Annotated in this window: 46 protein-coding genes, 1 tRNA gene and 2 pseudogenes; 18 read left to right on the top strand and 31 right to left on the bottom strand. The window is 59.0% G+C overall.

Annotated features, from left to right (window positions below; translation table 11 throughout):
- Positions 1-216 precede the first annotated feature (216 nt).
- Positions 217-405 carry a hypothetical protein gene (locus MOV61_RS10890; RefSeq protein ID WP_040124522.1) on the bottom strand — a complete coding sequence of 63 codons (189 nt, stop codon included), beginning with the start codon at positions 403-405 and terminating at the stop codon, positions 217-219.
- A gap of 22 nt (positions 406-427) precedes the next feature.
- A complete protein-coding gene (locus MOV61_RS10885) occupies positions 428-1,291 on the bottom strand; it encodes a DUF1236 domain-containing protein (protein ID WP_247136589.1) in 864 nt (287 codons plus the stop codon).
- 483 nt (positions 1,292-1,774) lie between these two features.
- On the opposite strand from MOV61_RS10885, the gene MOV61_RS10880 reads away from it, so the two are divergent.
- The gene (locus tag MOV61_RS10880; protein ID WP_247136588.1) at positions 1,775-2,371 is read left to right on the top strand and encodes a hypothetical protein; all 597 of its coding nucleotides are present in this window, start codon (positions 1,775-1,777) and stop codon (positions 2,369-2,371) included.
- On the opposite strand, the gene MOV61_RS10875 is transcribed toward MOV61_RS10880, so the two are convergent.
- The 10 genes from MOV61_RS10875 to MOV61_RS10830 all read right to left on the bottom strand — a co-directional run bounded on the left by MOV61_RS10875 (position 2,345) and on the right by MOV61_RS10830 (position 13,338).
- The gene (locus MOV61_RS10875) at positions 2,345-3,019 is read right to left on the bottom strand and encodes a response regulator transcription factor (RefSeq protein WP_247136587.1); all 675 of its coding nucleotides are present in this window, start codon (positions 3,017-3,019) and stop codon (positions 2,345-2,347) included. The two genes, MOV61_RS10880 and MOV61_RS10875, sit on opposite strands and share 27 nt — an antisense overlap.
- The gene (locus MOV61_RS10870; RefSeq protein WP_247136586.1) at positions 3,016-4,422 is read right to left on the bottom strand and encodes a sensor histidine kinase; all 1,407 of its coding nucleotides are present in this window, start codon (positions 4,420-4,422) and stop codon (positions 3,016-3,018) included. Before MOV61_RS10870 ends, MOV61_RS10875 begins: the two co-directional genes overlap by 4 nt.
- A 179-nt stretch (positions 4,423-4,601) precedes the next feature.
- Positions 4,602-5,294, bottom strand: coding sequence for an FkbM family methyltransferase (locus MOV61_RS10865; RefSeq protein ID WP_247136585.1), 693 nt, complete (start codon positions 5,292-5,294; stop codon positions 4,602-4,604).
- Positions 5,295-5,381: 87 nt separating this feature from the next.
- Positions 5,382-6,302 carry a hypothetical protein gene (locus MOV61_RS10860; RefSeq protein WP_247136584.1) on the bottom strand — a complete coding sequence of 307 codons (921 nt, stop codon included), beginning with the start codon at positions 6,300-6,302 and terminating at the stop codon, positions 5,382-5,384.
- Positions 6,303-6,524: 222 nt separating this feature from the next.
- On the bottom strand, positions 6,525-7,745 hold the full coding sequence (locus MOV61_RS10855; RefSeq protein WP_247136583.1) for a glycosyltransferase family 1 protein: 1,221 nt from the start codon (positions 7,743-7,745) through the stop codon (positions 6,525-6,527).
- A gap of 2 nt (positions 7,746-7,747) precedes the next feature.
- Complete coding sequence (locus MOV61_RS10850; protein ID WP_247136582.1) at positions 7,748-8,521, bottom strand: class I SAM-dependent methyltransferase; 774 nt, start codon at positions 8,519-8,521, stop codon at positions 7,748-7,750.
- A complete protein-coding gene (locus tag MOV61_RS10845; protein ID WP_247136581.1) occupies positions 8,518-9,627 on the bottom strand; it encodes a DegT/DnrJ/EryC1/StrS aminotransferase family protein in 1,110 nt (369 codons plus the stop codon). Before MOV61_RS10845 ends, MOV61_RS10850 begins: the two co-directional genes overlap by 4 nt.
- A complete protein-coding gene (locus MOV61_RS10840; RefSeq protein ID WP_247136580.1) occupies positions 9,624-10,100 on the bottom strand; it encodes a hypothetical protein in 477 nt (158 codons plus the stop codon). Before MOV61_RS10840 ends, MOV61_RS10845 begins: the two co-directional genes overlap by 4 nt.
- 143 nt (positions 10,101-10,243) lie before the next feature.
- Complete coding sequence (locus tag MOV61_RS10835) at positions 10,244-11,503, bottom strand: hypothetical protein (RefSeq protein ID WP_247136579.1); 1,260 nt, start codon at positions 11,501-11,503, stop codon at positions 10,244-10,246.
- Positions 11,504-11,592: 89 nt separating this feature from the next.
- Positions 11,593-13,338: an ABC transporter ATP-binding protein gene (locus MOV61_RS10830; protein WP_408962370.1), complete on the bottom strand. Its 1,746-nt coding sequence runs from the start codon at positions 13,336-13,338 to the stop codon at positions 11,593-11,595.
- A 431-nt stretch (positions 13,339-13,769) separates the two neighbouring features.
- Between MOV61_RS10830 and MOV61_RS10825 the strand changes: the two genes are divergently transcribed.
- The 3 genes from MOV61_RS10825 to MOV61_RS10815 all read left to right on the top strand — a co-directional run bounded on the left by MOV61_RS10825 (position 13,770) and on the right by MOV61_RS10815 (position 16,880).
- Positions 13,770-14,762, top strand: coding sequence for a UDP-glucuronic acid decarboxylase family protein (locus tag MOV61_RS10825; RefSeq protein ID WP_247136577.1), 993 nt, complete (start codon positions 13,770-13,772; stop codon positions 14,760-14,762).
- A gap of 41 nt (positions 14,763-14,803) precedes the next feature.
- Complete coding sequence (locus MOV61_RS10820; RefSeq protein ID WP_247136576.1) at positions 14,804-15,859, top strand: DUF563 domain-containing protein; 1,056 nt, start codon at positions 14,804-14,806, stop codon at positions 15,857-15,859.
- Between the two features lie 187 nt (positions 15,860-16,046).
- Positions 16,047-16,880: a class I SAM-dependent methyltransferase gene (locus MOV61_RS10815; RefSeq protein ID WP_247136575.1), complete on the top strand. Its 834-nt coding sequence runs from the start codon at positions 16,047-16,049 to the stop codon at positions 16,878-16,880.
- An 88-nt stretch (positions 16,881-16,968) separates the two neighbouring features.
- Here the strand turns inward: MOV61_RS10815 and MOV61_RS10810 are convergent, their stop codons facing one another.
- Positions 16,969-18,708, bottom strand: a complete 1,740-nt coding sequence (locus MOV61_RS10810; RefSeq protein ID WP_408962369.1) for an ABC transporter ATP-binding protein — start codon at positions 18,706-18,708, stop codon at positions 16,969-16,971.
- Positions 18,709-19,224: 516 nt separating this feature from the next.
- A complete protein-coding gene (locus MOV61_RS10805) occupies positions 19,225-19,647 on the bottom strand; it encodes a hypothetical protein (protein ID WP_247136573.1) in 423 nt (140 codons plus the stop codon).
- Positions 19,648-19,848: 201 nt separating this feature from the next.
- On the opposite strand from MOV61_RS10805, the gene MOV61_RS10800 reads away from it, so the two are divergent.
- From MOV61_RS10800 to MOV61_RS10780, 6 genes are all read left to right on the top strand, one after another.
- Entirely contained in the window at positions 19,849-20,979 is a 1,131-nt protein-coding gene (locus MOV61_RS10800; RefSeq protein ID WP_247136572.1) for a PspA/IM30 family protein, read from the top strand.
- Between the two features lie 5 nt (positions 20,980-20,984).
- Entirely contained in the window at positions 20,985-21,614 is a 630-nt protein-coding gene (locus tag MOV61_RS10795) for an OB-fold-containig protein (RefSeq protein ID WP_247136571.1), read from the top strand.
- 31 nt (positions 21,615-21,645) lie between these two features.
- Positions 21,646-23,349: a flotillin family protein gene (locus MOV61_RS10790; RefSeq protein ID WP_247136570.1), complete on the top strand. Its 1,704-nt coding sequence runs from the start codon at positions 21,646-21,648 to the stop codon at positions 23,347-23,349.
- A gap of 169 nt (positions 23,350-23,518) precedes the next feature.
- The gene (locus tag MOV61_RS30575) at positions 23,519-23,647 is read left to right on the top strand and encodes a hypothetical protein (RefSeq protein WP_408962368.1); all 129 of its coding nucleotides are present in this window, start codon (positions 23,519-23,521) and stop codon (positions 23,645-23,647) included.
- 18 nt (positions 23,648-23,665) lie between these two features.
- Complete coding sequence (locus MOV61_RS30435) at positions 23,666-23,854, top strand: hypothetical protein (RefSeq protein ID WP_309493801.1); 189 nt, start codon at positions 23,666-23,668, stop codon at positions 23,852-23,854.
- 253 nt (positions 23,855-24,107) lie between these two features.
- A complete protein-coding gene (locus MOV61_RS10780; protein ID WP_247136569.1) occupies positions 24,108-25,919 on the top strand; it encodes a hypothetical protein in 1,812 nt (603 codons plus the stop codon).
- A 145-nt stretch (positions 25,920-26,064) separates the two neighbouring features.
- Here MOV61_RS10780 and MOV61_RS10775 read toward each other — a convergent pair.
- Both MOV61_RS10775 and MOV61_RS10770 read right to left on the bottom strand, forming a co-directional pair.
- Positions 26,065-26,355, bottom strand: a pseudogene (locus MOV61_RS10775) (transposase); the annotation flags it as partial.
- A gap of 202 nt (positions 26,356-26,557) precedes the next feature.
- Positions 26,558-26,716 (bottom strand): annotated as a pseudogene (locus MOV61_RS10770) (ISL3 family transposase); the annotation flags it as partial.
- A gap of 535 nt (positions 26,717-27,251) precedes the next feature.
- Here MOV61_RS10770 and MOV61_RS10765 point away from each other — a divergent pair.
- From MOV61_RS10765 to MOV61_RS10750, 4 genes are all read left to right on the top strand, one after another.
- Complete coding sequence (locus tag MOV61_RS10765; protein ID WP_247136590.1) at positions 27,252-28,088, top strand: alpha/beta fold hydrolase; 837 nt, start codon at positions 27,252-27,254, stop codon at positions 28,086-28,088.
- Positions 28,089-28,432: 344 nt separating this feature from the next.
- Positions 28,433-29,368 carry an AraC family transcriptional regulator gene (locus tag MOV61_RS10760; protein ID WP_247136568.1) on the top strand — a complete coding sequence of 312 codons (936 nt, stop codon included), beginning with the start codon at positions 28,433-28,435 and terminating at the stop codon, positions 29,366-29,368.
- Between the two features lie 280 nt (positions 29,369-29,648).
- Positions 29,649-29,864: a hypothetical protein gene (locus MOV61_RS10755; RefSeq protein WP_247136567.1), complete on the top strand. Its 216-nt coding sequence runs from the start codon at positions 29,649-29,651 to the stop codon at positions 29,862-29,864.
- Between the two features lie 89 nt (positions 29,865-29,953).
- On the top strand, positions 29,954-30,202 hold the full coding sequence (locus MOV61_RS10750; RefSeq protein ID WP_247136566.1) for a hypothetical protein: 249 nt from the start codon (positions 29,954-29,956) through the stop codon (positions 30,200-30,202).
- A gap of 54 nt (positions 30,203-30,256) precedes the next feature.
- On the opposite strand, the gene MOV61_RS10745 is transcribed toward MOV61_RS10750, so the two are convergent.
- The gene (locus MOV61_RS10745; RefSeq protein WP_247136565.1) at positions 30,257-31,006 is read right to left on the bottom strand and encodes an SDR family NAD(P)-dependent oxidoreductase; all 750 of its coding nucleotides are present in this window, start codon (positions 31,004-31,006) and stop codon (positions 30,257-30,259) included.
- Between the two features lie 97 nt (positions 31,007-31,103).
- Between MOV61_RS10745 and MOV61_RS10740 the strand changes: the two genes are divergently transcribed.
- On the top strand, positions 31,104-32,000 hold the full coding sequence (locus MOV61_RS10740; protein WP_247136564.1) for a LysR family transcriptional regulator: 897 nt from the start codon (positions 31,104-31,106) through the stop codon (positions 31,998-32,000).
- Positions 32,001-32,094: 94 nt separating this feature from the next.
- Here MOV61_RS10740 and MOV61_RS10735 read toward each other — a convergent pair whose 3' ends face one another.
- The 14 genes from MOV61_RS10735 to MOV61_RS10675 all read right to left on the bottom strand — a co-directional run bounded on the left by MOV61_RS10735 (position 32,095) and on the right by MOV61_RS10675 (position 45,322).
- Positions 32,095-32,742, bottom strand: a complete 648-nt coding sequence (locus MOV61_RS10735; RefSeq protein ID WP_247136563.1) for a hypothetical protein — start codon at positions 32,740-32,742, stop codon at positions 32,095-32,097.
- Between the two features lie 134 nt (positions 32,743-32,876).
- Positions 32,877-33,794 carry an MBL fold metallo-hydrolase gene (locus tag MOV61_RS10730; RefSeq protein WP_408962367.1) on the bottom strand — a complete coding sequence of 306 codons (918 nt, stop codon included), beginning with the start codon at positions 33,792-33,794 and terminating at the stop codon, positions 32,877-32,879.
- A 397-nt stretch (positions 33,795-34,191) separates the two neighbouring features.
- Complete coding sequence (locus MOV61_RS10725; RefSeq protein WP_040124136.1) at positions 34,192-34,557, bottom strand: response regulator transcription factor; 366 nt, start codon at positions 34,555-34,557, stop codon at positions 34,192-34,194.
- 57 nt (positions 34,558-34,614) lie between these two features.
- Positions 34,615-37,263 (bottom strand): PAS domain-containing protein, encoded by a 2,649-nt coding sequence (locus tag MOV61_RS10720; protein ID WP_244447591.1) that lies wholly within the window; start codon positions 37,261-37,263, stop codon positions 34,615-34,617.
- Positions 37,264-37,506: 243 nt separating this feature from the next.
- A complete protein-coding gene (locus tag MOV61_RS10715) occupies positions 37,507-38,997 on the bottom strand; it encodes a mechanosensitive ion channel family protein (RefSeq protein WP_247136561.1) in 1,491 nt (496 codons plus the stop codon).
- 24 nt (positions 38,998-39,021) lie between these two features.
- On the bottom strand, positions 39,022-39,453 hold the full coding sequence (locus MOV61_RS10710) for a CBS domain-containing protein (protein ID WP_247136560.1): 432 nt from the start codon (positions 39,451-39,453) through the stop codon (positions 39,022-39,024).
- A 135-nt stretch (positions 39,454-39,588) separates the two neighbouring features.
- Complete coding sequence (locus MOV61_RS10705; RefSeq protein ID WP_040124131.1) at positions 39,589-40,002, bottom strand: cupin domain-containing protein; 414 nt, start codon at positions 40,000-40,002, stop codon at positions 39,589-39,591.
- Between the two features lie 74 nt (positions 40,003-40,076).
- Positions 40,077-40,835 (bottom strand): SDR family oxidoreductase, encoded by a 759-nt coding sequence (locus tag MOV61_RS10700; protein WP_247136559.1) that lies wholly within the window; start codon positions 40,833-40,835, stop codon positions 40,077-40,079.
- A gap of 53 nt (positions 40,836-40,888) precedes the next feature.
- A complete protein-coding gene (locus MOV61_RS10695; protein WP_247136558.1) occupies positions 40,889-41,674 on the bottom strand; it encodes an alpha/beta fold hydrolase in 786 nt (261 codons plus the stop codon).
- 326 nt (positions 41,675-42,000) lie between these two features.
- The gene (locus MOV61_RS10690) at positions 42,001-42,651 is read right to left on the bottom strand and encodes a response regulator transcription factor (RefSeq protein WP_247136557.1); all 651 of its coding nucleotides are present in this window, start codon (positions 42,649-42,651) and stop codon (positions 42,001-42,003) included.
- 209 nt (positions 42,652-42,860) lie between these two features.
- Positions 42,861-43,391 (bottom strand): Rrf2 family transcriptional regulator, encoded by a 531-nt coding sequence (locus MOV61_RS10685; protein ID WP_309493800.1) that lies wholly within the window; start codon positions 43,389-43,391, stop codon positions 42,861-42,863.
- Positions 43,392-43,531: 140 nt separating this feature from the next.
- Positions 43,532-44,278 carry a sensor histidine kinase gene (locus MOV61_RS10680; protein ID WP_247136555.1) on the bottom strand — a complete coding sequence of 249 codons (747 nt, stop codon included), beginning with the start codon at positions 44,276-44,278 and terminating at the stop codon, positions 43,532-43,534.
- Between the two features lie 694 nt (positions 44,279-44,972).
- A complete protein-coding gene (locus MOV61_RS30570) occupies positions 44,973-45,200 on the bottom strand; it encodes a DUF6538 domain-containing protein (protein WP_408962366.1) in 228 nt (75 codons plus the stop codon).
- A 47-nt stretch (positions 45,201-45,247) separates the two neighbouring features.
- A tRNA-Thr gene (locus MOV61_RS10675) sits at positions 45,248-45,322 on the bottom strand.
- Between the two features lie 152 nt (positions 45,323-45,474).
- Here MOV61_RS10675 and MOV61_RS10670 point away from each other — a divergent pair.
- The 3 genes from MOV61_RS10670 to MOV61_RS10660 form a co-directional block, all read left to right on the top strand.
- A complete protein-coding gene (locus MOV61_RS10670; protein WP_247136554.1) occupies positions 45,475-45,726 on the top strand; it encodes a hypothetical protein in 252 nt (83 codons plus the stop codon).
- Positions 45,727-45,839: 113 nt separating this feature from the next.
- Positions 45,840-47,132: a UDP-N-acetylglucosamine 1-carboxyvinyltransferase gene (gene murA / locus MOV61_RS10665; RefSeq protein WP_247136553.1), complete on the top strand. Its 1,293-nt coding sequence runs from the start codon at positions 45,840-45,842 to the stop codon at positions 47,130-47,132.
- A gap of 156 nt (positions 47,133-47,288) precedes the next feature.
- On the top strand, positions 47,289-47,951 hold a 663-nt coding region (locus MOV61_RS10660; protein WP_247136552.1), incomplete at its 3' end, for an oxidoreductase.

Here is a 47,951-nt window from a genome sequence, read left to right as displayed (position 1 = left end):
GACGGCGGCACCCGCCGGGCCGCCGATAATCGCGCCGGTGACGGCGCCGCCTGCGGCTCCGTTGACGGTGCCTTGCTGGGCGGAAGCAGCAGGTGCGAGGGCGCCAAGGGCCACGGCGGAAAGAACGATGATCTGGGTCTTCATGATAGTCTCCTTCTACATGTTGTGAGCGGGCGGGTGATTTGCGCCGCGCCCTTCGAACGGGATCGAGGCCGTCTATCGCGTGACTGGTGCAGGCGGCTCGATCTTCGGCAGGGTGACGCCGATATCGACGTCATGGTTTCCGAGATAACCAGCTTCGAAGAGGAAGAACCCACCTGCGATGACGGCCACCAGCAGGATGACGGCAACGGCCCAGCCGCCGCTGCCGCTCGTACGGATCACTATCGGTTCTCGGTCACTCATGGTTTTCTCCTGTGTTCAGCGCTCAGCCGACCAGGATGTAAACAACCTCGTGGGTCGAGGGATCGACGATGATGATCCGCCCGTCCGCCAGGACGAAGTATTCGTAACCGCGATAGGCGGGCACGATCTCGACGATGCGCGGCGGCAACGGATGCAGTTTCACGGTCGTTGGAACCGCGACGCCGACATTGACGTCAACATCCACATTCACCGGCTCGACCTTGTTCTGGACGAGGATCTTGCGCACTTCGGTCTTCTGTTCAGTGGAGATGTTGATGCTTCCCGTGGTCTCGTTGGAAGGCTTATCGGTGGCGGCTTGGTTCGAACCGGGCTGCTGAGCACCATTATTCTGTCGGGCAGTGTCATCGGTTGCCGGTTTGCGCGCATCAGTTCCCGAGCCTGAACCGGAATTGGCGGTCGTCGAACTGTCGTTCTGGCCGGCAGGCTTCTGTTGCGCCGTATTGTCCTTGGCGCCTGGCTGTGTATCGCCCGTTTGTGCCTTCAGGGAATCGGTCGATTTTCCCTGAGCAGCGTTGTCACCGTTCTTGGGCTTCAGGCGCTGCTGGTCGCCGCTTTGGGCCTGGGCGCTCGTTTTGTCATTGCCGCCGGCCGAGCCCTGTGGCTGTTGTGTCGCCGCGCCCATATTCTGCTGCGGCTGAGCCTGTCTGGCGCCGGACGAATTGTCCGAGCCTGGCTTGACCTTGCGGGGCAAGACTTGATTACTGCCGTCCTGTCCGGTCTGATTATCCTGGGTTTGAGCGATTGCCGGCGCTACCGAAAGGGTCGATCCGGCGAGAAGCGCAATCGCGAGCGTCTGTTTCATCGAGAGTTTCATGATGTTTCCTCCATTTTCTGGTTCACCGGCGAGCCCGCTGATGGGCCGCACTCACACCTCGAACTGCGGCTGCCACGGCTCGTTCCGGGTTTTGGGCTTCAGTCTGACGCGGCCGGACTTCAGGCCGACCCTTTCTGGGCCTTTGGTCTGATGGGGCAGGCTAAAGGTCCAATGGGGGATGAAATCGAGGAATTGCGCTGTTAAGGTGCCGTTGATCCTGGAGGTTTTTCAGGAGGTTCCGTCATGGACAACTGCGTTTCCCAGGCCAGATGGCTATTGATCCCCGTCGCAGGGCTTTTATCCTTATCGCCACTTTGGAAGCGCTTGCCGTGTAACGGATGCAGACCCCGGTTCCTGCGCGATCATCGGTCCTTTTCAGCGCAGAACCTTGCCCGCCGGCTGCCGTGTTTATGGGTCGGCGGGCTCTTTGACCGGCGACAGAGCACGGAACCATAAGGGCGGGCGTCCGGTTTAGACCTTGCAAAACAGTTCAAAAATGCCTCACGCAGGAGATGGCCACACGAGGAGCGAGAGATGCCGACGCGTAGAATGCTTGTCCTGAGCGGAGCGCTCACCGCAGTCATTGCAGCGGTGCTGCCGTGGAAGGTTGTCGCCGGCGCGGACGGCCTGCCGCGTATCGCTCTGTCGACCGTTGCCGCTAAGGACGGCAATGGTGATGGTGGCAGCGGAAACGGCGGCGGCAGCTCCAGCGGGAATGGCAGCGATAATGGCGGCAGTTCCGGCAATAACGGCAATGGTTCCAGCAACGGCAATAGCGGCGGTAACGGTAACGCCGGTGGAACCGATACCGGCAGCGGCAGTACCGGCTCGGGAACCGGTATTGGTCCCGGAGCGGGATCGGCTCCGGCAGGCGAAGCTGTAAATCCCGGCAAAGCCGCCGCGTCTCCAGCCCAGCCCGCAGCCCCGGCACCTTCGGTCCCGGCGGCTCCCTCGAAAGCCGGCGTCGAGGTCGATGTTCGCGGAACGTCGATAACAGTCAGACATCACAACGGCGCGACGGAACGAATCTCTCAAGGGCGTTACGAGATGCGGGATTCGCAATCCCGCACCATCGTCAATCGGACCGCAACCCCCTCGGATGCGTCAAGACTGCGATCGTTCGGCCGTTGACCGCTGGTCGGTCGCATCGCGAAGGGCGAGTGCCGCCTCCGTCCGGTTGGTCACCTTCAGCTTCGAGAGGATGCGGGTCATGTGATGCTTGACGGTCTTCTCGTGAAGATCGAGCTGCCGCGCCACCCGCTTGTTGCTGAGCCCGGACGCAACGAGGCTCAGAACCTCCTGTTCGCGGTCGGTCAGTTCCGACAAGAGGTCGGGCTTTATCGGGGCTTCGCTGGAAGCGGATAGGCCGGCAATCAGCCGCGCGGAAAGGCTGGGCGAAACATAGCTCTCGCCGGACGCCACCGTTCTGACCACGTCTGCCAGGCCCCTCGAACCGACACCCTTGAGGACATAACCTTTTGCACCGAGTTTCAGGGCAGTGGCGATGTCTTCGCTCGCCTCCGAAACGGTCAGCATGACGATCTTGAGGTCAGGGCAAAAATCGAGCGCTTCGGTTATGGCCTCGAGGCCGTTGCCGGGCATCGAAATATCCATCAGCATCACATCCGGGCACAGTTCCCGCACGATGCGCAATGCGTCCTCCCGGGAACCGCCTTCGCCGACCATTTCGAAATCCTCGATCTCCCCCAAGCTGCGCGTCACTCCCTCCCTGAACAACGGATGATCGTCGATAACCGCTATCTTTATTCCTGCCATCAAGCCTGCTCCATTTCATGCGTGTTCAGCGACATCCTGACCGTGGTGCCGTCTTTCGATGAGGTGATTGCAAATGTGCCGCCGAGGCTTTCGATGCGCTCTCTCAAACCTGCCAGCCCGAGACCTTCCGGGCGTATGCGCTGGGGATCGAAACCCGGCCCACGATCGCCGACTTCAACGACGACATTGCCGTTGTCAAAGCTCTGGCGAACGCTCTGATCCAGGCCGCCGCCATGCCGGAAGCCGTTGTTGAGCGCTTCCTGGACGAAACGATAGATGCAGATCTTGGCCGAAGGCGAAAGGGGCCTCGATCGGCTCGACGTCTTGAGCGCGACATCGACACCGGTCCGCTGCCGATGAGCATTGACGGCGCGCCGCAGTACGTCGGGCAGTTCGGCGGCCTCGATCTGCGGCAGGACAAGACCGCTGCAGATGCTGCGAATCTCGTCCATCGCCTCGTCGAGCCGGGCCTTGATGGTGGTGACCTCCTCTTCGCGCGCGGTCGGCGACGTCGCGGGATCGGTCAGGAGCCGGCTGTCCACCCGAAGCGCGGCATAGGCCACGAGTTGGGCTGGCCCGTCATGCAGGTCGGCCCCGAGCCGGCGCAGATAACTCTCGTTAAGCGCGGTGGCCCGCCGCGAGGCCCGCTGCGCCCGCGCGTGAAGAGCCTCGTTCTGCGACAGCAGATCGGACAGTTCCGCCACCCGCTGCGTCAGCGCCTGTCGCTGGTGGTCGATCGTCCGGCTGCCGCGGAAAACGATTGCTGAAAGAATGAGGAAGAAGGCGAGCGTGACGCCGGCGACCGCCCCCCAGCTTCGAAGCTGGGCCTGATAGAGGCTGCGCTGGAAATCGCCCGCAACCTCGTAGAACTCCGAGACCGCGACGACCTCGCCCGACCAGGGCTGCAGGATCGGATTGTAGATTTCGAGAAGCGGCAGGCCGGCCGACCGCTCAAAATTGCTTTCGGGGTCTTCGGCAGGCCCGAACCGTGCCACCATCTGTCCGGAAAATGCGGTTCTGAGATTGTCGCTCGGCCCATATTTCTGCCCGATCATGCTTTTGTCGGTCGCATAAAGCACCGTGCCGTCGCGGCGCCAGAGTTTGAAGGATATGACCTTCCCCCCGAGAGCGCCCTGGCCGAAGGTCTCGTCGAGCGCGCGGGTGGTGACGTCGTCGAGCGTCTGGTTGGTCTTCATGTCGGGAAGCAGCGGGGCGATGATACTGTCGACATAAAGGGCCGTGGACGCGGCCGAATTGCGGGTGACCGTCGCCTCGATCACGCTCGTCACATAGGCGCCGACCAGAAGCATCGCCGCGAAAGCGACCAGCCCACCCGCGAGCAGAAACTGCCGGGCGAGGGATTGGTCGTTCCAGCGATCAAGAATTCCGCCGAGCCGCATCAGCATGCCGTTCCGATAACCCGCACAACGCGAGCCGATGCCCCGCAACGCATAAGGGGGGCGATCCGTTGCATTCGGAGTGGGCTATCTGATCCGGAAAACAAGCGCCGCCCGCCGATAGCCGCAGGGATATCCCGGAAAATGGACGGCGTCCGGGTTGGAGCCTCCCGAGGTCTCAGCTTTTGTCACGCCGTCCCGGCTGCGTTGAACTTGAACAAGTAGTCATGCTCAGTGAGCTGATCCAGAAGCGTGTAGCCCTTGGCCTCGAGGAAGCTCTGCATCCTGTCAATGTTCCGACATTCTATAACCATGAACCTGAAATTATGGCGGTCAAAATCAACGCCCATCAGGACTTCGAGCTCGGCACCTTCAACATCCAGCGACAGGATATCCATCAGTGCTGGCGCGTTGCCCTCGTCAAGGATCGTGCTGAGCGGCTTTGCGACTGCACCGAACTCGAATGTCGCTTCCCGATTCCTCAGGAATTGGCGCGAAAGTTCCAGATGGGCCGCTACGCTCTCCAAGTCGACCTCGACATTCGTGGAGACGCTCATCAAGTTGCCGTAGCTCATGTCCACGTACTTGTGAGGGTAACCGAATCGCACGCAGGCATTGCAGAATATTGCGTTCTTCTCGCTGCGATTCTTCCGGCATTCCAGAAAATTGTTTGGAGAGGGTTCAATCAGAATCCCGCTCCATCCGCGATTTTTTTCGAAATAATAGGTGTTGGACTGGCGAATGCCGTCGTTGGCGCCGAGTTCTACGTAGAACCCGTTATCGTAGTCGATATATTTCTCGATCTTCCGATCCAACTCGTTGAGCCCGAAATACGCACTAACAGGCTTCTTCTTTTTAAAAGGAGAACGTAGTCTGGGCATCGAAATTCACTCCGTTAGTCCGCAAACAAGCGAGGTGCGGCTCCAGATTTGGCATCGAGGACGGTTGGGGCCCGGCACCGGTTTCTGTCAGCGTTTGGGGAATATCTTTCTCAGGATACGCTTCAGCTTCTTTTCCTTTTTCTTTCGATAGCAATGCTCGCGCATATAGATATCGTCGGCAAGGAAGTTCGTTGCGGGCACCTGCGGATGGCGTAGTGGAAACTCCACACCCTGGCGGGGCAGTTCGGCGACGTTGCTCGCATCCAGCGTATGGGTTGCGTCTGCCCGGAAGCCCAGATTGCTGATCAGGTTGTGCTGCGGCTGTATGCTGATCTGCCTTTGAAGCCACTGCGAAAAGACGAATTGGTAGCCCCAGGCGTCCAGCCCATCCTCGAACACGCGATTGAATGCCTTGATCCAATGTGCGAATTCATCGGGATAGGCGACAGTGTTGAGCCAGCCGTTCTCGCGCAAGGTTCCCCAGTGCGATATCGACACGTCGTAATTTTGCCAGACCCGGCGCCAGGTGGCCCAGCCCCAGATGAGCGGGTATCGGCTGAAGAAATAGCTATCCTCGACCGTTACCCGGCCGTGCGTGAGATTCGAACCATTGATGGAGCCGACGCGCTCGTCATCCTCGTATTTTTCCAGAAGTTCGGTGCAATAGCGGAAGAAGCTGGGATCCGGCAGGCAATCGTCTTCGATGATGATCGCGCGATCGGTCTGCGAGAATACCCAATCCAGTCCGGAGGAAATGCGCTTGCGGCACCCCAGGTTTATCTCTGAATAGTTGCGGAAGACCTCGCAGTCCCAGTCGATGTTCTCGACCACCTGCCTCGTTCTGGCGCATTTCTCCGCTTCGTTTGCGCGGTCCGCTCGCGGACCATCAGCAATGATAAAAAGCTTGCTTGGGCGCGCCTTGGCGATTTCCCGGAACACCGATTCGGTGAGATCTGGTCTGTTGAAAATGATGAAGACTACAGGTGCAATCGAATTTGCTTCGCTCATCTATCCACTCGATTACGGACCTGAAGGAGATCGAAATCGCCGTCCCAAGTCTGGAGGCCGCCTTTAACAGGATGGCGTTGCATGACCGGTCCACTACGCTGCAGCACCCATCCTGTCCGGTCTCGTAAACCAGATTTTTCCTTTGAGCAAGCGAGTGAGACGTCGGATAGGGACGCCTTGCCGAGCCCGCAGGTGTCGATCCGACAATCCTGTCCTGCTAACTCAGGCCGACGTAGGCATCCTCGACGCAAGGCGGGACAGCAGCAGCCTCAGCCGGTCTTCGGCGGCGTGCCTTTCGCGTTCGAAATGCTCCAGGCGCTGCCGGCCCAACTCTTGCCAGTGGCCGTCGCCCGGCCCCTGCGCAAGTCGTTCGATGCAGTCGGCAAGCGAATGCGCGTCATCGGGGTCGAAAAGAAGTGCGGCGTCACCTACAAAATCAGCAAATCGCTGTGGATAAAGGACTGGCTTGCCCAGCACCCATGCCTCCATGGGTGGAAGATTGGAGGGGCCGAAATAGCTTGGCATGACCAGCGCACTAGCGCCCTGATACAGGAGGCTCATGTCCTCCGATGGCACGAAGCCGAGGAAATGTGTGCTGTCCGATAGGCCGAAGCCTTCCGACATCCGCCGGATCGTGCCGGCATGCCCCTGATCGCCGCCCGCGAAGACGATGCTGGGTGCCGTGCCGTTCCGCTTGGCCAGAAGCGAACAGGCCTCCAGCAGCCTGACATGATTCTTGTGTGCCCAGAATTGCGCCGGATAGAACAGATAGCCGGGGGCAAGACCGTAACGCTCGAACATCGCTGCGAGTGCGTCCGGGGTTGACGCCGCCTCCCGCAGCAGCGGAGCGGGAGAAAAAGGCATCTCTATGAAACGGTCGCTTGCGACGCCGTAGCGCCGTGATGCCAGTTGGCTGGTGTGGAGCCCGTCCGTCAATGTTGTAGCCGCCTTGACGACCGCGCGGGAATAAAGCTCTTCGCGCTTCTCGAACTCGCGGTTTTCGGTGACCTCGGGAAACTCGGGATGTTCCAGATGGCAGAGGTCCCAGATCGTGAAAATGTAAGGCGTCGCCTGGAGGTCGAGCGCATATCCGCTCGGGGCGGTGAAGTAGACGAGATCTATTCCCTGCCGCTTTATCTCAAGCTCGAATTCCGTCATCTCTTCACGCCGTCTGCGCGCGGACTGGAAGGCCTGTGCGATCTTCTTGGAGAGTTTGCGCTTCGGCTTGACGAAATGCTTGGCCTGCAAGCCGCTGGCGGCGAGGGTCTCGATATTGCTCCCGATAGTCGTGTAGATTTCAACGTCATAGGGCTCCGGGGCGATGCGGAGCATCTGCAGGGCCGCGGTGATCGATTGGTTGAAGCCGCCTCCGACAGAGATCTTCTTTTCCAGAATCACGGCAAGTTTTAGCCGGGACTTCGCCGCTGCATCCGCTGTCGCCATCGTCAGTGCCCGGTTTTTTCAACGAGGTAGTAGACACTCCAAGTATCTCGCGAAGGCGAATTCCGTGTCAGCCATTCGCCGGTCTCTTTCAGCTTCAAGCCGGCGGCCTCTATGTGGCTTTGGATTTCCGCCGGAAAGAAATACCGCATCGGATGGAGTTCCTCGAAATTTGAAATCGCGCCCGTCTTCTTGTCTTCGACGAAGAAGGTGAATTTGACGGTCACGACATGCGCGCTGCTGTCGTGCTGCGGCTCCGCGATCCGGACAATCTTGAAACTGTCGTTTTCAGCCCGGCGGACTCGGGTTTCGGGGAGCTCATGCTCTACCGCCGGCCCGTGCCACAGGTCGAAGAGAGCGACGGATCCGTTCGACATGTGGGCGCTCAATGTCGTGAATGCGGCCGCCACGTCCGCTTCATTCGTTTGATAGCTCATGACATGGAACAGCGAGACAACCGCATCGAAGGACCGTCCAGCGTCGAAGTTCCGGAAATCGCCCTGCGTGAAGTGCGCGCGTCCTTCAGGGATATCGGCTGCCATGCCTCTTGCCTGCGCCTGCGCGAGCATGTGAGGGCTCAATTCCACGCCCAGGGTTTCGAAGCCGCTTTTGGCCAGCATCAGATCGTGCTGGCCGGTGCCGCATCCGAAATTCACCAGCGTACGGGCGCCCGGCGCAATCTCCCGCAGCAATTGCGCGACGAATTCAGCCTCTTTCGCATAGTCTTTGCCGGCATTGAGGGTGTCGTAGATTTCCGCGTAATTCGCGAACACGCTCATCGAACGATCTCGCGGACGGCGCTGGCGACCTCGTCGATATCCGCATCCGACAGCCCGAGACCGCTCGGAAGATAGAAGCCGTTGGCGCCGATATGCTCCGAGACCGGGTGATGTTCACCTGCGAAAAGCCCCATCTTCTCGAAGACCGGCTGGCGATGCATCGGCCAGAAGAATGGGCGCGTGCCGATCTTTCGGCTGGACAAGGCCGAAACGATCTCGGCGCGGGTCTTTTTCGCCGAAGGGCGGACCACGAGACCGAAAACCCAATAGATATTGTCGGCATAGTTGGTCGAGCGGGGCGCCCTGTCGAAGCAGTCGAGATCGTCCAGGCGCTCTTCATAGGCCGCGCCGATCGCTCGCTTGCGCGAAACGACGTCATCCAGTTGTTCGACCTGCGCCAGCCCCAGCGCCGCCTGCAGGTTGGACATCCGGTAGTTCCACCCCAACTCGTGATGCACGAATCGCTGCTCCTCGATGAAGCAGAGATTTCGAAGCGAACGTGACCGCTCAAGCAATTCGGGGTCGTCCGACAGGACCATGCCGCCTTCGCCCGTCGTGACATGCTTGTTGGGATAGAAGCTGAATATGCTGATATCGCCGAAACTGCCGCAGGGTTTTCCCTTGTAGGTCTGTCCATGCATCTCGGCGGCGTCCTCGATGATCTTCAAGCCATGGCGCTTGGCCAGATCGAGGATAGGGTCCATATCGACCGGCAACCCATAGATATGCACGACCATGATCGCTTTTGTACGAGGCGTGATGCGCTGCTCGATCGCCTCTGCCGTCATGTTCCAGGTGACGGGATCACAATCGACCACGACCGGCGTGGCGCCGGCGCGAACGACGGCCGCGGCACAGGAAATGATGGTGAATGTCGGAATGATGACTTCGTCGCCTTCTCCGATCTTCAGAGCCTTGACGGCGACATCCAGGGCGCATGTGCCATTCGCGACCGCGACGCCGTCGGCACGCGAAACCTTGGCGGCAAAGGCTTTTTCAAATCGGCGAACGAAGGGGCCTTCGGAGGAGACCCAGCCGCTTTCGATGCATTCTGCGAGGTACTCGGCTTCCCGCCCCTTGAATGACGGTGTGTTGACGGGGATCATGGAGCCTTCACCTTCTGGTCTGGATCGATCGAAAAATGGGTAGATGGCAAGGAGATGATCTCCTGCTCTGAAGCACCTTCGAAGATGGTTTTGTCTTCGTTTCCGGCGTAGGGGCCTTGTTTGACCTCCAGCATCTCGACGGGCTCCAGCATCTTGAAAGCGTGTCCGCCGGATGTCAGCATCAGCACGTCGCCCGCGCCGAGCTCTTCCGACCCGATATATTGCTGTTCCGATGTATAGAAATCGGCCCGCAGGCGACCACTCTTGATGACGAGCACTTCCTGGGTGAGCTGGACTGCCCGCTCGTTGAGATTGTGATAATGGGGCCGGATATATTCGCCCTCGGGGCGTTTCATGTAGGCCAATTGCTGCGAATAGCTTCCATCCGTCACGAATGTCACGCCCGGCGACGTAAATTGACTGGATATGATGATCGCAATCTCTGTCCCGTTGAAACTTATCCGCTTAATCATTTTTCATCCCAGGATTTGTGGCCCATTGGAAGCCTATACCTCTACCGTTGCAGTGTATCTAGCACCTGTCGCGGACATCCAGAAGATTTCGTCGCCCAAAACCGGACCGCCGGCCCAAAGAAGACCGGTTCGGTCTGGCTGACTTATGAACCCTGCTGCCGGTCATGCAACGATGTGTGCAATACACGCAGAAGCGGATTGGCAGCGAGGACATCCTCAAAATAAGCGGCTGCACGAGCGGTACCTTCCTGAAAGCTCAAGGGATCAGCCGCAACGCGCAGGACAGCTTCCGCGAATTCCTGGTCGGTCGTCGCAGGGACGCCGTTTCCGTGGGAAAGTAATGCCATCATCGACATTCCCCGAGTGTGGATGACAGGTTTGTGCGCGGCGATGGCATCTTGGACGACACCGGAACCCTGAAGGCTGTAGATAGCCGTTTCGTAAGGCAGCAAGACCGCGTCTACAGAATGAAAAAGTTGTTCGAATTCTTCCGGCGAAAGGCGATTGTCTTGCGGCGACACGAAGACATTCCGTTCGCCCTTCTGAAATTCTTGTAAAGCTGCATAGACGCCGCCCTCACGAAAGTCAGCCATCGAGCCCTGGATAATGAAATCCAACGGTGGCACCGCTCGGGTCTCCGTCAATTTGGTAAGAGCTGCGACGATACCCGCAAGCCGCCGGCTTCCCTTCTCGGGTCTCGGCTCGCCGAAAACACCTATCCGAAGCCTATCACCTCGATCGATTCCGGTACCGGGGATCATTGCGATATGCATGCTGCAGGGCAGATAAAACCCGCCTTCTACAGGCATGTTAAATATCTCACGAAAATGGACTGCCAATTCCTCCGTCTCGGTGAACAGGAAAATGTTGGCAGGCAATTTCGCAAGGATCGCATCGAGCCGCTTTGAACGGAGCCTTTCGTTTCGGTCACCCAGTTCCGAATTTAGAAAGCGAAGACAAATCCTGGGCGCCGCATCTCCCAATATAGCTGTCAGCTCAACGGCTGACTCAAGGGTATCGAGTTCTGCCGTCGGCACGATGACAAGATCGCCGGCCCCCAGTTGAAGGCTTTGGCAGATCTCAGCCAATTGCCTCCCGAATGCCGAAAGGGGCAGCTTGATGGTATGTGCGGATTTGATGGCGGCGAATGCCGCTCCCAGTCGTTCGAATAGATTACCATGCAGCAAGCGCGATCGCAATTTAGCCAGCTTAATCGACTTGCCGCCAAGTTTTCCGGCCGCCGCTCCCAGAAACCCGTCGTAAGTTTCTCCAGCGACGAAACTTGTCTCATGGTCCGGCAGATACATACGCAACGCAGAAATCTGGGTATGATGATGTCCGCGATTGTGAACGAGCTTTCGCTCTACAATCAGAAGCTTTTTACGCTTTCTCGCGTCGGTCATTGACCCATACTCTCTTGAATAGCGTTTGGTTCGGGAGCGGCAGAACACCTACGCTCCTATGCCCGCCATGGATGGGGAAGTGCTGGATTTCATTCCACTGCGGTCTTTTCAGGCGCTTGCAGATTGTTGAGGCGGGCGTAAAGGCCATCCTCGCGTTTGGCAAGTTCCTGATGGGTGCCTTCTTCGACTGCCCGGCCTTCATGCATGACGATGATCTTGTCGGCATTGACGACCGTCGACAGGCGATGGGCGATGACGACGACGGTTCGCCCATGCATGGCCGAATCGAGCGCCCTTTGCACGGCGGCTTCGGATTCGTTGTCGAGCGCCGAGGTGGCTTCGTCGAGAAGAAGGATCGGCGCGTTGCGCACGAGTGCGCGTGCGATCGACAAGCGTTGCCGTTGGCCGCCGGAGAGGGTCATGCCGTTTTCGCCGACCGGCGTTTCGTAACCTGCCGGCTGCATGAGGATGAACTCATGGGCATGGGCGAGGCGAGCGGCTTCCTCCACTTCGGCGTCGGTCGCTTCGGGTCGTCCATAGCGGATGTTGTCGCGGATCGTTCCTTCGAACAGATAGGGCTGCTGCGTGACATAGGCGAGGCTGTGACGCAGCGACGCCTTGGTCACATGGGCGATATCCTGTCCGTCGATCAGGATCTGGCCTTCGGCCGGATCGTAGAAACGCGGGATCAGCGAGATGATCGTCGACTTGCCGGCGCCCGACGGGCCGACCAGGGCGGTGGTTTTGCCGCCTTCCGCGATGAGGTCTACCCCCTTGAGGATCGGCTGGCCGCTGCCATAGGCGAACATGACGCCCTTCAGTTCGATCTGCGCCTTGGTGACGACAAGGTCGGGTGCGTTCGGATTTTCCCGCTGCAATGGCTGCATGTCGAGCAGGTTGTAGATCATCCGGGCGTTGATGACGGATCGTTCGAGCTGCACCTGCATCCTGGCAAGCCGGCGGGCGGGGTCGTAGGCCATCAGCAAGGCCGTGATGAAGGCGAAGAAGGCGCCGGGGGCAACATTGTCATAGATCGAACGGAAGGCGGCATAACCGATCACGCTGGAGATCGCCACGCCGGCAAAGGTCTCGGTGAGCGGCGCGGTGCGTTCGGACAGGCGGGCAATCCGGTTGCTCTGTCTTTCGGACGTTTCGATAATACGCCGGACCTTCTGCTCCAGCTGTTGTTCCATGGTGAACGCTTTGACGACGGTGATGCCCTGGATCGTTTCCTGCATGGCGCCCAGCACCTTGCTGCTCACCTCGACGGCTTCGCGTGTCACGCTGCGCAGCCGCTGTGATAGGTAGCGGATCGCAAGAACGAGCGGCGGTGCCACGGCAAACACGATCAGCGAGAGAACCCAGTCCTTGGAAATCATCACGATGATCAACGACGCCAGCGTCAGCAGATCGCGCGCCGTCGAAGTGACCACAAGGTTGAGCACGTCCCTTATGCCGCCGATATTCTGGCCGATCTGCCCGGCGAGTTGGGCTGATCGCGATTCCGCGAAAAAGCCGACCGAAAGCTTCATGATATGCGAATAGAGGCGTTGCTGGTAACGGGCGACGATATTGTTGCCGATCTTGGAGAGCGTCACCGCCTGCCCGTAGGTCGCCAGACCGCGAATGACGAAGGCTGCGAAGATCGCAAAGCAGATGACGAGCACCATGTCGGCGCGTTTGTTGGCAAAAGCCTCGTTGACAACCGATTCCATGATCCACGCCGTGAAGGCGGTGGACATGGCTGTCGCCACCAGACAGAAGATCGCAAAGGCATAACCGCGCAGATGATCCCTGCCGTTTTCGGCGATCACCCGCTTGAGGACGCTGGTCACAGCGCCCGAATCCAGGTGGTTCTTCCTGCTTTTTTTGCCGTTCAATTGGGCTCCCGCTCGCCGCACCCGACGATTAAGTTCTCACATGTGCGGCGTATTAAACGCTTGGGAAGCACTTTGCCAACCACGCAAATACGATTCTGAAGACCCGTGGCCCGATTGCATGAAGGCGGAAGTGTCAAACGGCATTGAATATTGGCTCTAATTGACTGTTGATGGTGTTCAACCGCCGGCCGCCATTGCTTTCACATACGGCTCCGCACGGTGCTGAAACCCACTCCGCTCTTCCAGCTTCCGATACCGTGGGATGCGTTGGCAAGAACGATGGTCGTCAAAGGCCTCTTTCTCGAAAACAGAAGCGTCGAACATGGGGAAATGACAGTGGCTATCCAGGATTTTGACATCAAAGTATTTCTCGGCTAGGTGGCGATATGGCTTACAAGGAAGCAGGCATGAACGCGAGAATATTGGTAACAGGTGGAGCTGGATTTCTCGGCTCACACCTCGTTGAGCGCCTGCTTGATCGAGGAGACGAGGTACTTTGTGTCGACAACTTCTTTACGGGTACTCGCGGGAATGTTGAGCATCTGATCGGCCATCCACGGTTCGAACTGATGCGCCATGACGTCTGTTTTCCGCTCTATGTCGAGGTTGACGAAATCTACAACCTTGCGTGCCCCGCATCTCCCGTTCACTATCAGCACGATCCTGTCCAGACGACCAAGACCTCCGTCCACGGCGCCATCAACATGCTTGGGCTTGCAAAGCGAGTGCGGGCAAAGATTTTGCAGGCCTCGACCTCCGAGGTTTATGGAGATCCCAGCATCCATCCCCAGGTCGAAGAATACTGGGGCAACGTCAACCCGATCGGTATTCGTTCCTGCTATGACGAAGGCAAGCGCTGCGCTGAGACGCTGTTCTTCGATTACCACCGCCAGCACAAGCTGCGAACGAAAGTGGTGCGTATTTTTAATACCTACGGGCCGCGTATGCATCCAAATGACGGCCGTGTCGTATCCAACTTCATTGTCCAGGCGCTCAAGGGAGACGACATCACCATTTTCGGTCAGGGCGAGCAGACGCGCTCGTTCTGCTATCGCGACGATCTTGTGGAAGCTATGCTAAGGATGATGGCGACCGGAGACGATGTTGTCGGCCCGTTCAACATCGGGAATCCGAACGAGTTCACAATACGCGGTCTGGCGGACCTTGTACTGGAGCTGACAGGATCAAGATCGAAGTTGGTATTCAGGCCGTTGCCTTCTGACGACCCGATCCAGCGTCAACCAGACATTTCCAAGGCGAAGCAGTTTCTCGACTGGCAGCCGACGGTCGAACTGCGGGCGGGACTTGAGAAGACCATCGCCTATTTTGATGAACTACTTAGAAGCGCCAAAGTCCCATTGGATGACGAGGTGCGATGAGCTTGCCACCTCCGCGCCAATACTGATTGTCTGAGGATTTAATGTTTTATCAATTTGCCCGGCCGCAAGATGAAACAGTCTCAACGATGGGGGAGCCCACGGTGGCTACCCGCGCTCTGCCAAGGAACTTCGAGGAAAAAGACGCCGGTCTATTCAAGCCTAATCTAAGCTACGATGTCCCTGCAAGCCAGATTCTGCAGCTTGAGAACATCACGGCACGTGCCAATGGCTGGCTTTATCAAGGCCATACTTTGTTGAAGGAAAGCTTCGCCGGTGACCGCCAGCTTAGCGTTATGCGGCGTCTGAAGTCGCTCGGAAAGTTATATCGGCTACCCGTCGAACGCATTTCCAAAGGCGCCTGGATCACAGACAACTGGAGCAGGAATTATTTTCACTGGCTAACGGATGCGATGCCAAGGCTCCACCTGGCGATGGAGCAGGATCGCGACCTCCACCTGATCCTGCCCTTCTCCTTCCAATTCGTTCCCTTTGTCGAGCAGTCGCTCTTGCCCTTCCGCCTTGGTTCCACGACGTTTATTCCGGAAGGCAAGACTTTCACCATTGAGAAGCTGGCGCTTCCGGCCCATGCCGCCGCAACTGGCAATTACAACGAGCGTTTAATCAGATCTGTTGCGGAGAGATATCGCCTGGCCTTTGGTACCGAGCGAAAACCGGATCGGCGTATCTATATCAGCCGCAGCAAGGCACCGGTCAGAAGGGTGCTAAATGAAGACGAAATCGTACCGGTTCTCTCCAGGCATGGTTTTGAGATAATCCATGGCGAGAGCTTGTCTTTCTCTGAGCAGGTGCGGCTTCTGAGCGAATGCACCATGGTTGCTGGCCCGCATGGTGCAGGCTTCGTCAACATGTTGTTCATGGCGCCGGGCGGCTCGATCCTTGAAATTCATCCGCGGGATACGAAGACCAATAATTGCTACTTCACGCTCGCCTCAGCGTTGTCGCATCCTTACCACTACATGCTGGCGGACACTGCTTCCACGCATTTGGAATCCCACCATGACAACATGACTGTCGATCCCGGAGAGCTCGACAGAAATCTCGAATGTATGTGTTCCATGGCACGTGGTTTTGTCTGAAGAAGACAAATTACATAGCCCATAGATTTCCGGAGCGGTCGGCCCAATCGAAACTTTCAGCGTTCCAATAAACGGCCTGATGAGCCACTCGACGATGACCTCCAGGATCCGCGGCGTTCGTGAGTACTGCATTCTCTAGTATTACGGTTTCCACCGGATTGGCTTCACAGGTCTCAAGGTGGAAGATATGAAAGTTGAGATTGCCAGCGAGCCGATTGTTCGGCTTCCTGTGCCTTATTCGGAGCAAGGAAATAGCGTGTCCAGCAAAGTGAGTTTCTCGAGGCTGTTCCGATCAATCGCCGAAGAGATTTTCGACATCAGATTCCTGCTTCGGTCCGGTTCAGGGCTGAAAATCGTTCTCAAATACATGAAGTTCCGCAGAAAGCGGCGCAGCATCGAGAAGAAATATAAGCCCGCCACGAAGGCCTTCGTGGCGTCCGAAATGAAGGGCCTGCAGCTTAGCAATGACTGGTTCGTCGGCCATCTTCCAATCTGGATGTGGTTGTTCGATCGCTTCGATCTCCGGAACAGAGCCGACCTGAAGGCGCTCGAGATTGGCAGTTGGGAAGGCATGTCCGCTTATTTCTTCCTTGAGATCCTGCCGAACGCGATGTTGACCTGCGTGGATACCTGGGCTGGTTCCGATGAACACGACAAGGAGGCGATGTCGGCCGTCGAGGGCCGGTTCAATGCGAACCTTGTAGGTCATGCCGAAAGAATGACCAAGTTCAAGGGAACATCCAACGCTTACTTCATGGAGAAGCCAAAGGACCTTGCGTTCGACTTCATTTACGTCGACGGCTCGCATCTCGCGGACGACGTGATGATGGATGCCGTGAACGGCTTTGCGGCACTCAAGCCTGGCGGAATAATGGTATTCGACGACTATATCTGGAGCTATTATGCCGACGCGAACGACAATCCGGCGAATGCGGTCCACCGCTTCCTGGAAATGAAGAGGGGAAGGTTTGAACTTGTCTACCTTTTCCAGCAGGTCATCATCCGCAAGACTTCAGTATGACGTCTCGGTTCATGAATGTCTCGGGCATCTGGAGTAGCCGCGTTATTAGGTACTGTCAGCTGCCGGCAACTTCAGATCCAGGTGATATCTAACGGTTCTTTTCAGGCGCTTGCAGATTGTTGAGGCGGGCGTAAAGGCCATCCTCGCGTTTGGCAAGTTCCTGATGGGTGCCTTCTTCGACTGCCCGGCCTTCATGCATGACGATGATCTTGTCGGCATTGACGACCGTCGACAGGCGATGGGCGATGACGACGACGGTTCGCCCATGCATGGCCGAATCGAGCGCCCTTTGCACGGCGGCTTCGGATTCGTTGTCGAGCGCCGAGGTGGCTTCGTCGAGAAGAAGGATCGGCGCGTTGCGCACGAGTGCGCGTGCGATCGACAAGCGTTGCCGTTGGCCGCCGGAGAGGGTCATGCCGTTTTCGCCGACCGGCGTTTCGTAACCTGCCGGCTGCATGAGGATGAACTCATGGGCATGGGCGAGGCGAGCGGCTTCCTCCACTTCGGCGTCGGTCGCTTCGGGTCGTCCATAGCGGATGTTGTCGCGGATCGTTCCTTCGAACAGATAGGGCTGCTGCGTGACATAGGCGAGGCTGTGACGCAGCGACGCCTTGGTCACATGGGCGATATCCTGTCCGTCGATCAGGATCTGGCCTTCGGCCGGATCGTAGAAACGCGGGATCAGCGAGATGATCGTCGACTTGCCGGCGCCCGACGGGCCGACCAGGGCGGTGGTTTTGCCGCCTTCCGCGATGAGGTCTACCCCCTTGAGGATCGGCTGGCCGCTGCCATAGGCGAACATGACGCCCTTCAGTTCGATCTGCGCCTTGGTGACGACAAGGTCGGGTGCGTTCGGATTTTCCCGCTGCAATGGCTGCATGTCGAGCAGGTTGTAGATCATCCGGGCGTTGATGACGGATCGTTCGAGCTGCACCTGCATCCTGGCAAGCCGGCGGGCGGGGTCGTAGGCCATCAGCAAGGCCGTGATGAAGGCGAAGAAGGCGCCGGGGGCAACATTGTCATAGATCGAACGGAAGGCGGCATAACCGATCACGCTGGAGATCGCCACGCCGGCAAAGGTCTCGGTGAGCGGCGCGGTGCGTTCGGACAGGCGGGCAATCCGGTTGCTCTGTCTTTCGGACGTTTCGATAATACGCCGGACCTTCTGCTCCAGCTGTTGTTCCATGGTGAACGCTTTGACGACGGTGATGCCCTGGATCGTTTCCTGCATGGCGCCCAGCACCTTGCTGCTCACCTCGACGGCTTCGCGTGTCACGCTGCGCAGCCGCTGTGATAGGTAGCGGATCGCAAGAACGAGCGGCGGTGCCACGGCAAACACGATCAGCGAGAGAACCCAGTCCTTGGAAATCATCACGATGATCAACGACGCCAGCGTCAGCAGATCGCGCGCCGTCGAAGTGACCACAAGGTTGAGCACGTCCCTTATGCCGCCGATATTCTGGCCGATCTGCCCGGCGAGTTGGGCTGATCGCGATTCCGCGAAAAAGCCGACCGAAAGCTTCATGATATGCGAATAGAGGCGTTGCTGGTAACGGGCGACGATATTGTTGCCGATCTTGGAGAGCGTCACCGCCTGCCCGTAGGTCGCCAGACCGCGAATGACGAAGGCTGCGAAGATCGCAAAGCAGATGACGAGCACCATGTCGGCGCGTTTGTTGGCAAAAGCCTCGTTGACAACCGATTCCATGATCCACGCCGTGAAGGCGGTGGACATGGCTGTCGCCACCAGACAGAAGATCGCAAAGGCATAACCGCGCAGATGATCCCTGCCGTTTTCGGCGATCACCCGCTTGAGGACGCTGGTCACAGCGCCCGAATCCAGGTGGTTCTTCCTGCTTTTTTTGCCGTTCAATTGGGCTCCCGCTCGCCGCACCCGACGATTAAGTTCTCACATGTGCGGCGTATTAAACGCTTGGGAAGCACTTTGCCAACCACGCAAATACGAGTCTGCATGGCAGTTGCACGCGTGCATGGGCGGGAAAAGTGCCTATCCGTCGCCGCGACTCGCCGTCCTGGCGCATCTGGGGTAAGTTTATTCGACAATCCGCCGGGGAGGAGGGTGAGGGGTGGGAAATGGTCGCGCGGGCGATCTGGCTGGGTCGGGCATTATAACTGACAAACCTTTCGTGCGTCGCACGGACAGGTGTCGGGTACGGCAACTAGGTCCAGCACCGAACTGAAACTCGCCGAGATAAGGCATGAAGCCACGGGCTGTGGTCCCATCACCAAAGCAACCGAGTCGAGCCGATTGGCAATATTCGGCCCAAGTCAGGCAGGCTCCTTTTCTCTGAACCCTGGCCTGACTATTGCCAAAACGGTAATACTATACGCGCGGGCAGCCGGGGGCCTTAGAGATCATGACGGAATCCGGACGATTGCGGGCTCCGCCGCGTTTGCCATACCCGTCAATATAATAGTAGTTGCGGTTCTCGGTATTGATGTACGGGTCGTTCAGATATCGTGAGGCGGCGGCCACAGCTTCCCGCGGGCCGCAGCCTGAACGCTCATAGCGGCGTTCCTCGCGGCGCTCGTATCTCCGGTCATCATAGTAACGGCGCTCCATCCGAGGGCCGCGCTCTCCGAATTCGAATTCGAATCCTTGGGCACTGGCAGGCGCCGGTTGAATGCCTACCCCGACAAGCACGGTCGACATGCCGGCCAACAGCCCGATTAGTTTCGCTCTCATTGTTTTTCTCCCAGCAATGGTAATGCGCCAAATTAGCAGACTTAAAATGAACGGCAGCATAACAAGTTCCCCCGGCCTCCCCGATCGTCGCCCTTGAGGCAAGGCCTAAATATCGGGAAATTTCTATGAACAGACAAAAAGCCCCTCACTGTATTTGCAAGCCCTATCACGTCTTCTTCCATCCCGACTAAGAGCCCCGAGGGAAGCGTCTCGCAAATCGAGCCCCTTGAAAGCACGAAAGCGGTGCTTTATGCTGTCGACATGGCTCAGACTCATCACACATCGGTACTTCGCTACGACCTTGCGCCAGACAGCGACGCTCGACAGGCCCTTGAGGAGACATTTGCCGCCTACGCGACCATGTTCTCGATGCTCGATGAACTGGCATCGGAAAAGGCCGGTGCAAATCTCGTCACGTTGCATGAACTGGCCTACGAAACTGTCCGGGACTGCACCGGATTGCCCGCCCGGCTGGTGACGCTGGGCCTGCGCGATTTCGCCTCCAACCGTAGCCGCGTGTGGGCTGCGGAGCGGCTGCCGCTGGATGACAAGCTGTTTGCCATCAAGGGACCGGCCGACCTGACGATCGCCACCGTGCGCGGCCGTGTCGCCGTCCCCTACGATGTCGCCGGATATTCACGCGGCACGCTCAATATCTTCAATGCCCAGTTGGTGGCCCATGGCGGCCGCTATCAGATCCATATCGGCGTCAACCCGCATGCCGATCGAACGGAGGAGCATCTGATGACGAGCGAAAGCATTTTGTCACGCATGGGGCGGTTGATCGCCAGCCTAGCAAACTCTGTCATCGACAAGGCCGAGGATACCAACAGGGTCGCGATCGTAGAACAGGCGCTGCGAGAGATCGATGCCGCGGCGGATGAAGCGCGCACCGACATTGGCAAGGCGCGCGCCGAAGAATACCGCATTCTCACCCGCCGTAACGAAATCGGCAGCGACATGGCGATGCTGGAGGACAAGATCGGCACGGCGATTTCCGCCGGCAGGGATGATCTCGCCAAGGCGGGGGTCGCACGCCAGATTGACCTGGAATCGCAGCTGGCGGCACTGGACAAGGCACTGGCCGATGTGCGCGTCAATCTCGATGAGGGCCAGCAGGCCTTGCAGGCCGTGCTTGCCACTCGTCGCGAAGCCGAGCAACGGCTGGCCGAACTGAAGCGCAGCCTTGAAAGATTTCCGGAAGGCAGGGCACCAGGCAAAAAGCGCAATCCGGCCGATGGCGCGGCACGCGCAGCTTCCGCCATATCACGTGTTACCGGCGTGCCATCCGGAACAGGCGATGGCAGCGTCGAGCTGGATGAACTGGACCGGCTGCACCGTGAACGCGCCATCGAGGCGCGACTTGCTCAGTTCAAGACCAGACAGAAATAGCGCCGATGCACCTTTTCCTCGCTCCCGAATGCCTGCCTTTCGCCATCGCGACGGTGATGCTGGCCGCGCTGACCTGCCTGGAAGTGGCAGGCCTGTTGCTCGGCTTTTCGCTTGGAGACGTGATCGACAAGGCATGGCCAAGCGACCATGACGGCATTTCCGGGCTGATGTCCTGGCTCAACGTCGGTGGCGTGCCCATCCTCATCCTGTTCATGCTGCTGCTCGGTCTTTTTGCGATGGGGGGCTTTGTTCTGCAAGCCGTGGCCTATGCCGTCTGGATGCCGTTGCCCGCCCTCGTGGCGTCGATTCCGGCTGCGGTTCTGGCGCTGCCGGCCACCCGCCTGTCCAGCCGGCAGGTGGCACGCATCGTGCCGCGCGACGAGACCTATGCCGTCGATCTTTCCGAATTCATTGGCAGGGGAGGCCAAGTCACTGTCGGCCCGCTCGACCAGGGCCTGCCGGGTCGGGTGCGCATCAAAGACCAGCACGGCAATTGGCATGTGCTGCGTGCCAAGGCTGCGCCCAATGAGGCCCCGATACCGATCGGTGCACAGATCCTTATCGTCGATTGCGTTTCGAACATCTTCATTGCGATACCGGCGCCCTCGGACATGCTCACTCAGCCCGTCTCGTGACGCTGCCACCTCATCACATTAGGGAGCAACCATGATTTACGACCTTCTTCTACCCGCTGCGATCGGCGTCGTGCTGTTCCTCGGCATCGGTTTCGTTCTTGCCTCGCTTTATACCCGTTCCAGCCGGGACGAAGCCTATGTGCGCACCGGGCTCGGCGGCCAGAAAGTGGTATTGGACGGCGGCTCGATTGTCCTGCCGATCTTCCATTCCATAGCCCGCGTCAACCTGAAAACCCTGCGGCTGGAAGTTCGGCGCGGCGAGGGCGATGCGCTGATCACCAAGGATCGCATGCGCGTCGATATCGGCGCCGAATTTTATGTCCGTGTGAAGCCGGACGCTTCCTCCATCGCGCTCGCCGCCCAGACGCTTGGCGACCGCACCAATGATGCCGAACAGCTGCGCGTGCTGATCGAGGCGAAATTCGTCGATGGCCTGCGCTCGGTCGCAGCCACCATGAGCCTCGACGCATTGCAGGAACAACGCATGGATTTCGTCAAGGCGGTGCAGGAAGCCGTCGGCGCCGACCTCCAGTCGAACGGTCTCGAACTCGAATCGGTCTCGCTGACCCGGCTCGACCAGACCGACATCAAGCATTTCAACGCCAACAACTTCTTCGACGCTCATGGTCTTGCTGCGCTGACCCGCATCACCGAGGGCCGCAAGAAGGAACGCAACGAAATCGTTCGCGACACCGAAGTGGCGATCGCCCAGAAGGACCTTGAGGCTCGGCAGCAGTCGCTGACGATCGAGCGCACCAAGCGCGAGGCCGAACTCAACCAGGAACGCGACGTCGCCAACAAGTCTGCCGCCACGCGCGCCGAAACCGCACAGCAGGAACAGGCCGCCAAGCGCGCCGAGGAAGAGGCTCGGATTGGCGCCGAACAGGCAATCGCCGAGCGCGAAGCGCTCGCAAAGCAGGCACGTGAAAGCGCCAATATCGATGCGACACGGGCCGTGCAGCAGCGTGATACAGAGGCCCGGCGCGACCTGCAGATCGTTTCTCAGGAAAGCGCCATCGCGGTTGCCAACAAGAGCCGCGAGGAATCGGAGGCAAAGGCAAACGCTGAGCACGCACGCGCGTTGGCAATCGCTGCCGAGGAAAAGGTCGCCACCGCCAAGGCTGTCGAAATTGCCGAGCGTGAGCGCCAGATCGCCGTGATCGACGCCCGCAAGAAGGCCGAAACAGAAGCGACGGCCGTGACCGTCGGCGCCGAGGCGGAAAAGCAGGCCGCCGTCGACAAGGCCGACGCCATCAAGACGCTCGCCGTCGCCGAAGCAGATGCGGCGATCATCAAGGCAAAGGGCGTGCTGGAAACTGGCAAGGCGGCCGCCGAAAGCGAGGCACTGCTGAACGAGGCCCGCAACCGGTTGAGCCCGGCGATCATCGAATTCGAGATACTGCGCGAGCGCATCCGCATCATCCCGCAGGCATTGGCGGAAGCCGTCAAACCGATCGAGAAGATCTCCGACATCCGCATTTTCGACACCGGCGGCATGCTGGGGCGCGGCGGCGATGGCACGGGCTCTACAAGCGGCATTGGACTGGGCGAGGGTCTCGCCGGACAGCTGCTGAGCTATCAGGCGAACAAGCCAATCCTCGACAAACTGCTCAAGGAAGCCGGTTTCGAAGGCAGCAACGCCGTGTCGTCACTGCTCGCAGATTTGCAGGCAGATCTGCCGAAGCCAGCGAAGGCAAATGATTCGCTGCCAAAAAATGCGCCGAGATCGGAGTAACGCTTGCGCGAAGGAAGCTCGCGTCCAACTCGGCGTCGCGAAACGTTTGCGACGGGCATTCAAAGAGGAATAGGGGTTTGCGTCTCTTTCGTTAGGGGAAATCTACCATCGATAAGAGGTACTTGTAGTCGCCCATCGTCCAACCGCTCTGGCTGCTGTCGATACGCGCGTGCCTCAAGCAGGCCTCGTCCATCAGCTGGCTGTTCCTGCATCTGGAGCGGTGGTCACGTCTGGCGAGGCCATCATGCAAATAGTCCCGAACGGTGCCGCTTTGGTGCTGGAAGTGGGGATGTCGTAGCAGGACATCGATCAGGTCGTGGTCGGGCAAGAGGTGACGCTCCGTTTCTCAGATTTCAGACAACGAACGACTGCAGACCTCAATGGCCATGTTGTCAAAGCGGCTACCGATTTGCTTACCGATCGACGTACCGGGCAAGGCTATTACAATGTGATGTGCATGTCCGGAACGTCGAATGGAGCCGCTTGGGCGATCTTTTGCCCTTAGCCGGGATGCCGGTAGGGGCCTTCATCCAGACGGGCGAACGGACTGCACTGGCATACCTACAAAGCCTCTGACCGACCAGATAGCTCGTGCATTTAAGGAGGATTGAGGTCCCTTCGGTGACTTTGCTTCGCTCCGAGATTACCGCCCCATTTCCCGTATGAGGGCATAACAGGCTAGATTCCGGAACCTGTGGTAGCATATTTTTAAATGACGTTTGCTAAATCCGGCCCGAATTTCGAGCTGGGAAGTCGCCATGGGAGATTTTGCGAAATCGGTCACGGAAGACGTAGCTGGTACATGGCGTCCGCCTGTCTTCTGGCGGATCTTCTTGATCGTCTACATCACGGCATTGGCAATGTCCGTGCTGGATATAGCAAACGGCCACATCTTGACGGGTGATATCGACGATCGGATGCGGGCAATCCAGATACGTCAGCTCCTTTCTCCGACCGGTCACTGGTGGAGCCTTGTGCTACCGGTCGTTTCCATGCCTGAACCCTATGTTTCTCCTTGGTCGCGACTGGTCGATCTACCATACGCTGCGATTAGTATCGCTCTGTCGCCGATGCTTGGCCATAACGATGCCACCTCCGGGTCATTCTTGATTTGGCCACCCCTGATGCTCGGCATTTACAGCATACTGGTCAGTGGAATTTTACAGCGCCTGACCGAATTCCACACGACGGCCGATCATCTGTTGCTGGTCGCAACAACTATTTCCATGACCCTGGCCGTGGGCGAATTTGCGCCGGGGCGAATCGATCATCACGGCATGCAGATCCTCGCCTTGATGACGATCGTGCTTGGCCTTGTCCGCTGGGACCGGTTCGGTGGCATTCTGATAGGACTGGGCAGCGTTACTTCTGTCGCGATAGCATTGGAGGGGCTGCCTTTGGTTGTCACCGCCTTTTCGGGACTGGTGATCTCATACCTGTGCAGAACCCGCGCATCACAACAAGTTCTCGCCGGAGCATCGGCATCTGTTTTACTTTGTACAGTGCCAGTGGCGCTTGTCCTGCTTGGCCCATCGGCTGCTATATCAACGCAATGCGACGCTTTTTCCGCTCCCTATATCTTCTTGCTCGTCGGATGCTCGGCCCCGCTGCTGTTGGTCACTACAGTTTTCCCCCGCATAACAGGGTGGGGGCAATTGACGATCATAGGTGTCGCCGGGGCGGCAGCGGTCGTTTTCGCTGCCTTGCTTTTCCCGCGATGTCTCGCAGGACCTTATGAAGTCATAGATCCCATTTCTCGTTCGCTATGGTTTGACCGTATCCTCCAGGAAAAACCGCTTTGGTCCGCGGTTGCGCACACGCCACCGGCCATCATCTGGTGGGTTGGGCTCGCGGGGTCTCTTTTGCTGGCTGCCGTGCCACCAATGCTAGGGCCTCGCGGCCGCGAGCAGCCCGGACGGCCACTCATCTTTGCTGTTGCTGCTGCAAGCCTTTTTCTCACGATTGGAATCGCCCGCTACGTCCGTTTCCCATTTGCCTTCATTCCGTTGTTCATGCCGATCGCCTATCACCATCTAAAGCAGGGGCAGGCAACGCCAGTTGCCTGGTGGCATACCCGCTCGATCTTTCTGGCGTCTCTTTTATTGCCGATCGCGGCCGCCCAATCAGCTAGCATGTTCATGCCATCGATAGAACCAAGCCGCGACGCGGCCGACTACATGGCGTTTGACGAGTGCCCGCACGGCGATTTCTCCGTACTCGGGAAGGTTACGCCGGGGCGAATTGTGGCACCACAAGGACTGTCCCTTCGACTGGCTGAAGGCATGTCCGACGGTTTTTCCGTCGCGGCAATTCCTTTCCATCGGGCGTCTCCTGGCATCAGACGGGCACTGAATTTTTTTATCTTGCCTGGTGCGCATGTCAGGCAACAAGCACTCGAGTCGTTCGACTATGTCGCAATCTGCCGTTTTCCGCTGAAACCGATGCCGGGCGACGCGCCTGTGTATACAGCGCTCGCAGGCGGCGAAGAATGGCCGGGTCTTGTGCGAGTACCAGACGATGCTTCCAACCCTTTCCAGCTTTTCCGGATTAACCACCCAGCGGTCCAATGATAGCTGCAAGAGTTGAGCGCGAGAACTTAAACCTTTGACTTCATAGCTCAATGGCACCCGGACGTGTCCAATCAAGATTGGAGTTTGTGATCACAAGCGGCACCTCCTATCCAAAATCCCCAAAGATTGACCTGCCACTGAACTTTCATCCAGCGGCGGTTAGAGCCTCGGCGGCTTTGAATATGCCAAATGGCGCGGTTTGAGCAACCGGCGGAAACGCGAAGCTTTCATCTTGCGCAGCGTTGGAACCGGTTGCGGCGATAGTCCCGGCATAGTCTGCCGGGGTCTGGTATCCGAGCGATGAGTGCGGCCGGAAATGGTTGTAATCGTCCGCCCATTCAGCAATGGCGCGGCGGGCATGATCGAGGCCGAAGGACAGGCTTTCGTTGAGCATGCGCCCGTTGAAACTCTCGACATAGCCAATTAGTGCCGGGCGGGGAAGCCATCGCAGGCAGTGCGGTTGCAGAGCCCGCGCCAGACGGAGCTCTCGAGGCAGTCGCCGACGAGCAGCCATCCATCATCGTCTAAGGGGTGGTAGACGATATGGCGGCCGGGTGTCGCGTATTTCTGGGCGCGTCCCAGGAGACCTTCCGGTTGACCACTCTTCGGCCGGAGAGAGCTCGCGCCAGGCGCGCTTGCCTTCGCCGCTCAAGGTCGCAGATGATCGTGCCATATCGATGATTGCGACGCCACGCCCAGTCATCGATGCCGCTAACGCTCGGCGGCGTTAGCGGCGGGCGATCATACCGACGAACGGTTCGAAGCAGCGTGTCATTGCTAACCGGAAACCCGAGACGATCTGCGAACCCGCGCTACCGGCCGACCGCACAATGCAAGAGCGAGAGGACGAATCGAAATGTCCAGGTGTGCTGTGTGGCGGGCCATCGGTCTCTGACGTTATCGAAACGCTCGGCGAAGATCTCGGCGGAAGGCCGGGCTCGCATGGCCGTGATTCTCCTCAGAAACCAGACCGGTAGAATCCAAAACCTCATCGAGGATGAGTAAGACCCTATTCTGGACACCGATTGATGCCGTGCCGCGAAAAAGAACAGCAATTCCACAACGTGCAGCGCAATTCTGAAAGGTCATGCGTTTTCGCAATTGGATAAAACCTCTCTCGTGGATGCATCAAACACGGAGAAAATCATGATCGGAAACTCTTTCCCGAATTCATCGAATACAAGCGAACATCTTTTCGCGCCACCGCAAGCGTTCCGGCGCAACGTGCTGATTGCCGGTCTTTCCGCTTCGGTTCTGGCGGCAATGCCCGCCGGCGCCGCAGCCAAGAGCACCACCTCCAAAAGCCGTCAGACCAACAAGGAAAGCAGTGACATGAACTACGTAACCACTCCCGATGGCGTCGAGATCTTCTACAAGGACTGGGGCCCAAAGACCGCTCAGCCGCTCGTCTTTCATCATGGCTGGCCGCTTTCCGCCGACGACTGGGACACCCAGATGCTTTTTTTCCTCGGCAAGGGATATCGTGTGATCGCCCACGACCGGCGGGGCCACGGCCGCTCGAGCCAGGTCAGCGACGGCCACGATATGGATCATTATGCGGCCGATTTTGCTGCAGTCGCCAAGCACCTCGATCTTCGCAACGCCATTCATATCGGGCACTCGACCGGTGGCGGTGAGGCCACGCGCTATGTCGCCAGGCACGGCCAGCCTGACGGACGCGTCGCAAAGCTGGTACTGATCGGCGCCGTGCCGCCGATCATGGTCAAGACCAAGGCAAATCCCGGCGGATTGCCGATCGAAGTCTTCGACGGCCTGCGTTCACAACTTGCCGCAAACCGCGGACAATTTTACCATGATCTCGCAAGCGGTCCCTTCTATGGCTTCAATCGGGAAGGCACCAAAAAGATCGAAACGATCGTCCAGAACTGGTGGCGCCAGTCGATGATGGGTGGTGCCAACGCGCAATATCTCGGCATCAGGGCGTTTTCGGAAACGGATTTCACCGAAGATCTCAAAAAGATCACCGTGCCGACGCTTGTGATGCATGGCGATGACGACCAGATCGTGCCGATCGCCGACTCTGCGCCGCTCTCGGCCAAGCTTCTAAAGGACTCCACCCTTAAGATCTATCCCAACCTGCCGCACGGGATGTGCACGACGCATGCCGAAATCATCAACGCCGACCTGCTCGCCTTTATCGAGCGGTAGTCGGCTGGGAAGCGGTGCTATCCGCCGCCAGCGCCGCTTCCCGGTTCTTTTTATGACATTTTCAAAAGCAAGCGGGCAGCGACTCCAGTTGAAAGAGTGACATTATAATTCCCGAGCTGACGCGGCCAATGCCGATGTTGGCGCCAGCAAATGCTTTGATTGTGAACGCTATCCCTGAGCACAGGATGTTTCCTCAGATAGTCGGCGTTAAGCACGGCATTTGCTAAGGACTGTCCATTCGCCGGAACAGATCGGCATACTCCAGTGGCCAATATCGTCAGCGGTAGCTGCATTCTATCTTCCTTTCACGTTCTCGACGACGAGTTCGCTGGAGGGATTGAAGCATGGCTCCTTTCAAATTTCAGGCGCTTCCTCCTGATGTGATGGCAGATGCCAGACCGCAGGAGGGACATGTGTCACCGGACCGCGAAATGGAGCGTGTCCTGCGCACTGCCCCGGTGGAATCCTTCCGTATCGACGATCCCTTTGATACCCGGCTCGCCCGATGGAAACACAACCCGTTCCACGACGTCGTGCACCCCATGTCGGATCACGTGATCATGACCTATCTCGGCGCTATGCAGCGGCTGGAGCGCCGGTCCGGGAAGGCATATGCGACAGGTATGGGACGCCAAGGCAGCATAACCTTCATCCCGGCAGGATCGACGTCACGTTGGGATATTCACGGCCCGATGGACATCGTGCAACTCTATCTCTCCCCGGATCTCCTGGATCGGGTTGCCCGGGAATGCCCCGGGGAAGGTCGATCGTTGGTCGAGAGTACAGCGCAGCAGGACAACGTGATGGCGACCCTGCTTACGATGGCGCATCAGTCGTCCAATGGTATCAGCAGCCTGGACGGGCTCTATCGCCAGCAGCTTGCAAGCCTGATCGCCATCCATCTGGTGAAAACCCATGCCGGCGTTTGCGAGGCGTTAGAAAAAGCCTCGGGCGGCCTGGCGCCGGGGATTTTGCGGATGTCGCTCGAGCGGCTGTCGTCTGAAAAGGAGGAGGATCTTTCGCTCGGCGCGCTCGCCGAAGCGGCCAACCTTTCCCGCTTTCACTTCTGCCGCGCGTTTAAGAAAAGCACCGGCATGACACCCTACGAATGGTTGCGCCAGAGGCGGATGGAACAGGCCATGGCCATGCTGCGGGATCCCATGATGCAGATCACGGATATCGCAGGCGTGCTGGGCTACGGGACCCTCACCGCCTTCTGTGTGGCCTTCAAGCGCCATACGGGCCTGACCCCCGGCGAATGGCGGCGGGCGGCCCTATAGACCGCAATCCCTCAACATTCCGAGCAACTCTGAAATGTCTTCGGCGTCTCCTTTGCGATATTCTTTGAAAATCGACAGTCACATTTAAGGAGAAGCAATGATCAAGAAACGTTAGTGACCCAATAGCGATTGTTCAAGTCAATGACATACCTCTCGTGAAGGCGTCTATGCTATTTATTTCCGAAAGTGATCAGACGTTACTTCTGTTATCGATGTAGCGCCATGATCCGGAATGGACCCCGTCACTGGAATACGAATGTAAACCCATAAGGAGAATGACATGCTGAGAGAAGCCACTCTCTACGCTCTGTCCGGACTGCTTGTTTCGTCGGCCCTCGTCGGAACGCCGGCCGATTTCGGAAAGGAGCATCGTGAACCTTCTGGACGGTCGGCGCTCACGACCGCTGCAGTCGCTTATAACTCTGGAAAACCGGACGTAATTCGTCCTCGCACGTCTCGCGACAACCGAAAACCGGGCGACGAAGACATCAACTAACTCCGCCCCGCAGTTCATGCAATCCACCGAAACATTCCGCAGGTGAGGTCGCAACCCAGCACCTCGGACAACTCTGAAGGAGATCAACCATGACAAACATCAAGACCGCTTTCGCGCTCGTACTGATTGCCGCAGCAGGCTCTGCCAGCGTTACCTACGCAGAGGGAGATTATTACGAAGGTGCCCAGAAGAATACCGTCAGGCAACAGTCCCGCCCGCCGGTTAGCCGGGACTATACCGGTTCGGTGTCGCACACAGCTCCTGTGTACGGCCGTCTCCTGGATGAGAAGGCCATCGATAGCGGCGATTATTATGAAGGAATCCAGCGTCCAAACTGACGAAGCATATTCGTCCGAAGCAGCCAACCCGTGGGGGTTGGCTGCTTCGATCCTTTAGGCCAGCGTCATGCCGCCATCGACATGCAATTCGACACCATTGACGAAGCTTCCCGCTGCCGAAGCGAGGAACAGTGCCGCGCGGGCGACTTCCTCCGGACGTCCCATCCGCCCAGCAGGGATAAGGGATGCCATGTAGTCCTCGAACGCCGGGCGATCGGCCTCCGAAACGCCCAGCTTGCCGAGGATGGCGGTTTCCACCGGTCCGGGGCTGAGGATATTGACGCGGATCTTCCGCGGCTTGAACTCGATCGCCCAGTTCTTCGCGAACGCGGCAACAGCCGCTTTGGAGCCGGCATAAACGATGTGATTTGGCAGGACCTTGGTGGCGGCGAGCGAGCTCGTAACGATGATGTTGCCGCCGACCCGGATCAGCGGGGCGATCGTTTGCACGCCAAGGAAAACACCGCGGGTATTGGTGGCAAAGTGCCGGTCGTAGTCCTCCAGTGTAACGGTGTCAGAGGAGGTAAGGTTGATGACGCCGGCATTAGCCACATAGATGTCCAGCCCGCCAAAGCGCGTCTTCACCACGTCCGCAAGCTTTTGATGATGCTCCGGATCGGTGACGTCGCCGACGAGGCCAAGTGCGCCATGGCCGATCTCGCCAACCGCCCGATCAACGATGTCCTGACGCCGGCCGGTGATAACGACCTGAGCGCCTTCCTCTGCGAACAGTCGGGCGGTTGCCTTACCGATACCGCTATTGCCGCCTGTGATTACGGCGACCTTGTCTGCAAGATGCTGCATTTTGTTTATCTCCTTTTCTTTCGAGGATGAGATAAATGCTAGCGGTGCGAGCTATTAGCCCCCTGTCGGGCACATGATCTGTGCCATGGAGATGTAAATGCCGAACCTGCTGGATGAAACGTCAGGTTTGATGGCGTTCGTGAGGACCGTGGAAGCGGGATCGTTCACGGCGGCGGCGCGCGATCTCAGCACGACACCATCGGCGGTTTCGAAAAGCGTGGCACGGCTGGAGAAGAAGATCGGTACGCGGCTTTTCCTGCGCTCGACTCGAGCGCTGACCCTGACGCAGGACGGGCAGGCATTTTTCGAGCGCGTCGCTCCGCTGCTGCGCGAACTCGATGCGAGCGATGAAGCCATCCGGCCAGAAGCGGCTCCTTCCGGCAGGCTGCGGATCAGCATGCCCGGCGAGCTTGCACCGCTGCTACTCCCCCGCCTGTTCGGTACGTTTGCGAAGGATTATCCGGACTTCCAGCTCGATATCGGGCTGACCGATCGTTTCGTCAATCTAGTTCGTGAGGACTATGACGTCGTCCTGCGCGCCGGCTCGCCAATGCAGGAGGATCTGATCGTCCGCCGCCTGGCGGATCTACCGATGGCGATCGTCGCCTCCCCGGCTCTTCTTGAATTAACCGGACGTCCAAGATCAGTGGATGACCTCTCAGGTCTACCTTTTGCGCGCTACACCATGGATGGTGCCATACAACCTGTCAGGCTTGCGGACGGCACGACGTTCATTCCAAGGGGGCGGGTCGATTGCGACACGGGCTCGGCCCTGATCCAGGCTGCATTGAGCGGGCTTGGCGCAGCCTTTCTTCTGCGATGCCTCGTCGCAGACGACGTGCAAGCCGGCACGCTCGTCGATCTCGCGCCGGAAATCGCACTACCGAAGCTCCCCCTTAATATACTGCATGCTTATGGGCGGACTGTTCCGGCACGTGTAAGACTATTTTGCGATTACATGGCCGGCGAGGCCAGAACCCTCGCCGACCTGTAACTTGGGTGGGTGATAACCAATATCCTGCCTGGTTCTTCGTCGCCGTCCCAGATGGGCGAGGTACCGTTCTGCACCGGGCCGTAAAGTATGCCCATCACTCGTCGAAGGGAGCAGCTGCAACAAGATCGACCGAGGAAGGAACCGTATAGCCCGGAACGAAACGCTCGCCGAAGTCCCGCACGAAATTGTCATAGGTGGTTTCCGGCTGCGTTTTCGCGATATGGCAGAAACAGGAGGTCATTTTCCGCTTCATTCCGAGCCGCGGGAATTCGGCAACGATCGCCCGCACGTCAGATGACGGGATGAAGCTATATTTCAGACCGACCACATCAAAACAAATGCCGGTAGTACAAAGGGCCACTTCAGCCTCCTTGTAGAGCCCGATCGACGGTGTCGAATTGAGCGCAACGCTGTCCCAGATCAACTGGGCGCGCCGTCCGTTGAGCCCCGCTTCCGTCGCGAAATCTCGGGCAAGGTCGGCTGCTTCCACTTCGAAGCGGCGGGGCCCCGCAAATCGATCGTTGAGGGTTATGTCATGCAGCAGCGCGCCGATGGCAAGCACTTCGGCGTCATGGGCTATGTTCTGCAGCTCAGCGAGCTTTACCGCAAAAAGCCAGGAACGCATGACATGATTGAAGAGATAGGGCTCGTAGGCATGGTGCGCGTGCTCTATCGCGCGGTCTATGAGCCGGTTGTGAGGAACTGAAATACCGGCGACTATGCGCATTTCCATCGCAGTCATGTCATCACCTTTTCTGGGGCTTTAGCGGTAGTATTGACGATCGCGCGAGCAGAAATCCGTTGACGCGAAATTGCCGCGAAAAAACTGCATGCGATCTTCTGAATGTCAGACCGCATGCAGTCGCCTATAGGCCGTCAGTAATCCCAGAAAACCGGAACCCAACGGAAGGCGTCGCCGTCGATTGCGACATGCCCGACCGACGGGAACGGCATATGGGTGGCGACCAACAGTTCGCCTGTCGCCGCCAGCTCTCGCAAAAGCCGAACCCGAACGCGGGCAGCTTCCTCGGGGTCATGCTCAAAACCATTGAACCAGTCGGGGTGCTCGAAGCCGACCGCAAAGACGGCGTCGCCTGCAAACATCAGCCGGTCTTTTCCGGAAGCGACGCGGACCACGCTATGTCCGGGCGTATGGCCACCGGTGCGGGAGACGACGACGCCCGGAGCCACCTCTTGTTCCTCGTCGAAAAGGCGCAGCTGGTTGTGGTATTCCTCGGCGAACCGTTTGGCCGCCGCCCGAAGCGCATCCGGGAAACCGGGAGGCATGTTTACACGCGTGAAATCAGGCGCTTCCCAGAATTTAACCTCGGCTGCGGCAACGTGAATCCGCAGGTCGGGACGTAGCCGCTCCTTCACGCCATCGACGATCAGCCCGCCGACGTGGTCCATGTGCATATGGGTCAGCACCACGTCGGTCACCGATCCGAGATCGATGCCGGCGCTCTCCAATCGCTTGACCAGCTGGCCGGCCCGCGGGAGGTTCAATTCCGGATCCAGCCCCAGACCGGCGTCGATGAGGATGACCTGTGCGCCGCTACGCACAACAACCGCATTCAGCGCCCAGTCGAAAGCTTCCTGCGGCAGGAACATACTGTCCAGCCAGGTGGCACGTTCTGCCGCATCGGCATTGTGGCCCAACATCTTGGTCGGAAGGGGCAGCACGCCATCGCTGATTACCAACACTTCGATCTCGCCAATGTTCACCGCATAACGCGACGGAACCAGTTCTTCAGTTGCCGGCCTGCCGGAGCGTGAAGTGTTCTCGATATTCATTTTTGTCTCCTGCTGACCCATCATGGGGGGATTTGCTTCTGCCTGCGTCATAACGCGCTCCTGTTCTGCGGGATTGGAACGTGCGGGGCACGAACCATGCGACGGAGTGTATTGGCGCGCTTTTTGGCGGTCGATTGGGCCGAGGGAGAGGGAGGGCTACACCCAAGAACAGGTAGGTTCTCCCGTTCGTTTACGAGAACGAGGATTAAGTTATGGCCCCGCCATTATTGAGGATGGAGACGCTGATATCTTGAGGATAGGTCTTGGACGAGCGGTGAATCGCTGGTTCATCAATACAGGCGCTCCAAACTGATGCTTGGCCAATCGAACCGACCACGTCTGCGATGAAACAGCCGTGATCTCGTGACTAGGAAAAGCGATGGAAACTCAGGGGCGCTCAGTCTTGCCGCTTGCCTAGCGCATCACGAACGGCCGCAAGCAGAGCATGTCCGTCAAAGGGTTTTCGCAGAAAACCGCCGGCGCCACGGGCTCGGTCCTGATCGGCTATCTCATGCCGCCCGGTGATCAGGAATACGGGAAGTTGCGGGTTCTCCCGCCTGGCAAGGTCGCGAAGTTCAAACCCATCGACCCCAGGCATGCCGATATCGGTGATCAACACATCGACGCCCGCAAGCCCGCGGGCGAGCAGCAATTCTGCGGAAGAGAAGCTGCGGATCAAATATCCGGCCGACTCCAGCAATTCTTCCAGTGATGCAAGAACCCTTGGATCGTCATCGACAACCGCCACCACGGGCTTGCTCATGTTATGCTTCCTCCTGGCCGGTGCGAGTTAGTTTCCGACATATCCGACAACCCGCGATCATGAACCTGCACCTCCATCCGCCGGTAGCGTGAATATGAACTTGGTGCCTCTCGGTTCGTTCCCTTCCGCCCAAAGCTGCCCCCCATGTGCCTCAACGATCGAGCGCGAGATCGCGAGCCCCATGCCCATTCCCTGATCTTTTGTCGTGAAGAAAGGCTCGAATATCTTGTCGGGGAACTGGATGCCGCGTCCCCGGTCGCTAACCTCGATGCGAGCCATGTCGCCCATTCGATGGGCCCGAACCTGAAGGATCCTGTCTTTCGGAACGGAAGCCATGGCGTCCATGCCATTGCGCATGAGATTGACCAGGACCTGCTGGATCTGGACCCGATCGAACGGGACGAGCCTAATGCCGCTTTCGCCCTCGACATCAATGCGGATGCGGCGTCGCGATGCCTCTTCGGCAAGCAGATCGCGGGCCTCGAACACGACGCCGCCAAGCGCCACGCAATCCCTCTTGGCAGGGGTTTGCTTGAACAGGGCACGGATGCGGCCGACGACGTCGGCAGCAGAGTTCGCGCTATGGACGATACGATCCAGCGTTTTCTGCGCCCTTTCGATATTCGGCGGTTCAGCATTGAGCCAGCGCTGGCAGGCACTCGAATAGTTCATCACCGCCGACAGAGGTTGATTGACCTCGTGGGCAATGGATGCCGAAAGCTCGGCAAGACTGGCAGCCTGGCTTGCGCGCGCAAGGTTCTCCTGGGCCAGGCGCAGTTCCTCCTGCGCACGCACTTGATCCTCGATATCGAAGCAAATGCCATTCCACTGCACGATCGTGCCCTCACCGTTGCGCATCGCCGCTGCGCGCGTTTCCACCCAGCGATACACGCCGTCGAACCGCCTCAGGCGATGCCTCTGTGCATAGGGTTCGCCGGTCGATAGCGAATGGCCATATCGTTCTTTGATGGTCGGCAGGTCATCGGGGTGGATTACGGCTTCGAGTGTGCCATCCAGCCGAGGCTTTCCTGCCTCATCCTTGTCTTCGAGATTGAATCCGAGGTATTCGCGAAGTTTTTGACTGCGATATATCGGTTTGCCGTCCGGCATGGCGCAATAAATCAATGCGGGCAGCGTTTCGACGAGCTGTTGAAGATGCCGTTCGCTCACGCGCACCGCCTCCTCGGCCATCACCAAATCGTGGATGTCGGAACTCACGCCGTACCATTGGAGGATGATGCCGGTCTCGTCCCGTAAGGGTTCCGCCCGGGTCTCCGTCCAGCGATAACTGCCATCGGCACGGCGCTGACGATATCTCTGGATATACGGAGCGCCCGTGGCGAATGAATGCCGGACGGCCTGGCGCACCAATTCCCGACTATCCGGGTGTACGACGCTCAGTGAAGGCGACCCATCCGGTGCTGTGATATCCTTGAGAGTGGCGCCCGTCACTTCGGTAAAAGGTTTGTTGACATAAGTCGGCGTTCCGTCGGCCGTTGTGCTCCAGATCAGCGCGGGCACGGTGTCAATAAGTTGTTGCAGTTGCCTTTCACGCTCGCGTAGGGCCGCTTCCGTTCTTTTGTAGACGTCGATATCCAGTGTCGCACCGTACCATCCTGTGATGCGTTCCTGACTGTCGCGTGTCGGCCGGGCCGCGGCGCGATGCCAGACATAGGCTCCATTGGCGCGTAGTACCCGATATTCGACATTCCAGTGTTCACCCGTCCTCAGGGCCTGGCGCAACGACTCGCCGACCCGTTTGCGATCCTCCGGATGCGTACCTCGCTGCCAACCCTGCTCGCCGCCTTCCAAGAATGGTTTGCCCTCCAGCAGCTCGTTCAGGTCCTCGAGCGTCATCGCTATAGAGGTCTGCGCAGTCGGCGTTGCGTAGGTGAACTGCCCGGACGCGTCCATCGCCCATGCGCCGCCATAGAGGTTCTCGATGGCAAGCGCAGCCCGCACCGCTTCACCGGTCTCACCGAAAGAGCTCGCGGTCGTCCACCGCTTATCCTGCCTTGCCACCGCCGGATCCACATCGACGCTGATGCCGTATTCGGGTTCCACCCGAAACTCGACCCAGCGGTAGTTCCCATCGGCTTGAAGCTGCCGGTAGCTGCTGACCTGAGGAACGCCGTGAAAGAACGCCCGCGCAGTTGCCTGCTCCACGGTGGGCCGGTCGTGCGGGTGAACGGCGTCCATCGACAAGAACGCTTCGGGTGTGGTGTTGTTGAGCGCGCGGGCGACGCCGACAATACGGTCGCGCCGCGGCGACGGCGTATCGGTATCGATCACCGTACCATACCACCCGGTAATGGTACCGTCGTCGTTGCGCACCGGATGCCCGGTGCTGCGCGTCCAGCCCCACATACCGTCCGCACGCAGCATGCGATGTTCCACGTTGTAATGTTCGCCAGTCTGCAGGCAACGCTGCCACATGGCGGCCGCGCCTTCGTAGTCCTCCGGATGGACGACCCGGCTCCAGCCCAAAGTATTGTCGTCCAGTGGCGAGTTGAGGTCTTCCAAAGCGAGACCGAAAAAGGCGAGTGCAGCCGGCGTCACATAGATAAAATTGCCGCCGGCATCGGTTGCCCAGCCATTGCCGGTGATCCGCTCGACGACCTTTGCCGCCTGTACGGCATCAATATCGGGTGACCTTACCGATCCCCCACCACTACCCATCCCCGAAGCTCCGGCGGACTTCGACATGCCTCAACCCGATCCCATTTCATTTGAGATCGCCATGGTGCGCTTAAATCGAAACTACGCCACGGCCTCTCCACAAAAGACGGTATACGGGAGCTTGCGACAAAAACACCTGTTCCGAAGGATAGGGCGAAGATTCGCGAGGCAATTCAGCTTTCGATCGTAGCAAGTGCCAGCAGATATCCGATCCAAGCGCGGCGCAAAGAGGCAATGCCGGGATCGTGCGGCTCGCTTTGCCCTCCATATTCAGCTGCTGAAGATCGTCCGGATCGACTTCAGAAAAGCGGTGGCAGTCCGCTCGTGTTTCTCTTCTGCAAGTCGTAGATCGCGGATGTCTCCAGAGCCCGAGGACAGCATTGCCGCGATCTCCTCGGCTATTGCCGGTCGTTCGGCGATCAGCTGCGCAAAACTTTTCTGGTCGATCTCGTAAGCAGTGACTCGCGTCAGGGCTTGCAGCGTGTAGGCCTCCTCCGTTCCCGCCAGAAGGCCGGTTCCCCCAAAGAAGTCGCCCGAGGAAAGGCGTCTTTTTTCCTGTTCGTCGTGCTGCATCGATACGACGCCGGTGCGGATGATCATCATCCAAGGTAGCGCCTGCCCCTGGGCGACGATGACGTCACCCTTGCGATATTCGCGCTCGATGCCAGACTGAGCCAATTTTTCTCTTTCGGATTGCGTCAGCCCGGAGAGGATCGGGTTCTCATCGATAACCTCCTGCAGCATCGCTTCAGGCGGTCGAGGTGTTTCTTTCAAGTAAGTTCCGTCCGCGATGGCGATCGCCGAGGGCGGCATCGCAAGGTGCAGCCCGGACGATCGGCAATGACGGTAGAATCGATCGATCACCTCGTTCTGAGCCGTTATTCTCAGCAGTGGATTGCTCACGCGGAAAAACAGACGGATTTCCAGCGCGGTGGCATCGAGGCCGCTGAACGAGACCAGTGGCGGTGGCTCGCGCATGATCGAATTGCAGCCGGCCAGAACCGTCAACATGGCCTCCTCGACAATCGAGGGTGCGTGCGTCGGGACCAGCCGTACCGTCATCTTTAGGAGATGCGTTTCGTCGGGCCGGCTGACATTGGTCAGCTTCAGCTTGGCAAGGACACTGTTAGGCAGCACGACGATATTGTTGGCGCCCGTCAGAATTTGCGTCGAACGCCAGGTGCTTGCGGTAACTCGTCCTTCCGTGCCGTCCTCAAGGAGAATCCAGTCGCCTAGCGCATAAGTATGCCCGAGATTGAGGGCGACACCGGAGAAGACGTCGCCGAGTGTATTCTGAAGGGCAAGACCAAGTGCAATGGCGATGACGCCGGACGTCGCGATCAGCGTGCCGACAGGAGCGCCGAAAACGAAAGCCAGGGCGGCGAGCGTGACGCACATATAGACGACGCCGACGACAATATCCTGCAGCAGGCGGGCCTCGCGAGGCCTACCTTCCAAAACCAGATAGATACGCACGAACCCGATGACGGCCCAGGAGAGATGGAGCCACCACAACAATTGGCCGAAGACGATGAATACGGCACGCTCGTCGCCGATCCGCAGGCCTTGGGATTGACCGAGCGGAATATCTTCGAAAACGAGGACGGAGGTCATAGCCGTGAAAAAGACGATCTGCACCACGAGCCGCAGATTGGAGCGCAATGGGCCGATGAGCTTCCAAACGGCCATCCCGGTCAAACCTAGAATGATCAGCCATGCGAGCGGTTCGGCGGCGATTTCACCCAGATATGCCTGAAGCATGATGATCGTCCCGGTGTTCGGAGGTCAGTAGCCGATGCCGGCGACGTAGTTCGCCAGCATGTGTTCCTGCAACTGCTCCTGCTCGAAGAGAACCTTTAGGGCGTCGCGGATATCGAGAACGCCGAGAGGCTTTGCATCCGCGCCGAGGACCGGCATGTTCTGGATGCGGTTTTCCACCATGACCTGCCATGTCGCCTGTAGTTCATCTGCCGGGCTGCAGGAAATGATGTTGCGGCTCATCAGCGCCTCGACGCTTGCATTCGCCTCGCGGTCAGCCAGATGGCGAATAAGATCGGATTTGCTGAGTACCCCGGCTGCCTTTCCGTGTCGCTCGCTGACGACGACAAGTCCAATGCCCGGATTGGAAAGTGTTAGGGCGGCGGCCTGCAGTGTAGCGGCGACATCGATCACCATCAGGCGGGCCGATGTCATGGGATAGAGTTTTTCGATGCGCATGGTTTTCCTCCTGACGGCGCTCGCGGGCACGGCCGGGCATGTCGGTATTGATTGCAATCGGAACCGGAATGGCGCCGGCCAGAGGGCGCCATTCCGTCATTGATGTCAGGCGAGAACCGCCTTTCCCGTTCGAGCTTACTTTTCGTAGGTCGTCAGATTGGTTTCATTCGTGTCGACCACGAACACGGCAAGGAGGCGAGCACGCTCCGTCTTGCTTGCATTTTCGCTCACGGCGTGATGGTCGCCGGGAAACTCGGAAAAGTTCTCGCCGGCATGGTAGACGGTCACCGGCCCGCCATTGACCTTGCTGGTTATCGCTCCTTCCAGAACCGTCGCATAAATGAAGGCGGATTTGGGATGCGTGTGAGCGGGCGAGGTGCCGCCGGGCGCATATTCGACGAGCACGCCCTTCATGCTCTTACCGGGCACGTTGGGCAGTGGCTGGTCGTAGACCACCGTTACCTTTTCATCGCTGTGGTCATCATCCGCCGAAACCGCAGCCGCGGAGGCAAATACGAGAGCCGCCGCGCAAAGAAATATCCTGATCATCTTCGTCTCCTGGTAAATAAGGCTTGCCAACCCGAAAGACCGGTGAAGCCGGGAGGAATTTGCGAGGGAGTCGCTTACTTTTTCTGGGCGGCAGGGGACTGGAGCCAGTCCTCGAAGCGAATCGCGCCGAGGCGGGCGCCGGCATCCGGAACCAGTGTCCGGTCGTCGATCTCGACCTCGAAATAACGGGCATGCGGATCGGCGAGGATGGTACGCGGATCGTGGGTGGCCTTGAGGTAACGCCCGATGAATTCATTCATCGGTGCGCGCTCGGGGCCGGCGATCTCGATCATACCGTTCGCCGGTTCGGCTAGAGCGGCATCAGCCATGGCGTCGGCAACGTTGTCTGCTGCGATCGGCTGAAAAGCGCCCGTCGGCACGCGAACATTCGTTCCTTCGGTTGCCGACTGGGCGATGGCACCCACGAACTCGAAGAACTGGGTGGCATGGACGATTGTGTAAGGCACTCCTGAGCTGCGGATATGCTCTTCCTGACGCAGCTTGGCGCGGAAATATCCCATCGCCTGCATACGGTCCGTGCCGACGACCGACAACGCGACATGATGACGAACGCCTGCGGTCTTTTCCGCCGCAAAGAGGTTGCGACCAGCTGCATCGAAAAATTCCATGGCGGCTTTCTCGTCGAAGGACGGCGAGTTCGCCAGATCGATAACCACCTCGGCACCGGTCAGAGCTCCAGCAAGACCTTCTCCAGTCACTGTGTTCACGCCCGAATTTGGAGATGCAGCAAGCACCTCATGTCCCTTCTTGCGAAGCCGTTCGACGGTTTTCGAACCAATGAGGCCCGTGCCTCCAATAACGACGATCTTCATGTCCTATCTCCTGGTTTCAAGTTTGATATTGAGTTGCGGGTCTGCTGCCGGCGTTATTCCACCGAGGCTGCTTCCTCGATCAAAGAGACTATTTCCTTGGGATGCGAGACCGTCAGGGCATGCGAACCGCCCTCGATGACGATGGTCTTCACCGCATGCGCTCGCTTCGCCATGAAGCTCATCACGGCTGGCGGGATGTTGCGATCGGCGGAACCGTAAATCGCGTAGGAAGGCAGCGTCTTCCAGGAGGCGGCGCCCGACGGTTCGGCCAATGCGGCCTGCGCGATTGGGCGCTGGGTGGCCGCCATCAGCCGCGCCGCGTCTTCGGGCACGTCGGCGGCAAACTGATCGTGGAACCGGTCCGGCCGGATGTAAAGATCTTGGCCGCCGCCCGGCAGCGCAGTCGTCGTCAACGCGTCCCCCAGCGTGCTGCCGGGAAATTTTCCCGAAAGGCTCGCGCTGGATTCACCGGTCTCCGGAGCAAAGGCGGCGACGTAGACCAAGGCCTTCACATTCGAATTTCCGTTGGCCGCTTCGGTGATGACCGGCCCACCGTAGGAATGACCGACCAGCACGACCGGTCCCGAAATCGAGCGGAGGACGCTTGCGACAGTCGCGGCATCGCTGGCAACGCTGCGGAGCGGATTGGCAGCGGCGATCGCCGTATAGCCGTCCTTGGCGAGCGCACCGATCACGCCGTTCCAGCTCGACGACTCGGCGAATGCGCCGTGCACCAGCACGATCGTCGGCTTGGCTCGCGGTTCCGCGGCCTGTGCGAATGCCGCAACTGCCGTGCCCACCGTTGCGGCGAGCGTCAGAGTTTTGATGATATCGCGCATCTTATGTCTCCTGTTAGAGCCTCTTCGACCGGTCAGGAGAATGCGTCACGGCGGGCCGCCAGCCTATCGAACAGAGGCATCGACCATCTAGTCCCAGAGTACAGGTAGGATAGATCGGGTGATTAGATTATCCTGCCTGAACTCAGGACAATCGCTCCCGCGGCGAGCGAGGGGCTCACGCTTTGCCGATGATCGGCGGTTAAAGCTCGAAGACATTCCCCAGCCTTCAGGGCCCTGTGGCGAAGGAAGAGGCGTCCGGCGCTTATGCGCCAAGACTAGTCGCTTCGGGGGGCAGCTTTTGGTTGTGAGGATAGCATTGCGCAGACTCAAGCCTGCGGCGTCTCGCGAAGACTGGAGGGCAATGAATCCCAGGCGCGAATGAGTTCGCCGATGGAAATAGCCCGCATCTTGCGCATGACATTGCTGCGGTGGAGTTTAACGGTGATCTCGCTGATCCCGAGTTCGAAAGCGATCTGTTTGTTGAGGCGGCCGCGCGCAACTTCACGAAGCACCTGACGTTCGCGCGGCGTCAGCGTCGCGAACCGGCTGGAATGCTGATGGATGTTCTCCGCCTGCGCCCTCTGCTCCACGTCCCGCTGAATGCCTGCAATCACGGCGTCCAACAACGTCTGGTCGCGCACCGGTTTCGTCAGGAAATCGACGGCGCCGGCCTTCATGGCTTGCACCGTCATCGGAATGTCGCCGTATCCCGTGAGAAAGACGATGGGTTTCGTAATTCCGCGCGCCGAGAGTTGATGCTGCAAGTCAAGACCACTCGCGCCGGGCATTCGGACATCCAGCACCAGGCAGCCGGGCCGATCGGGGAGACCGGCGCTCAACAGTTCTCTGGGCGACGGGAAACAGGCGACATCGAGCCCGACGGATTCCATGAGTTCCTGAAGGGAGTTACGAACGTCCTCGTCGTCGTCGACGACGAGGACCAATGGATTATCCGCAGTGACGGTTAAGGTGGCCATCGGATCACCTCCCGAGAAGGCGGGGAACAGGCATTACGAAGCGTCTCCCGCCAACCGAATCGTCTCCCGGCTGAATGGGCAACAGCGAGTGAGAAAGGCCGCTGCCTGCCAGGACGAATGTATCCTTCATTGCTCTACATCCCCATATACCCGAGCGGCCGCGTTTTCAGTCCGCCAGCCGCAACTTCACGTCCTGCTTCGCCCGCGCTTCACGGCAACGCTCCATCTTCCGCAGCAGGCCCGCGGGTCCGGGTCCTTGCCCTTTCGATAAGCCATTTGCGAACATCGTCGGAGAATGCTGGCGGCGCCTTGCGCTCCAAATCGCCGGCAATATCGGCCAGCGTCTGGCTCGCAAGCGAATCCCGCATCGCCTTCTCCGCGCGCAGCATCACCGCGTGGATTGCGCATACGCCTTTCGTTGCCCATGACGGCGGCCGCTCCCGATATACGGCGCAGCGGCCGCGGATCTCCTGGCAGTCGAACAAGGGTTTCTTACCTTCGATCGCATCGACAACCTCCAGAACCGTGATATCTTCGGGCTGCCTTGCGAGCAGATATCCCCCTTTGATGCCCTCGGAGGCGGACACGATCCCCGCCTTTTCCAGCTTCGGAAATACCTTCGCCAGAAAACTCCGGGAAATTCCCTGAAAATCCGCCAGGTCGCGGCTGCTGAGCGGCGTTCCGGGCGAACTCGCCAACCACAGGAGACAATGCAGCCCGTATTCCACACCTGCCGTCATATGCGCCATAACTCGGACTATAATTGTCTGAGTTATGGCTGGCAAGCACTAATTTGGATCATCTCGCGAAGTACCGTCATCAACCCATGGCAATCGCTCACCGCCGGAGCAGGCGGCGCGTCCACAGGTCGTTGCAACCGTCATAGGCGTTCAGCAATTGGCAAATTTATAACGACCCGGGTTCCGGCACCGAGGTTGCTCTCAATCGCCACACATCCACCGACGTCTTCAACGAAGCGCTTTACCATCGGCAGACCGAAGCCGCCGAGACCTGTCGCTCTCGTTGTGAAAAACGGCTCGAAAGCGTGCTGCAGCGTGTGGGGGCTCATTCCGAGGCCGCTGTCTACGACAGTTATCTCAATTGCGGAAGATCCGTAGTCTCCAACGCGGCGGGCGGCAAGCGAGATGGTCCCTCCGTTCGGCATGGCATCGAAGGCGTTTGTTAGTAGGTTCATGATGGCGCACTGCAAGTTAATTCGGCTGCATTTCAGCGATGGCAGATCCGAATCCACATGCAAATCGACCCGTACTTCGCGTCGCCAGATGCTTTCAACCATCGCCTGAAGCTCCGTCAGGCAAGCTGCTATGCAGACGCTTTCAACCTGGGTCTCGCCCTCGCGTGCCCGACGCATGGTCTGATCCACAAGGGTACCCGCACGGACAAGAGACATTTTGGCACTGGCAACAATCGGCGGCAGGCTTGGATCGACCTCCAAATAAGGGCTGCGTGAGAGTATATTCAAAGCGGATGCCGCAACCTGTATAAGATTTCCCAGATCGTGAACCGTACCGGGTAAAGGATCCGCCGGTCCGCCTGTCACCAGAGCATTCGGAACAGAGGGCGGGAGACCGCTTTGGGCCGGGAAACCTATCTCGAGATGCGACATGAGATCCTCCATGGGCGCAGAACCGGCCCAGAACGGCCGGCAACGCACCGCATCCTAAGGGACTCTAAGGTTGAGATCGATCAAGCTAAGGATGGGAAAACCCCATACTGAAGGATACCTTCGCGCATGTCATGGTCCGACGCTAGGCGGCACGGCTGGCGTGCGATCTGGTGGACCTAACTCGATCGATAATAGCTACTCGCAATGGGATTAGCGGAGTTGCGGGGCTAACCGCGTGAGCGACCCATCCGTATGGGTGGACGGCGGCACTGCTGCATTGGGCCGTGTTGGCCCGCATCGCCAGCGAATATCCGCGCCGCCGCGCAGGCCGACATGGGCTCGCTATGACGTCGGGCTGGATGTTCTGCCCCACCCTCAGAGCGGCGGTAGCTCGCGTGCTTGATGACTGAGAGCTCCTGTCCACGGATCTGCATTAGTCGGCCGCTTGGCTGCCATTTCGAGATTGGCCCGCTAAGCTGTCGCCTTGGCTGCACGTTGACGCCTCTTTGATGCTGCGTCTTGTTGACGCTTCCGTTGCTTTCGCTCAGCTTCCGATAGGCCACCGTGTGTCACATATTCCCGGACAGTCGATGCGTTTGTGCCGGCACGCCGGCGATAGGCATCCCGTCGCAACCGACGTTCGCGCTCGTCAGCTGGGCGAGTTGCTCCGCAGTCAATGGATAACGGCCGGGCCTCACGGATTCCCCTCGCGCCGCTGTTCTTGTCGTTCAGCAGTTGCAATCTTGCTTTGAAGGCCGGCGACAGCGCTGTGGAGCCGAGAAAGTGCGATTCTACGGTCGGGGCCTAGCGCCTCTCGAAGCTCTGTCTTGCCATCCAGGAAAAGACGAAGCGATTTTGGTATTACTAGACGTGCGAAATAGCGACCGTCGCGGTTGAGTAAATAGCGTGGCTGCCGAGCCATGAAAGGCCCCGAAAAGCAAGAGCTTCAATGAAATCAACGGGGAAGGATGGTGCTGCTAGAGAGATTTGAACTCTCGGCCTCTCCCTTACCAAGGGAGTGCTCTACCCCTGAGCTATAGCAGCGTCAGCCGGCGCGAAAGACCCGCGTCGTCGGCAGCGGCCTATTGCCATAGGTTCACCGGCAGCGCAAGCCGCAAATTCCAAGTTCTTTGCCAACGGGTGGGGAAAACGTCGCTTCCGCTTTCAAGAATCCCGCTTTTTCGGTATGGAGGGCCATGGCGAATGATGACGAACGGCACGATTCCGAAGGTGGGGATAGCGGCGAAGGCCGCGGCGACCGGCACCGCAGGGCGATGGAAGCCCGCGAAGCGCAGCGCAAGGCGAAGGCTGCGGCCAAGCTTCGCGAGAATCTGATGCGCCGCAAGACCCAGGCGCGGGCCCGCCGGGCCGGCGAGGAGGATCTGACCCAGGGCCTTCCCGCCGCAGAACCGGCACTGCCTGCCGCAAAAACGGACGAATCATCGTAGCTTATGCGCCAGACGGGCTATTCGGGCAGGCCATTTTAGCAATCATTGAAGCAGCGGCGGATTTCGTTTAAGGACGCCTCCTTTCGCGCTCTCAGAAGGAAGAGTTACAACTTATGGATCGCATCAGAATTGTAGGCGGCAACGAACTCAAGGGCACCATTCCGATCTCGGGAGCGAAAAATGCCGCTCTGCCGCTGATGATCGCCTCCCTTCTGACGAGCGACACGCTGACGCTCGAAAACGTGCCGCATCTGGCCGACGTGGAACAGCTGCTGCGCATTCTCGGCAACCATGGGGTCGACGTTGCCGTCAACGGCCGCCGCGAACGCCAGGAAGAGAGCTATTCACGCACCATCAATTTCACCTGCCGCACCATCGTCGATACGACCGCCCCTTATGAGCTGGTCTCGAAGATGCGGGCCAGCTTCTGGGTCATCGGGCCGCTGCTTGCCCGCGAAGGCCAGGCGCGTGTTTCGCTGCCGGGCGGCTGCGCGATCGGCACGCGTCCGGTCGATCTCTTCCTCGAAGGTCTTCAGACGCTCGGCGCCACCCTGGAGGTGGACGGCGGTTATGTGAACGCCACGGCCCCCAAGGGCGGCCTGATCGGCGCCACTTACGTCTTCCCGAAAGTGTCGGTCGGCGCGACCCACGTGATGATGATGGCGGCGACGCTTGCGCGCGGCACGACGGTGATCGAAAACGCCGCCCGTGAGCCGGAGGTCGTCGATCTCGCAAAATGCCTGACTGCCATGGGCGCCAGGATTTCCGGCGCCGGCACCCGGACGATCACCATCGAGGGTGTCACGTCGCTCTCCGGCGCCCGCCACCGGGTCCTGCCGGATCGCATCGAGACCGGTACCTATGCCATGGCTGTGGCGATGGCCGGCGGCGACGTCGTGCTCGAGGGCACGGAAGCATCGTTGCTCGACAACGCCCTCGACACGCTGCGTTTGGCCGGCGCCCGCATCACCGAGACCGAGACCGGCCTGCGCGTGGTGCGCAACGGCAACGGCATCCAGCCGGTCGATATCACCACCGAGCCATTCCCGGGTTTCCCGACCGACCTGCAGGCGCAGTTCATGGCGCTGATGACCCGCTCTTCGGGTGTCTCGAACATTACCGAGACGATTTTCGAAAATCGCTTCATGCATGTGCAGGAGCTTGCCCGCCTCGGCGCCAGGATTTCGCTGTCCGGCCAGAAGGCCCGGGTTGAAGGCGTGACCCGGCTGAAGGGCGCTCCGGTCATGGCGACCGACCTGCGCGCTTCCGTCTCGCTGGTGATTGCCGGCCTTGCCGCCGAAGGGGAAACCATGGTCAGCCGCGTTTATCACCTGGACCGCGGCTTCGAACGGCTGGAAGAAAAGCTCACCCGCTGCGGTGCAGTGGTCGAGCGCGTCAGCGACTGATCGGTCCGCAAGGCTGATATTTATAAAGGCTGAGATTTATGAAGGACGGCTGGGCATTGCCCTTGCCGTCCTTTTTTGCATGTCTATCTCTTGCATACGCCCCTCTCTAATCCCGCCTCATATTGTTTGATCCGGCACCCCCACGGAGATTTCCCCATGACCGATCTTCAAGCCCCCGTCTGGTTCATCACCGGCTGCTCCACCGGCTTCGGCCGCGAACTTGCCAAACTGACCATCGAGCGCGGCTGGCCAACCGTCGTCACCGCCCGCGGCAAGGATCGCGTCGCCGATCTGGCCGAGGGCAGGGACCATGTTCTGGCGCTCGATCTCGACGTGACGAACATGAAGCAGGTTTCTGATGCGGTTTCGGCTGCCGAGCGGAAGTTCGGACGCATCGACGTGCTGGTCAACAACGCCGGCTACGGTTACCAGGCCTCGATCGAGGAGGGCGAGGAGGACGAGATCCGCGCCATGTTCGACGCCAATGTCTTCGGCCTGTTCGCGATGACCCGCGCCGTGCTGCCGGGCATGCGTGCGAAGCGCAAGGGCCATATCCTCAACATCACCTCGATGGCCGGCTTCATGGGCCTTCCGAGCTCCGGTTATTATGCGGCGAGCAAACATGCGGTCGAAGGTTTTTCCGATGCGCTCGCCCATGAAGGCGCGCCGCTTGGCATCAAGGTCACCTGCGTCGAGCCCGGTCCGTTCCGCACCGACTGGGCCGGCCGATCCCTGAAGCAGACGCCGAGCACGATCGCCGATTATTCCGAGACGGCGGCCGCCCGCATGGGCGCGACAGCCGGCTATCGCGGCCGCCAG

The organism is Neorhizobium sp. BETTINA12A, assembly GCF_023006485.1.
Lineage (GTDB): Bacteria > Pseudomonadota > Alphaproteobacteria > Rhizobiales > Rhizobiaceae > Neorhizobium.
The sequence above is the reverse complement of the archived record's forward strand: the minus strand, read 5'-3'. Positions and strand labels throughout refer to the sequence as shown.

Coding starts and splice junctions, on each gene's coding strand:
- MOV61_RS10730 (WP_408962367.1), bottom strand. CDS start 33,794: ATGAATATCGAGAACACTTCACGCTCCGGCAGGCCGGCAACTGAAGAA.
- MOV61_RS10720 (WP_244447591.1), bottom strand. CDS start 37,263: ATGTCGAAGTCCGCCGGAGCTTCGGGGATGGGTAGTGGTGGGGGATCG.
- MOV61_RS10835 (WP_247136579.1), bottom strand. CDS start 11,503: ATGACCGACGCGAGAAAGCGTAAAAAGCTTCTGATTGTAGAGCGAAAG.
- MOV61_RS10760 (WP_247136568.1), top strand. CDS start 28,433: ATGGCTCCTTTCAAATTTCAGGCGCTTCCTCCTGATGTGATGGCAGAT.
- MOV61_RS10800 (WP_247136572.1), top strand. CDS start 19,849: ATGGCTCAGACTCATCACACATCGGTACTTCGCTACGACCTTGCGCCA.
- MOV61_RS10690 (WP_247136557.1), bottom strand. CDS start 42,651: ATGGCCACCTTAACCGTCACTGCGGATAATCCATTGGTCCTCGTCGTC.
- MOV61_RS10695 (WP_247136558.1), bottom strand. CDS start 41,674: ATGCGCGATATCATCAAAACTCTGACGCTCGCCGCAACGGTGGGCACG.
- MOV61_RS10750 (WP_247136566.1), top strand. CDS start 29,954: ATGACAAACATCAAGACCGCTTTCGCGCTCGTACTGATTGCCGCAGCA.
- murA (WP_247136553.1), top strand. CDS start 45,840: ATGGATCGCATCAGAATTGTAGGCGGCAACGAACTCAAGGGCACCATT.
- MOV61_RS10855 (WP_247136583.1), bottom strand. CDS start 7,745: ATGGCGACAGCGGATGCAGCGGCGAAGTCCCGGCTAAAACTTGCCGTG.
- MOV61_RS10670 (WP_247136554.1), top strand. CDS start 45,475: ATGGCGAATGATGACGAACGGCACGATTCCGAAGGTGGGGATAGCGGC.
- MOV61_RS10850 (WP_247136582.1), bottom strand. CDS start 8,521: ATGAGCGTGTTCGCGAATTACGCGGAAATCTACGACACCCTCAATGCC.
- MOV61_RS10700 (WP_247136559.1), bottom strand. CDS start 40,835: ATGAAGATCGTCGTTATTGGAGGCACGGGCCTCATTGGTTCGAAAACC.
- MOV61_RS10880 (WP_247136588.1), top strand. CDS start 1,775: ATGCCGACGCGTAGAATGCTTGTCCTGAGCGGAGCGCTCACCGCAGTC.
- MOV61_RS10710 (WP_247136560.1), bottom strand. CDS start 39,453: ATGCGCATCGAAAAACTCTATCCCATGACATCGGCCCGCCTGATGGTG.
- MOV61_RS10740 (WP_247136564.1), top strand. CDS start 31,104: ATGCCGAACCTGCTGGATGAAACGTCAGGTTTGATGGCGTTCGTGAGG.
- MOV61_RS10735 (WP_247136563.1), bottom strand. CDS start 32,742: ATGACTGCGATGGAAATGCGCATAGTCGCCGGTATTTCAGTTCCTCAC.
- MOV61_RS10705 (WP_040124131.1), bottom strand. CDS start 40,002: ATGATCAGGATATTTCTTTGCGCGGCGGCTCTCGTATTTGCCTCCGCG.
- MOV61_RS10865 (WP_247136585.1), bottom strand. CDS start 5,294: ATGCCCAGACTACGTTCTCCTTTTAAAAAGAAGAAGCCTGTTAGTGCG.
- MOV61_RS10715 (WP_247136561.1), bottom strand. CDS start 38,997: ATGCTTCAGGCATATCTGGGTGAAATCGCCGCCGAACCGCTCGCATGG.
- MOV61_RS10780 (WP_247136569.1), top strand. CDS start 24,108: ATGGGAGATTTTGCGAAATCGGTCACGGAAGACGTAGCTGGTACATGG.
- MOV61_RS10820 (WP_247136576.1), top strand. CDS start 14,804: ATGTTTTATCAATTTGCCCGGCCGCAAGATGAAACAGTCTCAACGATG.
- MOV61_RS10845 (WP_247136581.1), bottom strand. CDS start 9,627: ATGATCCCCGTCAACACACCGTCATTCAAGGGGCGGGAAGCCGAGTAC.
- MOV61_RS10860 (WP_247136584.1), bottom strand. CDS start 6,302: ATGAGCGAAGCAAATTCGATTGCACCTGTAGTCTTCATCATTTTCAAC.
- MOV61_RS10765 (WP_247136590.1), top strand. CDS start 27,252: ATGAACTACGTAACCACTCCCGATGGCGTCGAGATCTTCTACAAGGAC.
- MOV61_RS10790 (WP_247136570.1), top strand. CDS start 21,646: ATGATTTACGACCTTCTTCTACCCGCTGCGATCGGCGTCGTGCTGTTC.
- MOV61_RS30570 (WP_408962366.1), bottom strand. CDS start 45,200: ATGGCTCGGCAGCCACGCTATTTACTCAACCGCGACGGTCGCTATTTC.
- MOV61_RS10805 (WP_247136573.1), bottom strand. CDS start 19,647: ATGCTGCCGTTCATTTTAAGTCTGCTAATTTGGCGCATTACCATTGCT.
- MOV61_RS10795 (WP_247136571.1), top strand. CDS start 20,985: ATGCACCTTTTCCTCGCTCCCGAATGCCTGCCTTTCGCCATCGCGACG.
- MOV61_RS10680 (WP_247136555.1), bottom strand. CDS start 44,278: ATGTCGCATCTCGAGATAGGTTTCCCGGCCCAAAGCGGTCTCCCGCCC.
- MOV61_RS10755 (WP_247136567.1), top strand. CDS start 29,649: ATGCTGAGAGAAGCCACTCTCTACGCTCTGTCCGGACTGCTTGTTTCG.
- MOV61_RS10685 (WP_309493800.1), bottom strand. CDS start 43,391: ATGACGGCAGGTGTGGAATACGGGCTGCATTGTCTCCTGTGGTTGGCG.
- MOV61_RS10815 (WP_247136575.1), top strand. CDS start 16,047: ATGAAAGTTGAGATTGCCAGCGAGCCGATTGTTCGGCTTCCTGTGCCT.
- MOV61_RS10745 (WP_247136565.1), bottom strand. CDS start 31,006: ATGCAGCATCTTGCAGACAAGGTCGCCGTAATCACAGGCGGCAATAGC.
- MOV61_RS10725 (WP_040124136.1), bottom strand. CDS start 34,557: ATGAGCAAGCCCGTGGTGGCGGTTGTCGATGACGATCCAAGGGTTCTT.
- MOV61_RS10840 (WP_247136580.1), bottom strand. CDS start 10,100: ATGATTAAGCGGATAAGTTTCAACGGGACAGAGATTGCGATCATCATA.
- MOV61_RS10870 (WP_247136586.1), bottom strand. CDS start 4,422: ATGCTGATGCGGCTCGGCGGAATTCTTGATCGCTGGAACGACCAATCC.
- MOV61_RS10825 (WP_247136577.1), top strand. CDS start 13,770: ATGGCTTACAAGGAAGCAGGCATGAACGCGAGAATATTGGTAACAGGT.
- MOV61_RS10890 (WP_040124522.1), bottom strand. CDS start 405: ATGAGTGACCGAGAACCGATAGTGATCCGTACGAGCGGCAGCGGCGGC.